Origin of the sequence: uncultured Granulicatella sp. (assembly GCF_938030755.1) — a bacterium.
Taxonomy (GTDB): domain Bacteria; phylum Bacillota; class Bacilli; order Lactobacillales; family Aerococcaceae; genus Granulicatella.
This window is the reverse complement of record NZ_CALHIF010000071.1, coordinates 1-57,671: the sequence shown is the minus strand read 5'-3', so window position 1 is coordinate 57,671 and position 57,671 is coordinate 1. Positions and strand designations below refer to the sequence as shown.

Here is a 57,671-nt window from a genome sequence, read left to right as displayed (position 1 = left end):
TGAAAATAAACTGATTATTATATTATTTTTAGGTGTATTTTCCGAAATAAAGTTCAAAGATATTTCATTTAAAGGTCTGTTACCGACAATATTTGACTATAAAAAAATAAGTTGGAAAATAGAAATAAAGAAATATCCAACATACGTGCAGAATTAGAATTGGAGGAATTTAAAAAAGATGGAAAAGTGCGTGAACTTGAGAGGGAATTGAAAATAAAAGAACTACAAAAGTCTATTGCAGACTTTGATATTTCTATAAATCCCACTTTACGAGTGATTTCATGCGAATCTCAAAAGCAAATGGATTTGAAAGAGAAGTTGGATGAGGAACAACTTTAACAAAACAAAAAGTACATGAAATTAGAACCAAATAAGCTACAAATGGAAATAATAGTGAACATGTATAATACAAAGTTACACAAATAAATAATGTTCCATAAATTTTTTGAAGTATTTGCATTTTGTTTCCTCCTCAAAAAAATAATAACTCTAATTTAGTTTAAACACAATTAAGATTATAAAAATAATTAATTTTAATCATACTATGGGTGTGGAAAGACTTACCATCAATTAGTTGATTTGTGGATAATAACAATAAATCGGTTAAACTGTCAAATATTTTCATATAGCATTTTCTATGCGGTGTAAATTACAGGATAACGGGGAAGGTAGCGTAGGTTAGTTTTTAATAAGACCATAGAAACGTTGGTAACTCAATGTTTCTATGGTTCCTTTTTTGATTGAATCTTAAATTGCTTCTCGATGAATCTTTGTTAGGAATCTGTAAGGTAGGCTGTAATTCAATGAATAATTTACTCCAAAAAGAAAAAGCTTTTTTATAGTTCTATATTATTTATAAAATATTTTTAAAGTGAGTATATTACACTTGTATTATATTCGGAACATGTTATAATATATTCATCAGAGAAAAAAGAAAGGAGAATGGGAATGAGAAAACAACCGTGGTCGAACGAAAATAAGACAGAGCGGATTAACTTCACGATTGAACCTTCTTTAAAAGAAGCATTTTTGAAGATAATTTCGACTGATGTTTCAACTTATTTTAGATCGGTCATCGAAAAAGAAGTCGAAGGTCATCAAAAAAAAGTTGAAAACTGGCCGGATGCCATTAAAAATTTATTGCATGGACAATTTAAGGCATTCTCCGAGCAAGTATTTGGAACATTTAATTACCGAGGACGAAACTATCCTTATAAGATTTTGGACGTTATGTCCGTTGAAGAAGGCCAACCACTTGAAGTCATTGACTATGAAGATGGATTGGTTTATGTTAAAGTGATTGAGGAGCTCAATCCAGAAAAATTAGTATATGTAACTTTATAGAAAGAAGGAAATTTATCATGCCATTAACAATTATTATTATCGCTTTAGTATTAGTTTTATTAATTATTGCGTTCAAATCAATTCGTATTGTACAACAAGGACACAAAGCTGCTGTTCAATCATTCGGACGTTATGTTGGGGAATTAGGACCAGGGTTACACTTTGTAACACCAATCATTCGTAATATTGCATACGTTGTAGATATGCGTCAACGTTCATTAGATTTAGATCCACAAGAAATCATCACAAAAGACAACGTTAATTTAACAATTGATGCTTCAGCTAAATACCACGTAGATAATCTTGAAGAATACTTATATGGAAACACAAACCCAGAAGGATTATTACTTTTAGATATCCAAAACGAATTACGTGACATCATCGGTACAATGACGATGGCTGAAATTCTTGGTGGTACAAACAAAATCAACACTGACTTAAACCAACGTGTATTCGGTAAAACAGACTCTTACGGGGTTACAATCGACCGTGTTAACATTGGTGAAGTTATTCCTCCACAAAGCATCGTTGAAGCGATGAACAAACAAATCACTGCTGACCGTGAACGTGATGCTGCGTTAATCGCTGCTGACGCTCGTCAAAAAACAGTTGAAATGGATACAAGAACTCAAAACAACAAATTATTAGCAGATGCTCGTGCTCATGCTGAAAAAATCGCAATTGACACTCAAGCAACTGTTGCTCAATTAACAGCCATCAACAACGCTTTAAATGAATCTAACTTAAATGCGGCTGCATTAGAATACTTAGCAATCGATGCTAAAAAAGCTCTTGCTGAAGGTCCAAACAATACAGTTGTATTAATGGATGGACAAAATAACGCAAAAATTGCTGAAAACATTGCTTCATTAGCATCAGGACGTAAAGTTTGGGACGAAGCAGGTAAATAATCATGAAACAACGAGCTAGCAAATCTTTCTTTAGATTGAAGTGGCTTGCCGTGTTGATTGTCAGTTTCTTCATGATGGGAACTTTCCAAAATATTACTGTAAATACAGTATATGCAGAAACGACCTCAGATAATTCTAGTAAAATGGTGGGGTCGTATGAAACCACGGTTAATGTTCAGGCAAACAAAAATTTTAATGAAACAATTACGGTTCCTTTAAAATTTAACAATCCTGATTATGATTCTGTGAAAGTACCTGTTCAACTCAACAATCTAAAAGAAGGAAACTATAAACTTCAATTTTTTGTATTCAGAGAAAATAAAAAATACAAAGTAGATGTCTTTCTCTTAAATAAAAATAATCTATCTATTCACCTTGAATTTATTGATATAGTGGATGGGAAAGTGGTTAAGCCATTCCAATATGATAGAGCAACGGATAAAAGAGATGTAGAGGAGATGACGACTGAAGCCGTAAATGAAAAAGAAAATCAGTCTAATCTGCAATCTTCGAATCAAAAGAATAATAACAATAACGCAAAGACCAATTCGTACGATAGTGAAAAAAATTCTAATACGAATGATAATAAGAAAAGTAGTTTCTTTTTTAATAATTATAATTCAAAAGATGGCGAAGGTTATTATGTATTAGGGCAAGCTGCGTTTTTTATCGTATTAATTCTAATGGTATTTGTTTTTATTGGTAAAAAACAGAATAAGGCAAGAAATAACTCACAAAAAGAGAACTCTAATATGAATATGAGATCTCCTAAGAGAAATGAACGACGACAAAATAATACGGATTCTAGATTGGAAGAAATTCAACAAAGAGTTTATCGTCCACGTCATAGCATTTCGAATCCAAAACAACGTTCTCAAGCAAAAAAACAAGCGACTAAACAGGCATTACAGTCTACAAATCACCGAAGAACTCAACAGAGCCCAGAAGAGTTTGTTGGAACTCAACGTCCAACAAGACCATTAGTGTATAAGACAAAATCTAAAGAAAAGTCGCATACTTTACCAAGAGTACTTTCTAACAAATCTCTTCCTCGAATCATAAAAACAGTTCGCTTAAAATAAAGAATCAAATCCTCTAAGTTGTAAAAGACTTAGAGGATTTTTCTATAGGGAAGGATTTGCAGTCTATAAAGAATGGGAGTATTCTAAGTGAGAAGGGTGGAATATAGATGCAAGAAATACAAAAATTAATGAATAAAATTGAAAAGGATCCTCAAAATAAAGAATATACTAAAGCTGGAATTAAACCTTTATTTTCTGCTCCACGGAATGCAAAGATTTTGATTGTTGGACAAGCTCCTGGAATTAAAGCGCAAGAGAGTCGCTTGTTTTGGAATGACCAAAGTGGAGATAATCTAAGAAGCTGGATGGGAGTTGATCGTAATTTCTTCTATCAATCGGATTTATTTGCAGTCGTTCCAATGGATTATTATTATCCTGGAAAAGGGAAATCAGGAGATCTTCCACCACGTAAAGGTTTTGCTGAAAAATGGCATGCAGAAACATTAGCTTTAATGCCAGATATTGAACTTATTATTTTAGTAGGAAAATATGCGCAGGATTATTATTTAAAAGATACAAAGAAGAAAAACTTAACGGAAACAGTGAAGGCATACAAAGAATACTTACCAAAGATGTTTCCGCTTGTACATCCGTCTCCTTTAAACCGTCGATGGATGGCAAAAAATCCATGGTTTGAAGAGGATGTTTTACCAGAATTTAAAAAAAGAGTTCAAGAAATCATTAAAGGAGCCAAGTAATGAGAATAGAGGTATATCCAGAAATCGAAATCTATAACGAACATATGATTCCAGTCAGTGAATTGCATACAATTTATGTAGAAGAATCAGGAAATCCATTAGGACATCCAGTTGTTGTTTTACACGGCGGACCAGGAGGAGCCTCATCTCCTGTAAATCGTCAGTTTTTTGATCCAGAATTTTATCGTATTATCCAATTTGATCAACGTGGATGTGGAAAGAGTACACCTTTTGCATCGTTAGAAGAGAATACGACACATGATTTAGTAGCGGATATAGAGAAGATTCGTACCACATTAGGGATTGATAAGTGGCTTGTCTTTGGTGGTAGCTGGGGAACAACGCTAGCCTTACATTACACGATTGCACACCGTGAACGCGTCGTAGGATTGATGCTTCGTGGGATCTTCCTTGGTCGTCAAAGCGATGTAGATTGGTTATATCAAGATGGGGCGTCTCATTTTTATCCAGAGAACTTCGAGAAGTTTAAAGCACCAATTCCTCTTGAAGAACAAGGAGAACTGGTGAATGCGTACTACAAACGCTTGACCTCAGACGATGAATCGATTTGTTTGGAGGCAGCGCGCGCATGGGCAGAGTGGGAACATGGTCTCGTGAAGTTGATTCCGTATGATCCAATTGTCTGGGATGAAGCAGGTATTCGCGGGGCTCTTACAATTGCGCGAATGGAATGTCACTTCTTCTATCATCACTGCTTTGTAGAAGATGATAATTTCATCTTGAATCATGTGGATGCCTTCAAGGGGATTCCAATGCATATCGTACATGGGCGTTATGATGTGGATTGCCTGCCAAGTGCGGCGTTTGAACTCGCTCAAGCAGTTGATGGCACAGAACTCATCTTTGCACAAGCGGCAGGTCATACCGCAATGGAACCCGCTACGATGGAAGCGTTAGTTGGTTTTAGTGAAAAATGCAAAACTTACTTTAAATAAAAAGAAAGGCTCGCAGAAATTTTCTGCGGCCTTTTGTGTGTTTAGATTTTTTCAAGAAGCATTGCAGCAATGCGCTCTACATCGCGGTTACTTCCGCGTAATTCAAATTCATCGAGCACTGGGAACCCAAAACGCTCAGAATATTGACGGGCGGTGAGGCAGAATTGCTTATTAAAGTTACGATTTCCGCTACCAATCACCCCAAAGCAATGTGCATAATTATGTTCATAAGCGAGGAAATCACCAAGCGGATTGGTTAAGACTTCAACGTCTCCATTATCCACGCCATTTCCACCTTCTAAATAAGTCGGTAGAAAAGCAACGAAGGGTTTTCCTACTTTGAAGTAATCTTCTTGGCCTTTAACAAGATCTTTAACATTCGTCAATGTCACTTTTAAAGAGGGCTCCATAAAGCGTAATTGATCTCTTAAACGAGTGACGAAGTTATGTGTATTTCCGGTTAAACTAATATAAATAATTGGTAATTCTTTCGACATTGAGAAACCTCCTGAAAGATTTTTGCTGTCTTTAAGTATACCGCACTTTGTCTAATCCTTCTAGAGGGTGTTTTTAAACTTTTAAAAATTGTGAAAATCAGCTATAATACTTGAGAATAAACACGAAGGAGAGACTCATGTCACATTTAAAAGAAGAAGTACAATCTCGCAAGACTTTTGCGATTATTTCCCACCCAGATGCTGGGAAAACAACGATTACAGAACAATTACTCTTATACGGGGGTGCGATTCGTCAAGCTGGTACCGTAAAAGGGAAGAAGACAGGGAAGTTTGCTAAATCTGACTGGATGGAAATCGAAAAACAACGTGGGATTTCTGTTACGAGTTCAGTCATGCAAGTAGAATACGATGGAAACCATATTAATATCGTGGACACACCAGGGCACGAGGACTTCTCAGAAGATACGTATCGTACATTAATGGCTGTGGATAGTGCCGTGATGGTTATCGACAGCGCTAAAGGGATTGAGCCACAAACAAAGAAACTATTTGAAGTTTGTAGTATGCGTGGAATTCCGATTTTTACTTTCATTAACAAATTAGACCGTGATGGACGTGAACCGCTGGAATTAATCGCGGAATTAGAAGAAGTATTAGGAATTGACGCGTATCCAATGAACTGGCCAATGGGGATGGGGAAAACATTCCTTGGCTTATATGATATTTACAACAAACGTGTTGAGTTGATGCACCCAGAAGAAAACGAAGATAATGACTTCTTACCATTAAACGAAGATGGGGAAGTGGACGGCGATTATGCGTTTAAACAATCTACACTTTATAACCAAGCAATCGAAGACGCGCAACTCTTATTAGAAGCAGGAAATGCTTTTGATGAAGAGAAGATTGCAGCTGGTAAATTAACGCCTGTATTCTTCGGTTCTGCCTTAACTGGATTCGGAGTTCAAACATTCTTAGATGCGTTTGTTGATTTTGCGCCGAGTCCATCAGCGAAGAAGACAGAATCAGGGGAACTTGTAGATCCACTACAAGAACAATTCACAGGATTCATCTTCAAAATTCAAGCAAACATGAACCCAGCGCACCGCGACCGTATTGCGTTTGTGCGTATCTGTTCAGGAGAATTCACTCCAGGGATGGACATTACCGTGAACCGTTCGCAAAAGAAAATGAAATTATCTCATACAACACAATTTATGGCAGATAGCCGTGAAACGGTTAAAGCAGCCGTTGCAGGGGATATTATTGGACTTTACGATACAGGGAACTTCCAAATCGGAGATACGATTTACTCAGGAAAAGGGGCTGTGCAGTTCGAACCATTACCACAATTTACGCCAGAACTCTTTAATAAAGTTTCTGCCAAGAACGTCATGAAGCAAAAATCATTTCATAAAGGAATCGAGCAGTTAGTACAAGAAGGAGCTATCCAATTGTACAAGACATATCATACAGGAGAATATATCCTTGGTGCGGTTGGTCAACTGCAATTCGAAGTGTTCCAATACCGCTTATTAAATGAATACAATGCTGAAGTAGTCATGACTCCAATCGGAAGTAAAATTGCTCGTTGGATTGACGAAGAACAACTGGATCCAAATATGTCATCAAGTCGAAACTTATTATGTCGCGACCGTTTTGACCAACCAGTCTTCTTATTCGAAAACCAATTTGCTTTAAACTGGTTCAAAGATAAACATCCAGAAGTCGAATTAAAAGCATTATTCTAATAGATACAAATAAAGACTCTCTAATCACTTGGATTAGAGAGTCTTTTCGTATTTTTAAGATTAAGCTTCGTATCCCATTAGGATTCCGCCTTGTTCTGCATAATAGCTGCAGACCCCGCTTGTGTGGATACTAGAAACATCCGCATCTGGGAACTCGCTATGAACAGCTGCTTGAATTAAGCCACAGATTTCCGGGTTACTACAGTGGCTGATAACCACACGACCACCCTTGTAGCCATTTTTTTTCATTTCAGACCAAACTGCTTGAACAGCTTTCTTTTGACCTTTTGCTTTGTGAAGTAAGTTTAGTGTTCCTTCTGGAGAAGCGTTACCGACTAAGCGGATATTGAGCATTCCGATAACGGCGCCGACTAATTTATTTAATCGACCGTTTTTTACTAGGTTATCGACACGAGCAAGTGCAAATAATAGCTTGGTGCTTGCTAAGTATTCTTTTAATGCTGCAACTACTTTTTCAAAAGAAAGTCCTTGAGCAATCAGTTCATTTGCCTTTTGGACAAATAGAACCATTTCACCACTTGCTGAAAGGCTATCGAAGACTTCAATATTTGTTTCAGGGGCTTCTTCTAATAACATATTTTTGGCTAATTGAGCACTATTTTGGCTTCCTGATAGGCCACCAGTAATTGTAATGGCAATAACATTTTCAGCACCTCTATAGGCCTCTAAAAAAGCATCTGGACTGGGACAAGCAGAAGCAGTTTTTTCCTTTGATTCATACATTTCAATCATCATAGCATCAATATCTAATGTTGCATCGTCTTTATAATGTTTCTCGCCCACTTGGACAGTTAATGGTACATTAATATATTCAGTATTTGTTGCTAGATTCTCGATTTCACGTAGATCACAACCAGAATCCGCAATTATTTTCCATTTCATAAGAGAATTCTCCTTTAGTAGTATAGTTCATATAAGAGTAATATACTTTGAACTTCAAAACAAGTCAACTAATCTAATTAAAACTTAACATTTTAGTGGAATTTTAGCGCTTTCTGTACTATTGTTAAGGAGTAGAAATAAACTTAAAGGAGGAGTATTATGACTCAAACAATTTCTTTTGGATATGGAACAAAGCCAGCTCAATTATTATCGAATAAATTAAATCGACATGGAGTAATTGCTGGAGCTACAGGTACAGGAAAAACTGTTACTCTTAAAGTTCTTGCTGAACAATTAAGTGAAGCTGGAGTACCTGTATTACTTTCTGATATTAAAGGAGATTTAGCTAGCCTTGCCGAAAAAGGTGAAATAACTGAAAAGATTGCCGAACGATTAAAAAAAGTACACGTAGAAGATTTTGAACCAAGTTCTTATCCAGTAGCTTTTTGGGATATTTTTGGTGAAAACGGAATTAACATTCGTACAACCATTTCAGAAATGGGCCCTATTTTATTATCTCAACTGTTAGGATTAAATGAAACGCAAGAAGGTATTTTAAATATTGCGTTTAAAGTTGCTGATGAACAAGGTTTATTATTAATTGATATTAAAGATTTACGTGCAATGTTAAATTATGTGGGAGCTCATGCTTCTGAATTACGTAATTTATATGGAAATATTGCCCAACAATCGATTGGAACTATTTTACGTAGTTTATTAGTGTTAGAACAACAAGGTGGAAATCAGTTCTTTGGAGAGCCAGCTTTTGAAATTGGAGATTTATTTAAAACAGATGCAAGTGGACGTGGAAACATCAATGTATTATCTTCAGAAAAGTTGTTCCAAACACCTAAATTATATGCAACTTTCTTATTATGGTTCTTATCTGAGTTATATGAAAACTTACCTGAAGTAGGAGATTTAGATAAACCAAAACTAGTATTCTTCTTTGACGAAGCACATGTATTATTCAACCAGAGCAACCCAGCTGTACAAGCAAAAATTGAATTAATTGTACGTTTAATTCGTTCGAAAGGAATTAGTATTTTCTTTGTAACACAAAATCCAACGGATATTCCTAATGCGGTAGCCAGTCAGTTAGGAAATCGAATCCAACATGGCTTACGTGCGTTTACACCAGCTGAGCAAAAGAATGTAAAAGCAGTAGCTGAAACTTTCCGTCAAGAAGAAGGGAAAGATTTAGTTTCAGTGATTACGAATCTAAAAGTAGGGGATGCGGTAGTTTCTACTTTACAGGAAGATGGATCTCCAAGTTTTGCAGAAGTGGTTTCAATTTACCCACCAAAGAGTAAATTAGATGCGGTTGATGCATTTGTTCGTCAACAACTAGTGAATCAATCTCCATTCTATGATAAATATGCAGAAATGTTTGATCGTGAGTCTGCTCATGAGCAATTATTAGCATTAGAACAACAATTTCAACAAGAGCAAGAAGAAGTTTTAGCTCAAAGAGAAGCTGAAAAACAAGCAGAAGCGGAACGTAAAGAAGCTGAAAAGCAAGAAGCTCTTGCACAAAAAGAGGCTGAAAAACAGGCTAAATTAGAAGAAAAAGAACGTGAACGTCAAGAAAGAGAACTAGAACGTCAAGCACGACAAGCAGCAACTAAGAAAGGTGATTCTGCGATGGATCGCTTTACGAAGAATATTATGTCTAGCGTTGGACGTGAAGTAGGTCGAGTGATTACTCGCGGAGTAATGGGTTTGTTCAAAAAATAAGAGGAGGCTGTCCTATGGCAAATGTCGTTGTATTCTTAGCGGAAGGATTTGAAGAGATTGAAGGCCTTGCTACAGTTGATATTTTGAGAAGAGCAGGTCATATTGTTCATACAGTTGGTATTGGTGGACAAGTCATTACGGGTTCTCATAAAATTTCAGTGAAGGCAGATGATGAATTAGAGACATTTTATTGGGCGCAAATAGATGCCTTAGTTCTTCCAGGGGGAATTCCAGGGGCGCATCACTTAAGAGAGAATGAGTTTCTTATTCAAAAGCTGAAAGAATATTCGAAAAAAGGCAAAATTATTGCAGCAATCTGTGCAGCGCCAATTGTTCTACATAGGGCAGGATTGCTGAAAAAGAAAAAATTTACTTGCTATCCCGGTTTTGAAGAAGAAATTAATGACGGAATTTATACAGGAACGATAGTTGAAAAAGATGGAAAAATCATTACGGGTTGTGGTGCAGCTGCAAGTTTCGAATTTGCTTATACAATAGCAGAAGCATTAGGAACAGATACCTCTTCACTTCGAGAAGGGATGCAATACAATAAGCTTTTTAAAAAATAATAGTAGAAATATTTGCCCTATTACAGGGGCAAATCTTTTTTGTTACAAAAATATTACAATGTTACAAAAATATTAAATGTATGTCTTGATTTTTTTCTGGAAATTTGAGAGAATAAAGTATCAAAATCGACGTAATATGTTTTAGAAATTAGGGAAATTTATGAGAAAAGAAGAAATTAATCAAGTAGTGAAGAAGTTACGTAGTAAAGGAGTTCGTATTACTCCTCAAAGAGTGGCAATGCTAGAATTTTTAGCTAGTGTAGATACTCATCCAACTGCGGAAGAAATTTTTACTGAATTAACAAGAGAATATCCTCAAGTCAGTGTGGCGACAGTATATAATAATTTAAACCTGTTTATTAAAGAGGGTGTAGTTAAGGAATTAATGTATGGAGATAGTGCCAGTCGATACGATTTTGATTTAGGACAGCACTATCATGCTGTTTGCGATGTTTGTGGGAAAGTAGTGGATTTATATTATCCAGTCTTAGATGATGTTGAAAAAGCAGCAGAACAATTAACAGGGTTTAAAGTTAGAGGACATCGAATGGAAGTTTATGGTGTTTGTCCGGACTGTCAGAAAAAAGAAAAATAGTATTTAATAAGGGGTCGTGGAGAATGGAGAAGGTCATTCAACGAAGAGCCAATAATGGCAAAGAAAAACATCAAAAAAAAGAAAATAAATATACAAAAAATCCTGAAGAAATGCTAGAGACTGATTTGAAGGAAGAGGCAGTTCAAGAGGAGAATCAAGAGAACCAACGATTCGGTGGGAAGGATTCAAAAAAGAAAAGACCGAAAAAGAAAATTCCTAAAACCATTTTTTGGGTGATAGGAGTTTTGACTCTAGCTATTTTAGTATTTGAATTATTAACGATTCATCGTATTATGGCAGATCAATTTAATGAAGAAGAATTAAAACGTATTATTCAAGTTGAACAAGACGATACAAAAAAATATAACGAAAATTTTACGGTTAAAGATGAAACGAATGGCAATATTGAAATTCAGGAATTAATCCCTACAGATAGTTCTGGAAATGAAGTTGCTTCCATTGCTGAGCAGATTTCGACTTTAAAACAAACGGTGCTAGAAAAATACGCGGGAGCCTCTAAGAAAACTTTGATTTTCTTGAAAGCTTATCAAACAAAGGTTGTTTCGAACGTGAATGATATTCATTACTATGTATCTGTATATCAACAAAAGGATCGTGGTTTTGAACAGTTGGAATTTTCTGAGTTAACACACCAACTTGTTTTCGCAGATTCTTTACAACCATTTGAAATTTCAAAACTATTTAATAATGATTTAGCAGTATCTAACTTCTTTGTGAAGAAAGCATTAGATGAATCTAAAGCAAATGGACTATCTGATGAGCAAACAGAAAAAACTACTTCTCAATTTAAAGATAACAATTGGAAGAAACTAGATACGTCAATCATTCAAAATGGAATTCGTATAAAATACAAAGACACAAACGATTCAGATGCAGAATGGACAATTCCTTTTACAGAGCTTTTTGCTTATATGAATGAAAATATGATTCCGGAAACAGAGAAAGAGAATTATACACAATACCTTGCAACTGTTAAAGAAAAACTAGGTAAGAAGAGAATTGCGTTGTCGTTTGATGATGGGCCTCGATCTGAAACAACACCAAGAGTATTAGAAATTCTAAAAAAATATAACGCTCATGCAACGTTTTATATCGTTGGTAGTCATGTAGAAGGTAATGAGTCTATTATTAAGCAAATTGTAGCTGAAGGGCACGAACTTGGAAACCATAGTTATAGTCATCCGTTATTACCAAAGAAATCAGCAGACGAAGTGTATAAAGAGGTTCATAATACTTCAGACCTCATTGCCAAAGCATCAGGTGGTTTAAGACCAATGAGTTTGCGTCCGCCATATGGTGGTTTTGATAAAATGGTAGCGGATCAAGCAGGTATTGCTATAGTGAACTGGTCGATTGACTCGCTAGACTGGAAATATAGAGATGCAGCCAAGACAATTCAGCATATTAAGGAAAATGCACATAATGGCGGAATCTTATTGATGCATGATATTCACGAAGAATCAGTAGAAGCACTACCAACGATTATTGAATACTTACAAGCAGAAGGTTATGAATTGGTGACTGTAGATGAATTAATGGCAGGCCAACCATTAAAACCAAATCATGCATATTTTAATCGTGTAGATATTCAAAAAATAGATTAAGAAGCTTGCAATTTTACTGAAAATAAGGTAAATTGATTAAGTACTTAATGTACAGACCTTTTACAGAGTTTTGCGAATCACCAACGTTTTACTTAGTACAAGGCATAAATTAAAAGAAAGAGGTGTTTAGAAATGGCTATTTCTAAAGAAAAGAAAAATGAAATCATCAAAGAGTATGCATTACACGAAGGAGACACTGGTTCACCAGAAGTACAAATCGCTGTATTAACTTACGAAATCAACCACTTAAATGACCACATCCGTGTTCATAAAAAAGACTTCCACTCAAACCGTGGATTAATGAAAAAAGTTGGTCACCGTCGTAACTTATTAGCATACTTACGTAACAAAGATGTTCAACGTTACCGTGAATTAATCAACCGTTTAGGCTTACGTCGTTAATCTTAAACCAATGGAGAACTCCCATGCATTCGTGCTTGGGAGTTTTTTGATGGAGTTTTATTATAGAATAAATAAGAGAGATCAATCGCACTTATAATGTATAAGTTATATTGCAAAATACAAATGATTAAAAAAAGGCACAAGTCCCAATTATTTGGAACTTGTGCCTTATTATTTTACATTTCTTTTATAGAGTGATCAATGATTTGTCTGTAACACATCATATTTTTATTATTGTACGATTTAATCACATTTTGTAACAATTTAAAGGAAGAACGTCCTAATTCTAATGTATGAATATCAACATAAGCATCAATTCGAACAGAAGGTTGTACCGAGTCAAAAGTGATGATAGGCAAATGAATTTGTTTTTCATTTAAATATCGAACAGCTCCTTCAGTAAAGAGAGAGTCTGCTGTTACTAGACCATCAATGTTTCCTTCTTTTAGAAGTTCTTTTAAAGTATGATAACCTTGTTCTCTTGTAAATTCAGAAACTTGAGCAATAAGGCTATCGTTTATTTGGATATCATATTTTTTAAGAGCTTTTTCATATCCTTTTAGTCGGTCTCGGGAAACAAATAATTGGTCTCGACCACCGATAAATGCAATAGATTTTGCGCCTTTTTGAATAATATATTCTGTTGCATCAAACCCTGCTTTTTCATTATTATTATCAACAAATGAAATAAGAGGGGATAATGTTTTTCCGATTACAACAGCAGGAAATTCTTGTTCAATTGCAAATTCAACAAGGGGGTCTTCAATTTCCCCGTACAGAAAGATGAGTCCATCTACGCGCTTTCCAAGAATAGTATCTTTCAAAATCGCTAAACGCTGATTCATATCTTTTCCAGTACATAATTGAATAGAGTATTGATGATCCGCTGCTGTTTGAGATATTCCTCGAATAACCGCGGGGAAAAATGAATTTTGATAAAAGATATCCGAGTCTTTGGGAAGAACAACACCGATGACATTTGTTTTATTACTTGCTAAGCTTCTTGCATTAACATTTGGATGATAATTTAATGAAGCCATGGCCTTACGAACTTTTTTCTTCGTCGCTTCACTAATACTAGACTTATCTTGAATAACTCTAGTAACCGTAGAAGGAGAGACTCCAGAAAGCTTTGCAACATCCTTAATAGTAGATGCCATCTATATTCCTCCTTTCTTAGTAGAGTGATGATTAAAATAAAAAATCTGGGCATGAAAACAGTTATTTTCACGCCCAGAGCATTTAAGGAACTATGATTTGATTGCTCCGTCAACCATACCTTTCATGATATGTTTTTGAGCGAATAGGAATAAGATAATCACTGGTAACATAATGAGTAATGTAGAAGTTAGAATCATATCCCATTGTTTTGTAAATGATCCGGCAAAGTTTGATACCGCAATCGGTAATGTTTGAATCGCATTTCCTTTCCCAAGTAATAGAAGTGGTAATAGGAAGTCATTCCAAATCCAAATTCCATTCAAAATTAAAATGGTAACGTAGATTGGTTTTAAAATAGGAAGTACTACGTAGAAGAATGTTTGCATTTTGTTACAACCATCTAATTCAGCAGCTTCTTCGATTTCTAAAGGAACACCTTTAATGAATCCGTGGAACATGAATACTGAAAGTGACATACCAAAACCAGTGTATGCTAAGATGATTCCTGGATAAGAACGTAATAAGCTAAATCCAAATAATGGAGTTGTTATCGCATCGCTTAAAATTTTAAACCAAGTAACAAGTGGATACATGACTACTTGGAAAGGAATAACCATTGAAGCTACAAAAATGAAGAAAATCACTGTTGAAGCTTTTGAACGGAATCGAACAAGTCCCCATGCAGCAAGTGCCGAAAATAGAGTGATTGTGAAAAGAGAAATCACAGTAATAATCGTTGATGATAAAAATGATGATGGGTAATTGATGGAAGGGTTATTCCAAATGGTAACAATATTAGTCCATAGTTGACCAAAACTTGCAGGTAAAGCTAACGGATCTGAAAGAATATCAGCAGAGCTTTTAGCTGAGTTAATCACTAAAAGAACGATTGGACTCAAGAATAGTAAGAAAAGGATGACTCCTAAAATTTCTAGAAATAAGATTCCTAATTTTTGTTTTTTCATTATAAGTCAATCTCCTTTCGTTTAGTGATTGAAGTTTGAATCAAGCTGATAACTACCAAAATAAAGAATAAGATAACTGCACGAGCTTGACCTAAAGCCATTAAGTTGTCACCTGAAGCAGTGTTATAAATGTTCATTGTAATAAATTCAGTACTTTGGATGGCTTTGTCATGCCATAGTAGTGAAGGGCCACCACCTGTTAATGAGAAGTTCACATCAAAAATCTTGAATGAGTTAGTAATTGTCAAGAAGAGCGATACAGTGAACGCTGGCATTACCATTGGGATGATAATGTGGCGTAGGCGTTGCCATGCATTTGCACCATCAAGAGAAGCAGATTCTACTAAACTTGAAGGTACGTTTTGTAAAGCTGCAAAGTAAATCATCATAATATATCCAGCATATTGCCATGTGTTTGTAATGATTAATGCAGTTACAGCCAATTTCACATCTCCAAGGAACAAGTTATCGATTAAGAATTGGCTACCGATTAATTGTCCTAAAGCAGGGAATACAGAGTTATAGATGAATTGCCAAATATAACCAAGAACAAGTCCCCCGATTAAGTTTGGAATAAAGAATCCTGCACGGAAGATATCTTTTAATTTAATCTTGCTGGATACAAGTAAAGCAAGACTAAATGACACAATGTTTACCACGACAACGTTGAATAACGCAAAAATCACAGTAATCATTAAAGAATATTGGAAGCGAGTGTCAGCCAAACTTTCTGTAAAGTTTTTTAGACCTACAAATTGTAGGTTGGTTTGTGTAACGCTCTTCCAGTCGGTTAATGAATAGTAGAACCCTAAGAAGAAAGGTACAATAATAACAATCGCAAAAATGATAAATGCTGGTAAAACTAATCTATAAAAATTGCGTTTTGCACGATCATCTCTGCTTAAAGCTTTCTTGTTTTTAGACATGAGAGAGTTCCTCCTTTATGAGAATTTCCAGGTGGGGTAGCACCTGTATGTATCTTTATTGTAGCACATAACCCACAGCCACTAAAAGGCAGCTGTGGGTTTGTTTACTACAATATTGTTAATTATTTTTTAATCAAGCTTGGCACTTCTTTAATTTGGTTGATAATTAATTCTTGGAATTTAGCTTTATCAATTGAACCTTGAGCATATTGACCGTAGATTGGTCCTAATTTGTTCATTAAGAAGTTATCAGGCATGAAGTATGGGTTGTCAAATGAGTAAACAGGTTTCTTCGCGCTAACCCATTCAGCTAAGAAGCGTGATAATGGAGCTGATGGTTTCTCAGTTGTGTTAGAGAATGGAGAAATCATGTTTGCTTTGTTTACGATGTAGTCTTGACCTTCTTTAGTATCAGCTAAGTCGTTGAAGAATTTGTTGATAGAATCTAAAGCTTTAGTATCTTTGTTCACTACATAGTAAGAAGGAGCACCGATGAATAATCCATCAGCATTTTTATCTTTACCTAAAGTTTGATAAGGAATGAATCCCATTTCGAAGTTAGCATTTAATTGTTTTAAGTTAGGATCTTTCCAGTTACCTTGGTGTAAGAAAGCAGCTTTTCCTGAAGCAAATGCTGAGTCCATATCTTCTTGAGTACCAACTGTTAAGAGTTTCTTATCAGTATGTTTGAATAATAATTCAACCCAGTTAGTGTAGTTTTCTAAACGAGTTTTATCCATTTCACCTTTTAGCACTTGGTTTGTAACTGAACGATCACCATTTGGAAGACCACTACTTAAGTAAGCACCGAAGTCATGGATACCCATGATCCAAGTTTCACCTTCTTTAGTTGCTGTAGCAACAACAGTAGATAATCCTAATTCATCTTTTTTACTTTCTAAAGTAGCCATTGCTTTCTCAACTGCTTCAAAAGAAGTTAGAGTAGCAGGATCAATTCCAGCTTTAGTTAAGATTTCTTTGTTGTAAGCTAATCCGTATCCTTCTACAGATACTGGGAATCCGTATACGTCGTTACCTTGTTTAAATTCAAACTCAGTTTTATCAATCCAGTCACCTTTTAATGGTTGTAGGTTGTCTTTCCACAAATCATATCCAGCTTGACCTTCAATTACGAATACATCTGGTGCAGTACCTGCAGTAAATTCAGTTTTTAGTTGGTCAGAAATCTTACATGAACCAGAACAAGTTTTAATATTAACTTTAACTCCGTTTTTGTCTCCCCATTCTTTAGCATATGCTGTTAGGGCTTCTTGGATTTCGCTCTTATTACTATATAAAGTAAATTCTTTTTTGCTTTCAGAGCCTCCATTAGAAGAGTTTGATTGGTTACCTCCGCTTGCACAGCCTGCTAAAGCTAAACCAGCTAAGCCAACCATTAAAGATTTTTTAAACCATTTGTTTGCCATAATATTTTTCCTCCTTAAAATTCGTTGTAGATTACGCAAACGATTTCTTAACTGGTTTTAGTATACCGCTTCCATAAACCGTTTGCAAGTATTTTGTTAAAAAAATTAAAGGAATAAAAAATACTGAATATAAGTGGTTTTTGGTTGAATTAAATAGAAATTAAGTTTATTTTATCCTTGTATATTCAAGATGTATTAAAAACTTATAAAATAATACTTGTTTTATTAAAAAAAATACTCTAATATTAAAGCAAACGGTTGCGCGGATTATTGCGCTTACATGGATAAATATACTGATTAAGGAGAGAGGTATCAAATATATGAGCAATAGAGAATCAGGTGTGTTAATGCATATTTCATCATTACCTGGTCAATATGGAATCGGAACTTTCGGTAAATCTGCATTTGATTTTGTAGATTTTCTAGTTCGTACGAAACAGACTTATTGGCAAATTTTACCATTAGGAACAACTAGCTATGGAGATTCTCCATATCAATCTTTTTCGGCTTTTGCTGGAAATACAAACTTTATCGATTTCGATCTTTTAATAGAAGAAGGTCTACTAAAGAAGGAAGATGTTCTAGGAAATTGGGGTACGGATGAAACAACTGTTGACTACGCATTACTATATGAAAAACGTAGACCTGTTTTAGAAAAAGCAGTGGCTGCTTTTCTATCTAAAGGAAAAACTCCTGCATACGAAAAATTCGTAGCTGAAAAAGCAGAATGGTTAGAGCCGTTTGCGGAGTATATGGCTATTAAAGAATCTTTTGATATGAAACCATGGACAGCATGGAGCGACGAAGCGATTAAACGCCGTCAACCAGACGCGTTAGCACAGTACCGTACACGCCTCGCGGATAAGTTAGAATATCATCGTGTCACACAATTCTTATTTGATATGCAATGGCATGCTCTTAAAAAATATGCGAATGACAACTACATTCAAATTATCGGAGATATGCCAATTTATGTAGCAGCTGATAGCGTGGAAATGTGGGCAACACCACATTACTTCAAAACAGATGCACAAGGGAATCCACTTTGTGTAGCTGGATGTCCTGCGGATGATTTTTCTCCGCTAGGTCAATTATGGGGGAACCCGATTTATAATTGGGAAGCGATGAAAGAAGATGGATACACTTGGTGGAGCAAACGACTACAAGCAAGTTTTGAATTGTTTGATGTTGTTCGTATTGACCACTTCAGAGGCTTCTCAGCTTATTGGGAAATCCCAGCATCAGCTGAAAACGCAACAATCGGGAAATGGGTTAAAGGTCCAGGGTATGATTTATTTAAAGCTGTAAAAGAGCAACTCGGTGAATTGCCAATTATCGCAGAGGACTTAGGATTCATGGATGAAGATGTAATCAATCTTCGTGAAGCTACTGGATTCCCAGGAATGAAAATCTTGGAATTCGGATTTATGGGTGAGAATCCTAAGAGCGGAGATTTACCTCATCATTATCCAATGAATGCAGTTGCCTATACAGGAACGCATGATAATGATACAGTATTAGGGTGGTATAATTCGGTAACGGAAGAAACAAGAGAATTCTGTAATCGTTACTTAAATCGACGTGATGAGGAACCAATTAGCTATGCTTTACTACGCGGATTATATGGTTCTGTTAGTCGAATGACAGTTGCAACAATGCAAGATCTACTACAATTAGATGAGACGGCTCGTATGAACATTCCAAGTACGCTCGGAGGAAACTGGGTATGGAGAATGACCAAAGAGCAGTTAACAGAGTCTGTAGAAGAATTCTTACTTGGGATTACTGAATTGTATGATCGTGCAAATCCACATCTTGAAGAAGTGGAAGTTGAAGAGGAATTAGTAGAGGAAGAAAAGTAACCTCGCGCAAACCAAAAAGGAGAGAACAATGAAAAATTTTAAACAATATGTAGAAGGAAACTTAGAAAAGTCTTTAAAAGACTGCACAAAAGAAGAAGTTTACTTAGCATTATTACAATTTACGAAAGAAAAAAGTGCAGCCTTACCACAAAACAATGGTAAGAAAAAAGTGTATTACATTTCTGCTGAGTTCTTAATCGGTAAATTATTATCAAACAATCTAATTAACTTAGGGCTTTACGATGAAGTAAAAGAAGTGCTATCAGAAGCTGGACATTCATTAGCTGAAATCGAAGAAATCGAATTAGAGCCATCTTTAGGGAATGGTGGTCTAGGACGTCTAGCTGCGTGTTTCCTTGATTCCATCGCAACGCTTGGATTAACGGGAGACGGTGTTGGATTAAACTACCACTATGGCTTATTCGAACAAAAATTCAAAGATAACCAACAAGATGCAGTTCCGAACGTTTGGTTAACACCTGAAAGCTGGTTAGTTCCAACAGAAACTTCTTATAAAGTACCGTTTGCTGACTTTACATTGACTTCAAAAATGTTTGATATCGATGTTTTAGGATATGAACAATCAACTAAAAATAAATTACACTTATTCGATGTGGATTCAATTGATGAGTCTTTAGTTTCAAGTGATTCAATTGAGTTTGATAAAACTCAAATCGCTAAAAACTTAACATTATTCTTATATCCAGATGATAGCGACGAAGCAGGACACTTACTACGTATTTATCAACAATACTTCATGGTAAGTAATGGGGCTCAATTATTAATTGATGAAGCACTTGCTAAAGGAAGTAACTTACACGACTTAGCGGAATACGCAACAGTTCAAATTAACGATACGCACCCATCAATGGTGATTCCTGAATTAATTCGTTTACTTGGGGAACGTGGAATTGAATTTGATGAAGCAGTGGAAATCGTATCCGCAATGACAGCTTATACAAACCACACAATCTTATCAGAAGCGTTAGAAAAATGGCCTTTAGCATACTTAGAAAAAGTAGTGCCACATTTAGTGCCAATTATTAAAGAATTAGACGCTCGCGTAAAAGCAAAATATGAAGATCCATCAGTAGCCATCATCGACGAACAGGACCGTGTTCACATGGCGCATATGGATATTCACTATGGATATAGCGTAAACGGTGTTGCGGCACTGCATACAGATATCTTAAAAGAAAGTGAATTAAAGAATTTCTACGAAATCTATCCTGAGAAATTCAACAACAAAACAAATGGGATTACATTCCGTCGTTGGTTAATGCATGCCAACCCAGAACTAGCTAAATTATTAGATGAAACAATTGGAACAGAGTGGCGTAAGGATGCTTCTAAATTAGAAGCGTTGAAAGCTTTCCGTCATGATGCGATTGTTCGCGAAAAATTAGACAAGATTAAACGTGATAACAAGAAACGTTTAAGTGTTTACCTACAAGAAAAACAAGGTATCACAGTGAATGAAAATTCTATTTTTGATATCCAAATCAAACGTATGCACGAATATAAACGTCAACAAATGAACGCTTTATATGTGATTCATAAATATTTAGATATCAAGAGCGGAAACATTCCAGCTAGACCAATCACCATTATTTTCGGTGGGAAAGCTGCACCTGCATATGTCATTGCGCAAGACGTCATTCATTTAATTCTTTCATTATCTGAATTAATCGCAAATGACCCAGAAGTAAGCCCACACTTACAAGTCGTAATGGTTGAAAACTACAACGTAACAGCAGCAACACACTTAATTCCAGCATGTAATATTTCTGAACAAATTTCACTTGCTTCAAAAGAAGCTAGCGGAACAGGGAATATGAAATTCATGCTAAACGGGGCATTAACTCTTGGTACTGAAGATGGTGCGAACGTGGAAATCCACGAACTTGTTGGTGACGACAATATCTATATCTTCGGTGAGAAGAGTGATGAAGTAATTGCTCATTATGAAAAAGGCGATTACAACGCTGGCGAGTTTGCTAAGAGAGATGCAATCCGTCCATTAGTAGAATTCGTGAAGAGTGACGCTTTACTTGAAGTAGGAAATAAAGAACGTCTAGAACGTCTATACAACGAGTTGACTACAAAAGACTGGTTCATGACATTATTAGACTTAGAAGATTACATTGAAACAAAAGAACGTATGTATCGCGATTTCGAAAACAGAGATGAATGGAATGCTAAAGTGGTGACAAACATCGCAATGGCCGGCTTCTTCTCAAGTGACCGTACAATCGAAGACTACAACCGTGACATTTGGAAATTAAACTAAATCGATTGAATGAAGGGACACGGTGAATTCCATGCAAGTTAAAAACGAAGCAATGCTGATCACTTACTCAGACAGCATGGGAAGCAATATGAAGGACTTAAAAGGCGTTTTGGATAAATATTTCCAAGGCGCCATTGGTGGGGTCCATTTATTACCATTTTTCCCATCAACAGGGGATAGAGGATTCGCTCCAAGTGACTACACTCGTGTAGATCCGACACTTGGAACGTGGGAAGATGTGGATGCTCTAGGGAAACAATATTATTTAATGTTTGACTTCATGATTAATCATATTTCTCGTGAGTCTAAGTTTTTCCAAGATTTTGTAAAAAATCACGAAAACTCACCTTACAAAGATATGTTTATTCGTATCCATGAGTTTTTCCCAGAAGGTCGTCCAAATCAAGCAGATATCGACTTGATTTATAAACGTAAAGATAAAGCGCCATTCCAAACTGTTCATTTTGCGGATGGAACGACTGAAGAAGTATGGAACACATTCGGGGAAGAGCAAATCGACCTTGATGTTCGTAAAGAAATCGTGAAAGAGTTTATTCGTGAAACGATTAAAGATATGGCAAGTCACGGATGCTCATTAATTCGTTTAGACGCATTTGCTTATGCAGTAAAGAAACTCGATACAAACGACTTCTTCGTAGAACCAGATATTTGGGATTTATTAAATGAAGTTCGTGACGTGGCAGCGAAGTATCAAGTAGAATTGCTTCCTGAAATTCATGAGCATTATTCAATTCAAATGAAGATTGCAGACCATGATTACTTCGTTTATGACTTTGCATTACCAATGGTAGTGTTATATTCACTATATTCAGGTAAATCAAATCGATTAGCCAACTGGTTACAAATGAGTCCGATGAAGCAATTTACAACACTGGATACGCATGACGGAATCGGTGTCGTGGATGCTAGAGACTTATTAACAGATGAAGAGTTAGATTACACTTCAAACAAATTATACGATGTAGGCGCCAACGTAAAACGAATCTACTCAAGTGAAAAGTACAATAACTTAGATATCTATCAAATTAACAGCACATACTACAGTGCTTTAGGAAATGATGATGCAAGTTACTTATTATCACGTGTGTTGCAATGTTTTGCGCCTGGTATTCCACAAATTTACTACGTGGGATTACTTGCTGGAGAAAATGACATCGAGTTATTAGAATCTTCAAAAGAAGGTCGCAACATCAACCGTCATTATTACACTTTAGAAGAAATCGACCGTGAAGTAGAACGTCCAGTCGTGAAAAAACTAATCAACTTATTACGCTTTAGAAATACATCAAAAGCGTTTGATTTAGAAGGTTCTTTTGAAGTAGAAACTCCAACTGAAAACACAATCGTGATTACACGTAAAGATGCTTCTGGTGCTGCCGAAGCACGTCTTGAAGCAAACCTAGAAACAAAAGAGTTCACTATTTTCGAACAAGGAAATGTAGTCACTCTTTAATTTCTTCATTCGTAAATAACACTATAAAGATGAGTGAGTTGATTCTCTATAAAAAAGAGAACCACTCACTCGTTTTTGTTTACAAAAAAATAGTACTTAAAGTACAGATATGGTAAAATGACTCTGTATGACAAACTTTGTATCTTCTAGAGTCATCTTACTTTAGAAATAAAAGCGGTCGAACGCATCGAACGTTTTCATTTCTAAAAGTAGGTCTGGAAGATACGCAAATAAGAGAAAAGGAGATTAGTTATGTCAGAAAAGAAAGTTTTTAGCTACAACTGGGGCGGACGTCAATTAACAGTTGAAATCGGCCAATTAGCAAAACAAGCCAATGGTGCTGTATTAGTACGCTACGGTGATACTGTTGTGTTAACAGCGGCTGTTGGTACAAAACAAGCAAAAGATACAGATTTCTTCCCGTTAACAGTAAACTACGAAGAAAAAATGTATGCAGCGGGTAAAATTCCTGGAGGCTTCATTAAACGTGAAGGTCGTCCAAGTGAACATGCTACTCTTACAGCGCGTCTTATCGACCGTCCAATCCGTCCAATGTTTGCGGAAGGTTTCCGTAACGAAGTACAAATCACAAATACTGTAATGTCAGTAGATCCTAACTGCCCACCAGAAATGGCAGCAATGTTTGGTTCTTCATTAGCGTTATGTATTTCAGATATTCCATTTGATGGACCAATCGCTGGGGTAGACGTAGGTCGTGTAAACGGTGAATACGTGATTAACCCAACTACTGAACAAAAAGAAAACTCAGATATCGAATTATCTGTAGCTGGTACTGCAACTGCTATCAACATGGTAGAAAGTTCAGCTAAAGAAGTGAACGAAGAAGATATGCTTGGAGCATTATTATTCGGTCACGAAGAAATCAAAAAATTAGTGGCTTTCCAAGAAGAAATCGTTCGCGAAGTTGGTAAAGAAAAAATGGAAGTAACTTTACTTTCTTTCGATGCTGCTATTGAAGCACAAGTAAAAGATTTATTCAGCCAAGCCATGGTTCATGCGATTCAAACAGAAGAAAAATTAGCGCGTGAAGCAAACATCGAAAAAGTAAAAGAAACAGCTATCGAGCACTTTGAAGCAGTGTTAGAAGAAAACGATGAGAAAGCAGGTCTTCTAAAACAAGTTTCTCAATTAGTAGATAACTTAGAAAAAGATGAAGTACGTCGTTTAATCACTGAAGAAAAAGTACGTCCTGATGGCCGTAAAATTGACGAAATTCGTCCATTAGCTTCAGAAATCGACTTATTACCACGTGTTCATGGTTCAGGTTTATTCACTCGTGGACAAACACAAGCATTAACTTCAGCAACACTTGCACCTCTTGGAGAATACCAAGTGATTGATGGTTTAGGAATCGAAGAAGGAAAACGATTCATTCACCACTACAACTTCCCACAATTCTCTGTAGGTTCAGTAGGCCGTGCTGGTAGCCCAGGTCGTCGTGAAATTGGTCACGGTGCGCTAGGGGAACGTGCATTGAAACAGGTGATTCCTAGTCCAGAAGACTTCCCTTACACAATCCGTCTTGTATCAGAAGTATTAGAATCAAACGGTTCTTCTTCTCAAGCAAGTATTTGTGCGGGAACATTAGCATTGATGGCTGCTGGTGTGCCAATTAAAGCACCGGTAGCAGGTATCGCGATGGGTCTTATTTCTGACGGTACAAACTACACAGTCTTAACAGATATCCAAGGGTTAGAAGACCACTTAGGAGATATGGACTTTAAAGTAGCGGGTACAAAAGACGGAATTACTGCTCTTCAAATGGATATTAAGATTCAAGGGATTACAGAACAAATCTTACGCGAAGCCCTAACACAAGCGAAGAAAGCACGTTTTGAAATTCTTGAAGAATTAACATCAACAATTGCAGAACCTCGTAAAGAATTAAGCCCATATGCACCTAAGATTGAAATGATTTCAATCCACCCTGATAAGATTAAAGTAGTTATCGGACGTGGTGGTGAAACAATCAACGCTATCATCGACGAAACAGGCGTTAAAATCGATATCGACCAAGAAGGTCACGTATCTATCGCTTCTACAGATGCTGCTATGATTCAACGTGCAAAAGAAATCATCGAAGATTTAACACGTGAAATCGAAGTAGGTCAAGTGTACGAAGGAACTGTACGCCGTATAGAAAAATTCGGTGCATTCGTAGAAATCGCTAAAGGAAAAGATGGATTAGTTCATATTTCTGAACTAGCACACGAACGCGTTGGTAAAGTAGAAGATGTACTTGCTCTAGGTGACAAAGTGACTGTGAAAGTCATCGAAATCGACGGACAAGGACGTATCAACTTATCACGTAAGGTTTTATTACCAAAAGAAGATAAAGAGTAAGTATTACGGATTCTTTAATAAATAAAATTTAAAAACACTTCCTACACCAGTGTGATTAGACATACTGGTAGTGGAAGTGTTTTTTTCTAAAAAACGATCTTATTCCAAGAGTCTTGGAGTAAGATCGTTTCTATTATTATTAGATTTTAGTGAAGGACTTTGTTTAAGAAGTTTTGAGTACGTTCGTTTTGTGGGTTACCAAACACTTCTTCAGGAGTTCCTTCTTCGATGATGTAACCACCATCCATGAAGATAACGCGATCGCTAACCTCACGCGCAAATCCCATCTCGTGTGTGACTACAACCATCGTCATTCCTTCTTTAGCGAGGTTTTGCATTACTTCTAATACATCCCCAACCATCTCTGGGTCAAGTGCTGAAGTTGGTTCATCGAATAATAACATCTTCGGTTTCATTGCAAGCGCACGGGCAATAGCCACACGTTGTTTTTGACCACCTGAAAGAGATTTAGGAGAGACATCCGCTTTATCTGCAAGACCAACCATGCCAAGGAGTTCCATCGCATGTTCCGTTGCAGCTTCTTTCGTCTCACGCCCTAATTCTACAGGAGCTAAAATGATGTTTTCTAGAACGCTTAGGTGAGGGAAGAGGTTGAAGTGTTGGAACACCATTCCGATTTCCTCACGAACTTTATTTAAGTTTGTTTTTTTGTCTGTTAAATCGTAGCCATCGATGATGATATGACCGCTATTGATTTTTTCAAGACGGTTTAAGCAACGAAGGAAAGTGGATTTACCAGAACCTGAAGGCCCGATAATACAAACTACTTCGCCTTCCTCAATAGAAAGGTCGATGGATTTTAATACTTCTAAGTCGCCATATTTCTTTTGAATTTTTTGAACTTCGATAATAGCCATTATTTTAAATTCCTTTCTAAGTGAGCTGATAGTTTCGTTAATAGAACGATCACGATTAAGTACATCACGCCGACGATGAACCACATTTGACTTGATTGTAAGTTACGAGCGATGATGACTTTACCTGTTTGCGTTAATTCGGCAATACCGATAATTGAAAGGATAGAAGTATCTTTCAATGTGATTACGAATTGGTTAATGAATGAAGGGACCATAATGCGAATTGCTTGCGGTAAGATGACTTTACGCATGCTCTTAGAATATGGAAGACCTAAACTCATGCAGGCTTCGTATTGACCTTTATCAACGGCTTGGATACCACCACGAATGATTTCCGCGATATAAGCGGAAGCGTTCAAGCTGAGGGTGATAACACCTGCTACGAATGGTTGCATCGTAATGTTCATTGCTTGTGGAATTCCAAAGTAAATGAAGAATGTTAAAACGATGAGTGGAACACCACGGATGATATCGATATAAAGGCCTGCGATTGCTTGTACGATATTATTTTGGCTAGTTTTCATTAAAGCGAAGATAATACCAATTAAACTTGCGAAGATTAAAGCGACAACCGTTAATACAATTGTATTCCATAAACCAGTTGCAAGAGTGTGCCAGTTTGTTTTAATTAAACCTAGAATACTTGTTGCTTCGGTATTTTCGGTAGCATTCGTAGTATATTTTTTAATGATTTCATCGTATTTGCCGCTTTCTTTTAGTTTTTTCAAACCGTTGTTGAAAGCCGTAATCAATTCAGAATTTTGACCTTTATTAACAGCAACACCATATTCCGTTTTGTTTTCGTTATGGTCTGTCTTTTTTAAAGGTAAGTTGTTGGATGTAATAGAGTAAGCTAGTACAGGATAGTCTTCGAATAAAGCATCACTGTTTCCTACCATTACATCTTGGTACATACTAGATGAATCTTCAAAAGTTGTGATGGTAAAGCCATATTGATTCTTGATTGATTCTGCATAAGTAGCACCTTGTGTTCCTAGTTTAACGGCAACTTTTTTACCTTTTAAATCAGAAAGAGATGTGATTTCAGAGTTTTTAGAAACTCCCATACCTATTCCACTTTCGTAGTAGCTATTTGTGAAGTCGAATTTTTGTTTACGTTCATCCGTAATTCCCATTCCGGCCATCACGGCATCTACTTGACCAGATTCTAATGCTTGAACGGCAGCATTGAAGCCAAGTGGTTTGAATTCTACTTCGAAGCCTTCAACCTCTGCGATACTCTTCATTAATTCAATATCAATTCCGACATATTCTCCATTTGTATCTTGATATTCAAATGGGGCGAATGTAATATCCGTTGCAATTACATATTTTTTAGTTTCTGCTTTTACAGTTGTTGTCGGAGAAACGAGGGATAGAAGAGTCATCAATAGAGTGACTAGAACAGCTCCCAGACTAAATTTCTTAATGTTCATACATATTCCTCCAAATCTACCTTACGTATAAGGTTTTTCCATTATATGGAAGTTTTTCTGAAAATGCAAAAATCTAGTCTCATCTCATGTTACATTTTATGACATTGAATTCTTTGCATAAAAAATCTCCCTTCTCAAAGGAAGAGAAGGGAGACGTCATTATTTTTCTTGTTCTAGAACACGCCAAATGGCTTTTGCTACACCGCCGTTAACATTGGTGTCTGTTACAAAGTCGGCAATGGCTTTTACTTCGTCAGGAGCATTTCCCATCGCAACACCGATTCCAGCATCGCGAATCATTGACACATCATTGAAGTTGTCGCCAATTCCAAATACTTCCTTCATCGATAAACCAAGTGTTTTCGCATAGTGAGCAACTGCGATGCCTTTTTGTGCATCTTTATGATTGATTTCTAAATCCGTAATAAAGGCAGAAGTTACGACTAGGTTCGGATGAGCTTTGTCGATATGTTCACGAACAGGCTTGAAAAAGGTAGGCCCGTCATCGTGAGAGACGATAATCTTGAATACCTTAATATCTGGAATCGATAGCACCTCTTCGGCAGTAGTTACATCAGTTGCCTCTAGAAGTATTTTTAGCTGTTTAATTTCCTCTTTCAATTGTTCAGGTGATAGATTGTTTCTTTCAGCCTTTTTTCGTTCAATTACTTTGTTGATAAAGAGAGCATAGTTTTTTCTAAAGTTCCCTTCAGAAGTCACGAGTTGCCAGTCTAAGTCAATCGAATTGAAGTAGTCTAATAGCGTATAGACGGTATCATGTGGAATCGTTACTTCCCATATAATTTCGTGGTTCTTATCAAAAATTTGTGCCCCATTCATGGCAATGACAGGAAGATGTAATTCTGCTTGCTCGAGCGCTAAATTGGCTTGAAGATAATCCCGTCCAGTACAAACGATGAAGTGCTTCCCTTGTTTTTGGACTTTTCGAATCGCTTGAATATTGTTTTTATGAATCTCCACATGGTTAGTGAGAAGAGTACCGTCCATGTCCGATGCAAATAATTTAATCATAGGGCAAACCCTCTATTTCATTTCTTTAAGATGTGTTTGCAATGTTTGAATTTTATCTTGAATACGTCTGAAGCGTGGTTTATTTTCCAATTGGAATTTTGTGACTTCTTCTTGGATCGCATTGACAACTTCCATTGTTTGTGGAAGGATTGTTTCTTGGATTTCTTTGATGCCTCTTTCAAGAGTGGCTTTTCCTGTATTAATGACAGTAATATCCTGTGTCACTTCTTGAACTTGTTTTGCCAAGATTTCGCGATTTTCTTTTCCGCTTCTTGGATTATTTAGTAGGGCAACGGCACCTCCGATGACACTACCGAAAATAAAACCTTTAAGAAATTTACTCATTGATTATGCCTCCATGTTTTCACGAATTGATTTCGCGATTTCTGCTAATACTTCTGAACTTGGATTTGTTGGGTGCCATTTTAATCCAAAGCCATCTTCTTTTGTATAACGTGGGATAAGATGGATATGAGAATGGAAGACGCTTTGATAGGCTAACTCACCATTATTACTTAAAATGTTTAATCCTTTAATGTCTGGGTTTGACGCTTGAACAGCACGTGTAATTTTAGGAATACGTGCAAAAACTGCGCTGGCTAATTCTTCATCATATTCGAAGATATTGGCAACATGCTTTTTAGGAACGACCAGTGTGTGTCCTGGTGTTACTTGCGAAATATCTAAGAAAGCAAGAACTACATCATCTTCATACACAATATGTGCTGGAATTTCTTTATTAATAATTTTGTCAAAAATGCAATCTGTCATGGTATTTCCTCCTTGAGTTCGTAACTCTATGGTATCAAAAAATGCTGTAAAATGAAAGACTAGAAGCGGTTGTTGTTCATTGCATTTTGATAGAACATCGCCTAAAATATCAAAATGAAAGTGAGGCGTCTTTATGAAGGGAAAATTAGATGCGTTAAGCGATGCAATTATTGCCATTGCGATAACCGTTTTAGTATTAGAAATCAATACACCAACATCGATGGAGGATATGTGGCAGTTTGCAAGAGAAATCTTTTTATTTGCGCAAAGTTTTGTTGTCATTGCGAACTTTTGGTTTGAACGGTCTCAATTTTTTGGTCGATCAAAACGAATCTCGTTTTCGATTTTATCGATTGATTTATTAGCACATTTGGGAATCTGTCTCATCCCGTTATTTACGAAATTCTTATTTAGTTTTGAAAATCGAGTGGTTTCTTTACTAGCATACGGGATTTTAATTGCGATTATTTCCGTATTATTTGATATCGAAAACTATTTTGTATTGAAACAATCTTTAGAAGAAGCGAACTATGAAAGGACGGATGAAATGCTTAAGGTGTTCAAAAGATTTCATATTCGTTCTTATTTAACTTCAGTAATTATTTTAGGGTTATCCTTTGTGAGACCGCAAATCGTGATATATTTCTATTTATTAATACCAATTACGAAATTTTTATCTCGTTTTAAAGTCGGAAAAAATCGCTATATTTTTGTTGATGAAGATTTAGTTGTATTTTCGGATAAAGTATTAAGCAGATTTGACGATGGACGATTAAAACGAGGTCAAAAAGAATAAAGAATTGGATAAGTGGCTTTGAGTGTGAAAGGCGTTTAAACAGCGTCCTTTCACACTTTTTTAGCTTTATGGTATAATGAGGAGAATAGTTAGATAGGAGAATCTATATGACACTACAATTAAACAAAGTGACTGCAGGATACACGAAAGTTCCTGTCATTACAGACATCACTTTTAATGTGAATCCAGGGGAGATTTGTGGCCTAATCGGGCTGAATGGTGCCGGAAAGAGTACGACGATTAAAACGATTATTGGACAACTTACCCCTTTTAGCGGAAGAGTGGAAGTGGAGAAATTAAGCATCCTCGAAAACCAACGTGGCTACCGTCAATCGATTGCGGTCATTCCAGAAAGTCCAGTTCTTTACGAAGAATTGACGTTTAGAGAACACATTGAATTTGTAGCTCGCTCGTATAATCAAATGAACGAAGAGACAATGAAGCATGCGATGGAGCTTGTGGAAGCATTCCGTTTAACGAAGCAATTGGACTGGTTTCCAGCGTACTTCTCAAAAGGGATGAAGCAAAAAGTATTAATCGTCTGTGCGTTAATGCTAGATGTACCAGTCTATGTGGTCGATGAACCATTCTTAGGGCTGGACCCACTAGGGATCCGTACTTTACTTCAAGTCTTAAAAGAGAAAAAAGAAAAAGGTGCAGCGATTCTAATGTCCACTCACGTATTGGACACTGCTGAGAAGTATTGCGATCGTTTCATCGTGTTACACGAAGGAAAAGTGATTGCTCAAGGCGATATCGAAGGCTTACGCGCCACTTCGAATATTGAAGAATCTTCTTTAGAGGAAATCTACTTTGCATTAACGACAGGGGATGATGCCCATGAATAGTGCAGAGGTTTTTGAGACTCGAGTAAGAAAATATCAAAAGAAAAGCATGAAGTATATGCGTTATGTACTGAATGACCATTTTTTGATTGTCTTATTTTTCTTATTTGGTTTTATCATGGTGCAATATTCGAGTTGGATTCAAACGATTCGTGTGTTGGAATTACAATTGTTAGGATTGCTTGGAGCTTTACTAGCGAGTGTTCCGTTCTTCGGAGGGGTAGCAACCTTACTCGAACCAGCTGATGGGATTTTTTTATCGGTAGTAGGACAAGACTTTAAGTCGTATTTACAAAAAGCCATTCGTCGTAGTTGGGTACTTCCGCTACTTGTGATGATGGCTTCAACCGGAATAATCTTTCCAATTGTGGCTCAAGCGTATGGCACGAATTGGAGTATGTTCGTTAAATTATTCCTATTACAAGTGTTCTTTAAAGACTTATTATTCCGTTGTACGAAATATTCTTATCGTGGAGTCCTTCATTTTACATGGATGGAAAAACTGGGTATTTACATGATTGCAGTAGCAAACTTCTTCGGAATGTTTTTATGGATTTCTGAAGGTTGGTCAATTGTATTATTGGTAATTCCGGTACTTCTAAGTATCTTTGTCGAACAATATTATGGGAAAGCAGCGTTTGTATACCAATTTGATAAAATGATTGAAATGGAATTAGAAAGACAACAACGCATTTATCGTTTGCTTGCCTTATTTGTAGATGTGCCAATGGTGCATAAACCTCAAGCGCATCGTCGCTCTTATTTAGATGGCGTATTGAAGGTGCTTGTTGGGAATCAACCAAGTGGTCATCGCTATTTAGTAAGTCGTACAGTCATTCGTACAAGCCAATATATGAGTTTGTTATTGCAACTAGCAGTCGTGAGCTTTTTAGTAGCGTTATTCTCACAACCGTATTATTGGAACTTTATCGTAAATGCGTTACTTGTGATGCTTTTAGGATTCCAACTTGTTGGAGTCATCCAAAGCGCGAATACACAAAATAGTCATTTTGCATCTCTAGTAGATAGCAATACTCGTCTTAAGGATAATTTATCGGTCCTCATGATGACAATGGTCGCATCCGGTGTCGTACTTGGGATTTCTTCTGCAATTGGTATGCGCGAATTAATTGGTTTAATAGGTATTGTTTTCTATCCGATTTTCGGAATCTTATTCACACAATTTTATTTACGGTATCGATTCCTTAAGAAGAGAAGAAAAATTTAAGTTTGTAGGCTGAAAGTAGCGCACAAACTTGACTCAAACGGCATAAAACCATAAAATAAAAGAATAGATTTATTAAAGGAAACAGAATTTGTCGTTAGGGATGGAATAGATGGAATATAACATGGACTCAGGATGGGATCTCCATCCAATTGGTGGGGACACCGGTCAAGCGTACATGGGAGTAAAAGACCATGAACGTGTATTTCTAAAGAGAAATGCTTCACCGTTTTTAGCGGTGCTATCGGGTGAAGGTATCACTCCTAAGTTAATATGGACCAAACGTGCAGGTAATGGTGATGTCATTACAGCTCAAGAATGGTTGTCTGGCAGATCCCTCACTAAGGAAGAAATGGGGTCCGTCGAAGTCATTGAACTGTTAAAACAGATTCATCAATCCCCAAATCTTTTACAAATGTTACAACAAATTCAAGGTGAAGAGTATAGCACTCAAAAATTCATCGATGAATATTTAAATAATTTACAATCAGGATTACAAACCCACCGTTTCTTAAACGAAGTGTTAAATTACTTAATTGAAACAATTCCGCTTGTTAGCGAAGTTGGAAAAACAGTTTGTCACGGAGATCTTGATCGTCGTAACTTTATGTTATCTGAAGACGGAAAGCTCTACCTTGTCGACTGGGAAATGGTTCGTCTTGCCGATCCGGTTTCTGATTTGACAATGATCTTGACACAATACATTCCCGTTCATCAATGGGGTGAATGGCTTGATATGTATGGATTACAACTGTCTACAAATATTTATCAACGAATTGAATGGTATGCCTTAATGAATTGCTTGAATTATATTAAGAAAACGCACTTCGAGGGACGTTACCTTGAAATGAATGAGAAAATTCTTTTGGTGAAGTCGATTTACAATAATCGTATTGGAAAACCCACAGAAGAATATACAGGAGTTAGACTTTGAGATTAAGAAATAAACCTTGGGCAAAAGATACTTTAGCCTCTCACCCAGAAATGGTCATCCAAGATCCAGCGCAATGGAAGGGAAGATGGCATGAACGTTTTGGCAATAACAATCCAATCCATATTGAGATTGGTTCTGGGAAAGGCCAATTCGTGAGCGGTATGGCACGTCAAAACCCAAACATTAACTATATTGGAATTGAAATTCAAGAAAGCGTCCTAGTAGTCGCACTTGAAAAAGCTCTTGCAGCAGATGTTCCAAACTTACAATTATTACATGTGAACGGTGGACAAGTAACAGACTACTTCGAAGATGGTGAAGTAGCTCAAATTTACTTAAATTTCTCGGATCCATGGCCAAAGAAACGTCATGCAAAACGTCGCTTGACTCATGAGAGTTTCTTAGTAGGATATGAAAAAGTATTACCACCATTTGGAGAATTACACTTCAAGACAGATAACCGCGGATTGTTTGAATACAGCCTTGCTTCATTCTCGCAATTTGGACTTGTGTTAAAACAAGTTTGGTTAGATTTACATCAAGTGGAATTTCCAGGAAATGTGATGACAGAATATGAAGAGAAATTTTCAGCAAAAGGTCATCCGATTTATCGTGTGGAAGTGATTTTCCCACAAGAGAGAAAAGCTTTTAAACAACCTGAATAACAAATAAAGGAGCCTGATTCATATGGGATCAAAAAATAGTTTCAAAGGCGCAAGTTTCCTTCTAGCAGCAGGTGCTGTTATTGGAGCATGGGCCGCTTCAAAATGGTTTGAACGTAGAAACGTCAATGGAGATGTTATTGTTCAAAATGTACGTAAATTATTTCAAGTCGTAGGAACCATCGAAGGCTCTTGGATTGAAATGGAACCTGTATTCGTGGATAGCCCAGAATTTTATGGGGAAGTTTATTATGGCGGGGTTACTCGCAAGGAAGATGATGAACTTGTCCAATACGAATTTTATGCAGATGCAAAAACAGGAGCCATTATTGATTTATACAAAATTGGATAATCAAAGAAAGCTGGAGTTCCTCCAGCTTTTGGCGCGTTTATAAGATATTTTAAAGTGCTAGGAAAGAAGAGGATACAATGGAAGCTCATACAGAACAATTAATCAAAACGTTAACAGAAATGAAAGGAACAAGTGGGCATGAGGGCCGTATTCGTGACTTTATGAGAAGCGAATTAACACCTTTAGTAGACCGTATTGAACAAGACGGTTTAGGTGGGATTTTTGGGGTTCGTGAGAGCATTAAAGAAGATGCACCTCGCATTATGATTGCAGCACATATGGACGAAGTTGGATTCATGGTGACAAATATCACTCCAAACGGAATGTTCAAAGTAAGTCCTTTAGGGGGATGGAACCCATACGTAGTTTCAGCACAACGTTTTACATTATTAACACGTAAAGGGGACTACCCAATTATTTCTTCTTCCATTCCACCACATTTATTACGTGCGGCTGGTGGGCAACAAGCAGCAGTGAAAGTAACGGATATTTTATTTGATGCAGGTTTTACTTCACGCGAAGAAGCGCTTGAATATGGTTGCCGTCCTGGCGATACAATTGTTCCAGACGTAGAAACTATTTGGACTGCGAATAAGAAACGCATGATTTCTAAATCGTGGGATAACCGTTACGGATGTACAGTGGTTCTTGAAGCATTAAAAGCTGTTAAAGACGAGGAATTACCAAATACATTAATCGCTGGAGCAAACGTGCAGGAGGAAGTCGGATTACGTGGAACAGGTCCAAGTGTGACGAAGTTCAATCCTGATTTATTCTTTGCGGTAGACTGCTCAGCGGCAGACGATATTAATGGGTCAAAAGAAACATTTGGCCACTTAGACCAAGGATTCTTATTACGTATTTTAGATCCAGGTATGGTGACTCTTCCTCGTATGAAAGAATTTTTAGAAGACACAGCTTTAACACATAACATTCCGTTCCAATACTTTGTTTCTCAAGGTGGAACAGATGCTGGTAAAGCACACTTAATGAATCAAGGCGTTCCAAGTGCAGTGATTGGAGTATGTGCTCGTTATATCCATACACACCAAACAATGTTCTCCATTCGTGACTACGAAGCAGCACGTGAAATGGTCATCCAAACAATCCGTGCGTTAGACCGTAGCACAGTGAACACCATTTTAGATGGAAGAACAAATTAATAATAAAGAGGTAAATTTATGTGGCTAAGTTTTTATAATAAAAAAGGAATCGGCGATACGTTATTATTAACTAGCGGATCGGCTAGTCGTTACGATGTTGACTATGAGAAAAAAGGAAATGTGACTCAAGTCTTTGTTCGTGAGTCAAAAGAAGTTCTAGGATATAATATTGAAAAGATTTCTGAAGTGATTTCATTTGAAGAAGATGGACAACAAATCTTAACACCCGAGCAACAAGAAGTGGTGAAAGGCTTAATTGAAAAAGCCGGATTTGATGTTTCTTCTTTAGATTTAACACCTGAAGATGCACTCGTTGTTGGATACGTTGAAAGTTGCGTGGATCATGAAGATTCTGACCACTTACACGTTACAATGACACGAGTTAGTGACTCTGAAGTGTTACAAATCGTCTGCGGAGCACCAAATGTAAAAGAAGGACAAAAAGTAGTCGTTGCTAAACCTGGTACAGTAATGCCAAGTGGTGCTATTATTTGGGCAGGTGAATTACGCGGTGTGGCAAGTTATGGAATGCTTTGCTCAGCGCGTGAATTAGGATTAGAAAATGCACCAGCGAAAAAAGGAATCTTAGTATTAGATGATGCGACTCCAGTAGGGACGCCATTTAAATCATTAAACTTACAATAAAGGAGGATACGGAGTCATGAATGAACCATTTAACGAGAAAAACGATTCATTCGCTTCTTTGCAATCAAGACGAGAAAATACTATTTTTCCAAATTACTTGAAGCAAGGTCAAACTTTTGAAGATCAAGTCGTCGAAGAAATGACGCGAGTTGATGCAACTAGAAAAGATGAGACTCCACATGAATCCTTACCATTTGATGAGAGACCTGATGCAGCACTTTTTCAATCGAGTGAAAAAGTGCTGCATCAATTACCAGCGCAATTCCGTTCATTTAAGGAAAAAGCAACAGAAGGTCATCAAAAATATAAACCGCGTGTGGATTGGACTTCTTATTTGAATACGAATCAACGCAAACCTTTTAAACCGAGTACGGTACCTTCAAGTACAAGAGGTTTAGAACAAGAGGAGACACCAAAAGTTTCTTATCGTGAGTTAGAAAGAGAGTTATTGCCAAATAGCATGGACTTGATTTTATTCGAGAAGGAAGAATCCTTATTGGTGTCGGTTGAGGAACAAGAAGATACCATCGAAAAACGCTTGAAAGAGTACAATGGTACCTCTCATGAGAAGCCAGTACAAAGTCAATTTTTTTCAACTAAAGGCTATGTTCCCGCCTTTAAACGCAAACAAGAATCTGACGTTGAAGTTGTACAAGAGTCCTTATTAGAAGGGTTACCGGAGACAAAAGTTGAAAGACGAAAAGTGCCAGAAAAACCACTAACGAGAAAACAAAGACGCGCGATGAAAAAATCATTATCGATGATTATGGAACAAGAACAGCAGGGACGACATTTACCTTATGGTCATCCAAAAAAATAGTAGTAGAAAAGTGAGGAGATAGAATGGATAAAAGCAAGATTTATCATTTTACAGGAATTAAAGGCTCTGGAATGAGCGCTCTAGCATTAGTTCTGCATGGTGAAGGATATAAAGTACAAGGCTCTGATTTAGAAGAGTATTTCTTCACACAAAGAGGACTTGAAGAAGCGGGGATTCCTATACTACCTTTTAGCGCCTCTAATATAAAAGAAGGACAAATTGTGATTGCAGGTAATGCATTTCCAGATAGCCATGAAGAATTAGTTGCCGCTCGCGAAAAAGGAATAGAAGTAATTCGATACCATAAATTTTTAGGAGAATTGTTGAAAAATTATAAGAGTGTTGCGATTACAGGTTCTCATGGAAAAACGAGCACAACAGGTTTGTTAGCCCACGTATTAAGTGGAATGGAACCAACAAGTTACCTTATTGGAGATGGGACTGGAAAAGGTGTTGAAAGTTCAGAACACTTCGTATTAGAAGCTTGTGAATATAAACGTCACTTTATGGCGTACCGTCCGGATTATGCTATCATGACAAATATCGACTTTGACCACCCTGATTACTATACAAATATCGATGATGTTCAAAGTGCTTTTGAAGCATTCGGTAAACAAGTGAAAAAAGGGATTATTGCTTGTGGTGATGATGAAAGACTTCGTACACTAGAGGCTATTGTTCCTGTAACCTATTATGGTGTTGGTGAACATAATGATGTGATTGCTAAAAACATCCGTAAAGAGAAGGCAGGAAGTTATTTTGATGTGTATATTCATGGAGAATTATATGGTCATTTTTACATTCCTACTTACGGGGACCATAACATCTTAAATGCTCTTGCAATTATCGCTTTCTACTACTTAAATCAATTAGATTCAAATGAATTAGCTCAGCAGTTTCGAACATTTAGTGGCGTAAAACGTCGCTTCTCTGAAAAAGTCATTAATGGCGTAACGGTTATTGATGACTATGCACATCATCCTTCTGAAATTCGCGCTACATTAGATGCGGCTCGACAAAAGTATCCTGATAAAGAAGTAGTAGCTGTCTTCCAACCTCATACTTTTACAAGAACAATCGCACTTTTAGAGGAGTTTGCTTCAGTATTATCTCTAGCAGACCACGTTTACCTATGTGAAATTTTTGCGTCAGTTCGTGAAGAAGCTGGTGATGTTTCTATTGAAGATTTAGCAAAATTAGTAAAGGGTGGAGCGAAAGTATTACCACTTGAAAATGTATCTCCACTTCTTTCATATAAAGATGCGGTGATTGTCTTTATGGGGGCAGGAGATGTACAAAAATATGAATTCGCATATGAGAAACTATTATCGAATACTTCACCAACACAAAACTAAATGAACAAAAAGCTTGGCAGAAAGTCAGGCTTTTTTATAAACAATTAGTAGAAAAGTATGCATATCTATTTCATTTAAAAAGAATCGATATGGATAAATTATTAATAGAAGAGGATTTCTGGAGGTGTTTAGATGGATTTAAGTAGATTATCTACAGTTTATAACATTAGAAGGATGGGGGAGCATGATGCATCTCTTATTTTGGATTTAGAAAATGGAAATCAATTGTATTTTAACTATTGTCCGCCAAAACCTACTAAACAATCTGTATTAAATGATTTACAAGCTCTTCCAGAAGGTAAAAATAGGGATGACAAATTTTACATAGGATTCTTTAAGGAAAATAGATTAGTTGCTATTATGGATTTCATTGTATCTTTTCCGATAAAAGAAACTATCTATATTGGACTTTTTATGATGGATTATAAAGAGTCTGGACGAGGAGAGGGAAGCAGTATTATTAATGAGGTTTTAAAAGCTTTTAGAGAAGAAGGATTTATTCAAGTAAGACTTGCTTATATGAAAGGAAATCCTCAAAGTAAAAGATTTTGGGACAAATGTGGTTTTACAGAAATTGGAATTGAAAAAGAAAACGAACATGGGAAAGCAGTCGTTTTAGAAAAAGTATTATAAACCGTTCGAGATGAAATATAATTTATCCAAGAAACAGTAAATCATTTGGTTTACTGTTTTTAATTACGGTAAATACTTAAAACTAAAGGCTTCATAGTGGGGAACTCACCATTAAATTCTATTTATGCTTATCATCAAAAAGCTCTTTTTAGTGTTCACAAGTTTGTTTATTTGTTACACTGATAATGACTTATTAGGAGGCATATTATGGTAAAAGAAAAATTATTACTTGTAGACGGAAGTAGCTTAGCATTCCGCGCATTTTTCTCGATTTTAGATTTAAATCGTTTTAAAAATTCTAACGGCTTACATACAAACGCACTCTATTCATTTCATCGTATGTTTAAGTCAATTTTAGATTCTGAAAAACCTACACATGTACTTGTAGCATGGGATGCCGGGAAGACAACTTTCCGTACAGAAATGTATGCAGATTATAAAGGAGGACGTTCAAAAACTCCAGGGGAATTTATTGAACAAATGCCGTATTTTAATGTGCTTTTAGATGCATGGGGAATCCCTCATTACCGACTAAATCAATATGAAGCAGACGATATAATTGGAACTCTTGCAAGAAAAGGGGAAGAAGCAGGATATGAAGTCGTGGTTCTTTCAGGAGATAAAGACTTAATTCAGCTTGCAGACAAGAATATCACTGTGAAAATAACGACAAAGGGAGTGACTGAACTGGTCGAATATACTCCTGAAGTGATTTTCGAAAAATATGGATTAACACCTGAACAAATTATCGACATGAAGGGGTTAATGGGAGACGCTTCCGACAATTATCCTGGAGTTACAAAAGTCGGTGAAAAGACAGCCGTAAAGCTTCTTCAAGAATTTGGCAGTATAGAAGGTATTTATGAACATGTTGATGAAATGAAGAAGAGCAAGTTGAAAGAAAATTTAATTAATGATAAAGAGTTGGCTTTCTTAAGTAAGAAACTAGCACGCATCAATGTAGAGTCGCCAATCGAAATTACTTTGGAGGATACACTTCGCAAGGAACAAGATGTGGATGCATTGATGTCGTTCTATAAGGAAATGAACTTCAATTCTTTCCAATCAGACCTATTAAATTCAGGTGCCACTGCTATAGAAGCAGCACCAAAAGCCGAGCGCCCAAATGTCAAACGTGTGACCGAGATTACCGAAGAGTTGCTTAAAGGTGCTACCAGTGTGCATTTTGAGACTCTTGAAGCGAACTATCATGTTGCGCAGGTGATTGCCGTTGCCTTCGGAAATGAAAAAGAGGTCTTCGTGACTGATTTAGATACTGCCGTTGCATCAAAAGCTTTCAAGGAATGGCTGGCGGATGCTTCAGTGGAGAAACATTTATTTGATACAAAAGCAGCCAAAGTGCTTGCACACCGTTTCGGTCTAGTGTTAGAAGGTGCTAAATATGATGTGTCACTACTTGCTTACCTTGTGGATACGAATGATATCGTGAAAGAGATTAGTGACGTAGCTCGTCGTGTAGATGTGACGATACTTTCTAGTGACGAAGCCGTATATGGTAAAGGCGTTAAAATCCAAATTCCTGAAGATAAAGAGGTATGGAATCAGCATTTAGCAGCCAAAGTGTATACGATTGCCCAAGCACCTGAAAAACTATTGAAACGCCTTGAAGAAAATGAACAAGCGCATCTTTATTGGGAAATGGAATTGCCGGTGAGCGACATTTTAGCACGTATGGAAATTCAAGGAATTCGTGTCGATAAAGAACGCTTGGTTGAGATGGGTGTGGAATTTGAGATACGTCTTAAAGAGATTGAGCAGGAAATCTATGCGCTTGCTGGGGAAGAGTTTAATATCAATTCGACCAAACAACTAGGGATCATCTTATTTGAAAAGATGGGATTACCAGTGATTAAGAAGACGAAAACAGGTTATTCAACAGCGGTAGATGTTCTTGAGAAGTTAGCGCATCAAGCTCCTATCGTAGAGTTAATTTTAGAATATCGTCAATTAGCGAAATTAAATTCAACATATGTCGAAGGTTTGCAAGCGTATATTCAAGAAGACGGCAAGATTCACACGCGTTTTGTCCAAAACTTAACGCAAACGGGTCGTCTAAGCTCAGTGGATCCAAACTTACAAAACATTCCAATTCGTACAAAAGAAGGCCGTCGTATCCGTTACGCGTTCTTACCAGAACACGATGATTGGAAGATTCTCTCAAGTGACTATTCGCAAATTGAACTACGTGTGTTAGCCCATATTGCTGGCGATAAACATATGATAGAAGCCTTCAAAAATAACGTAGACATTCATACCAATACTGCAATGCGTGTGTTTGGTATTACAAATCCGGAGGATGTTACCAGTGAAATGCGTCGCCAAGCCAAAGCAGTAAACTTTGGAATCGTGTATGGAATTAGTGATTATGGATTGTCGCAAAACTTGAATATTTCCCGTAAGAGAGCCAAAGAATTCATCGACCGTTATTTGGAAGAGTTCCAGGGCGTAAAAGACTTTATGGAATCTGTTGTGAAAGAAGCGCGTGAGAAAGATTACGTAGAAACTTTATTCCATCGTCGTCGCTACTTACCAGATATTCATTCAAGTAACTTTAATTTACGTTCATTCGCAGAGCGTACAGCGATGAACTCACCAATCCAAGGAAGCGCTGCAGATATCTTGAAGATGGCCATGATTGAATTGGACCGTGAAATGAGAGAACGTCAATTCAAAGCTAAATTATTATTACAAGTGCACGATGAGTTGATTTTTGAAGTGCCACAAGACGAATTAGAAAGTCTTCAAAGTTTAGTAGAAGAAATCATGGAAAATGCCGTAAGTCTGAAAGTACCACTACGAGCAGATAGTAATGTAGGGGACAACTGGTTTGAAGCCAAATAACTTCAATGAGTAATGAATAAGTATCATCTCTTTACAGATTTTACGCAGATGGTACTTATTGTTTTTATCTTTTGAGTTTACAGCGTTTTTGTAGTATACTTTTTGAGTTAAGAGAAGAAGTTAAGGTGATGGAAGGGCTCTTTTAGCGTTCAGATTCCATCACTTTCATTTTGTCAATCAATGGAGGAAATACATGAAATTAAGAAATGATATTCGCAATATTGCTATTATCGCCCACGTTGACCATGGTAAAACAACACTTGTGGATGAATTATTAAAACAATCAGATACTTTAGATGCACGTACAGAATTATCAGAACGCGCAATGGACTCAAACGATATCGAACGTGAACGAGGTATTACTATTTTAGCGAAAAATACAGCTGTTCAATATAAAGGAACCCGAATCAATATTATGGATACACCAGGACATGCGGACTTTGGTGGAGAAGTAGAACGTATCATGAAAATGGTAGACGGTGTAGTTCTTGTAGTGGATGCGTATGAAGGTACAATGCCTCAAACTCGTTTTGTATTGAAAAAAGCGTTAGAACAACATTTAACACCAATCGTTGTAGTAAACAAAATTGACCGTGATGCTGCTCGTCCAGAGGAAGTAGTCGATGAGGTACTTGAATTATTCATCGAATTAGGAGCAGATGACGATCAATTAGAATTCCCAGTAGTATATGCTTCAGCATTAAACGGAACTTCAAGTTTATCTGATAATCCTGCAGATCAAGAAGAAACAATGGATTACTTATTTGATACGATTATCGAACACATTCCTGCTCCAGTGGATAACTCAGACGAACCATTACAATTCCAAGTGTCATTATTAGACTATAATGAATATGTGGGACGTATCGGTATCGGACGTGTCTTTCGTGGAACCATTAAAGTAGGGGACCAAGTATCTCTTCTAAAATTAGATGGAACAAAGAAAAACTTCCGTGTTACAAAATTATTTGGTTTCTTCGGATTAAATCGTTTAGAAATCAATGAAGCAAAAGCAGGGGATTTAATTGCTGTATCTGGTATGGAAGATATCTTCGTTGGAGAAACAGTAACACCAGTAGATACACAAGAAAGCCTGCCAGTATTACACATTGATGAACCAACATTACAAATGACATTCTTGACGAACAATTCACCTTTTGCAGGACGCGAAGGGAAGTTCGTTACAGCTCGTAAGATTGAAGAACGTCTAATGCGTGAATTACAAACAGACGTATCTCTAAAAGTGGAATCAACAGATTCACCAGATGCATGGATTGTATCAGGACGTGGGGAATTACACTTATCAATCTTAATCGAAAACATGCGTCGTGAAGGATTTGAGTTACAAGTATCTCGTCCAGAAGTAATTATTAAAGAAATCGATGGCGTAAAATGTGAACCATTTGAACGTGTACAAATCGATACTCCTGAAGAATACATGGGTTCAATTATCGAATCATTAAGTAACCGTAAAGGTGAAATGCAAGATATGCAACACAATGATAACGGACAAGTTCGTATCGTCTTCTTAGTTCCAGCACGTGGATTATTAGGATATACAACTGAATTCTTATCAATGACACGTGGATACGGTATTATGAACCACACATTCGATCAATACTTACCATACATTCCAACAAGCATTGGTGGACGCCGTAATGGTGCACTTGTTTCAACAGATACAGGAAAAGCAACGACTTACGGAATTATGGGAGTTGAAGACCGTGGTGTAATCTTTACGGAGCCAGGTACTGAAATTTATGAAGGAATGATCGTTGGAGAACACTCTCGTGAAAACGACTTAGCGGTAAACATTACGAAAGCAAAACAACAAACAAATATTCGTTCAGCTACGAAAGACCAAACTTCAGTGATTAAGACTCCTAAGAAACTATCTCTTGAAGAGTCATTAGAATTCTTATCAGACGATGAATACTGCGAAGTTACTCCAGAAACCATTCGTTTAAGAAAACAAATTCTAAATAAAGGCGAACGTGAAAAAGCAAATAAACGTAAGAAACAAGCCGAAGCAGAAAATTAATCTGAATTGTAAAAAGGTGGATGCAATGTATCCACCTTTTTTAACTGTTTTTATTGTTTTAATGTAACACGAACGGTAATTCCGTTGCTGTCAGTAATGTCGACTTCATTTTCATTACGTTTTTCAATGGATGTTGCAAGAACTGTTGCTTTTTGTAAAATATTTTTGAAGACTGAATCGTCGTTTGTTTCAACCGTATAGTAAGCAAGCCCTGGAATATTTTTGACGCGAACATCAAGATGAGGTCCTCCCCATTGGTTAACCGCAAGATGATGGTGATAATCACCTGAAGCAATCCAACTTCCTGAAGGGACTGAGAATTTATCTTCTACTGGAAGAAGAGTAGTTAAGTATAGCATCGTCTCTTTTGAATCTCGAGTAGATAGGTGAACGTGCCCCATACGTGTTCCTTCTGGCATTTGGTAAGGAGTAGTATCACGACCTAATTCGTAGATTTCTTGGCCATCCATTTCCTCAGTAACACCAATAATTCTTCCATCTTCACGAATATCCCAGACGTTTACTGGTTTATCGTGGTACACTTCAATTCCATTTCCTTCGAAATCTTCAAGATAAATTGCTTCACTATAACCATGGTCAGCGGTACCAACAAGGGGAAGAGATGTATGAACTACATGTCTTAAAAAGTCTCCGAGAGCTTCTCTAGTTGGAAGATGAATTGCCAAGTGATATAGACCATAACTATCTTTAACATTTTTATCGATATTCGTATGAATAAGTCGAACAAGGGGTGTTATTCCAATGCCCAGTAACACTTCAGAATCGGATTGACTCAAGATTTGAAGACCAAGTTCCTTTGTGTAAAATTCCGTTTCCTGCAATAGATGATTTACATTTAGTGTTACTTCATTTAATTTAATTTGGCTATTGTATAATGGGTACATTTTCAATCCTTCTTTCTTTTTTTGTATGAGTTTAGTATACACTTTAATATTAAAATGACAAATAACTTGCTTATGAAATTTTCGATTTTGAAAGTTAAGTTATACCGTATACGGTATAACTTGCATTTGGCGTATTGTTTTTTTGCAAACAGTTGTAGTATTCTAATAGTAGTAAGGTTTATAGAGAGAAGAGATGATAGATGACAAAACAAAGGGAAATTATGTATGGGATTTTTGGAGTGCTATTTGCTTTTATTTTATTAGCACTTGGATTGATTCAAATGTTTACTTACAGAGGGACTCCAGAAGCACAAGAAATTTGGAATGTTGCTGCATTTGAGCAAAAAAATAATTGGACTCATTTTGAAGTGACTGGTGAGAAGAAAGGAACATTTATTTTCTATACAGGAGCGATGGTTGAACCTCAAGCTTATGCCAAGTTAGCAGATGATTTAGCGAAAGAAGGAATTGAAGTGTATCTTATTTCTTCGCAGTTAAATCTACCAGTATTAGACAATGGAACAATGGCCACTATAGTGAAGGAAGAACACTTAGATAAAGTCTTTCTTGGAGGACATTCTCTTGGAGGAGTGGTTTCAACGGTCGAAGCAAAAAATCTAAATGAGAATCAAAAAGTTGCGGGGCTAATCCTGCTTGCAAGCTATCCAGATAAGAGTACGGATATTAGTGGAACACAAATTCCGGTTTTATCGATAACAGCTTCAAATGATAAAATTTTGAATCAAGATAAATATGAGGATGCTAAGTCAAAGTTGCCGGAGTCTACAATCTATACAACGATTGAAGGTGGAAATCATAGTGGATTTGGACTGTATGGTCAGCAAAATGGTGATGGTACTGCTACAATGAGTGCACAAGAGCAACAAAAACAATTAGTTCAACTGATTAAACAATTTATAGAAACCCATTAAGCTAGGCTTCGGTCTAGCTTTTTTTACGCTAGAGTTGAGTTTTATCACCTTGGCGGGTATCATGAGAGTAACGAATTTTGGAGGTAGAGCATATGCAACAAAAAGTAACAAAGAACTGGGTTACTATTGGAACTGGTGTGATTGCTAATGAATTAGCAGTAGCGCTAGAATCTTTGAATGGAAAACTCTATGGGGTTGCTAACCGCACCTATGCGAATGCTTTGAAGTTCGCAGAAAAATATGGAATTGAAAAAGTGTACGATGAAATTGACGATGTCTTTACCGATCCAGCAGTGGATATTATTTATATTTCAACTCCTCATAACACACATATTCACTATCTTAGAAAAGCGTTAGCTGCTGGAAAGCATGTGCTATGCGAAAAGGCGATTACATTAAACAGTGAAGAGTTAGAAGAAGCATTACAACTCGCTAAAGAAAACAATGTGATTTTGGCAGAAGCGATGACGCTTTACCATATGCCAGTCTATAAACAATTAACTAAAGAAGCTGAAAAATTGGGTGAGCTCCGTATGATTCAAATGAACTTTGGAAGCTATAAAGATTATGATATGACCAATCGTTTTTTTAACCGCAATCTAGCAGGAGGAGCATTGCTGGATATTGGTGTATATGCCCTGTCATGCATTCGTTATTTTATGAGTGAAGCACCTAGTTCGATGGTTTCTCAAGTGAAATTAGCGCCAACGGGTGTGGATGAACAAGCTGGAATCGTTTTGTCAAATGACGCTGGAGAAATGGCAACAGTCACGATGACTCTCCATGCTAAACAACCAAAACGCGGAGTGATTGCTTATGACAAAGGGTATATTGAGATTGTCGATTATCCAAGAGCACATAAAGCAACGATTACTTATACAGAAGATGGGAATGTTGAAACTTTTGAAGATGAACGAGGGCTGGATGCCTTAGCCTATGAGGTACTCGATATGGAGTCAACCATCGATACAGGAGTAGACTGCATGCATTTAGAATATACGGTCGATGTGATGAAAATTATGACCGACTTACGCCGTGAATGGGGCATCAAGTATCCTGAGGAAGAGGAAGTATGAAGCAAGAAGAACAATTAAAAGCGATGGAACAATATGCTAAAAGAGTGCTCAGCATGGATAGAACAGGGCACGATTTGTCGCATATTGAACGAGTGGTCAATACGACGAAGACGATTGCGCAGGCGGAAGGGGCAGATTTATTTATTTGTGAAGCCGCAGCGCTACTTCATGATGTTATCGACGATAAAGTTATCCAAAATCCAGCAGATGCATTAAAGGAATTGAAGGAATTTCTAACTTCGATAGATCTAACCTCTGATCAGATAGATGCTATTGAATCGATCATTACAAGAATGTCGTTTAAGAATCACAAGGAGCAACAAGAACTTTCGCTCGAAGGAAAAGTAGTACAAGATGCTGACCGCTTAGATGCGATTGGTGCAATCGGTATTGCCAGAGTGATGTGTTATTCTGGAAGTACAGGAAGACTGATTCATCAACCAAATATGAAACCGCGTGAACAAATGACACCTGAAGAATATAGGAATGGGGAATCAACTGCGATTATGCATTTCTATGAAAAATTACTAAAGTTAAAAGAATTGATGAATACGGACTATGGCAAGAAATTAGCAAAAGGACGGCATGCTTTTTTGGAAATGTATCTACAGCAATTCTATGCAGAGTGGGAAGGGAAACGATAAAAGACGTAAGCGACAAAATGTTTGTCGCTTATTTGTTTTGAAAAGAAAATAGGTGTAAAATAGTAACTACATTTTAAGGTGAGAGGATTGGTTGCGTGGAAGAACAGCAACAACTAACGAATAAAGAACTAAGAAAAAATATATTTGTCATTGTATGGCCAGTATTTGTAGAAGTTCTTCTTGGAGCCCTTTTTGGGATGGTTGATATGATGATGGTTGGTAAGATTTCTGGTGACTCTGCTGCAGCCGTTTCTGCTGTTGGGATGACGAATCAACCAATGTTTCTAGGTCTTAGTTTGATTCAAGCTTTAAATGTTGGTGGGACTGCGATTATTGCCAGATATTTTGGTGCAAAGAAATTCAATCGTATGGGAAATATCTTAAAACATGTCATGATTCTTGCAATGATTTTCTGTGTAACACCAACGGCTATTTTTATGATAATATTTGCTCCAGAAATTTTATCGATGCTAGGTGGAGACGCAACGGTTATTAATGTCGGTGTGGATTATTTTAGAATTGTCACAATTGGTTTTATTTTCCAATCATTATCTTTTACTGTGACAGCGGATCTTCGTGGAATTGGGGAAACAAAAATTCCTATGAAGAATAATATTATTGCCAATAGTTGTAATGTTTTAGGAAATGCAATTTTAATTTATGGTATGTTTGGACTTCCAGCTTTAGGGGTGACAGGGGCAGCCATTGCTACAGCTTTATCGAATTTTATTGCGATGGTATTGAATGTTCGTTACATCTTATCTGGAAAGAGTGTGTTAAAACTAGACTTTAAAGAAAAATTTGAGTTTAGTTTTGATGTGATGAGGGATTTAGTTCGAATCGGAATTCCAACGGCGTTAGAACAGATGGCACTTCGTTTTGGAGTCATTATGTTCTTGAAGATTGTTTCAGGGTTAGGAAACAATGTGTATGCTGCTCACCAAATTGCTTTAAATGTTCTGTCGCTATCGTATTCCCCAGCCCAAGCTTTCGGGATTACAGCTTCGTCATTAATGGGGCAATCACTTGGAGCCAAAGATGAGAAATTAGCAGAGCGATATACGAAGATGTGTCAGCGAATAGGATTAACTTTAGCAATCATGATGTCAGTATCCATTTACTTCGGAGCATCTTTATTGGCGGGGCTTTACACTGATAATGTAGAAATCATTCAAAATACAGTGATTGCTTTATCCATTGTTGCCTTTGTTCAACCATTTCAAAGTCATCAACTAATTACTTCTGGAGCCCTGCGTGGCGCAGGAGATACAGTTTGGCCACTGATTGCGATTTTCATCGGATCATGTGTGATTCGATTAAGTTTAGGATATGTATTTGTAAATTTCTTTGGATGGGGACTTGCTGGTGCATGGTACGCCGTCTTTATCGACCAATTTATTCGAGATATGATTATTCTACTTCGATTTAGAAGTGGGCGATGGAAAAATATTCGAATTGCATAATGGGAAAGGTTAGAGCGTTTTAGACTTTTTTATTTGAGATTAATGAGAAGAGAAAAGTAATTTGGCTAATCGAAAATTTGGAAACTCCTAAGAAAACTTATGGAGATTGATTTTTTATTGATTTTCTATTATTTTTGATTGGTGCAAAAACCGTGTTTGTGATACTATAGTAGAAAGATGTAAAGAGATTGGAGTTTTCAAACGATTATGGCAAGAAAAGGTTTATTAATCGTTTTATCTGGGCCTTCAGGTGTCGGAAAAGGAACAGTACGCGCGGCTATTTTTGCAAAAGGCAATCAAAAATTTGTGTACTCAGTATCTGCAACGACTCGTAAGCCAAGACCAGGTGAAGTGGATGGAAAAGATTATTTCTTCAAATCTAGAGAAGAATTTGAAGAGATGATTGCAAATAAAAAATTATTAGAATACGCGGAATATGTAGGAAACTACTATGGAACACCTTTAGATTATGTACAAGAAACATTAGATAAAGGAAAAGATGTATTCTTAGAAATTGAAGTTCAAGGAGCGCTTCAAGTTCGTGAAGCGATGCCAGACGGGGTGTTTATCTTCTTAACACCACCTGATTTACATGAACTAGAATCTCGCATCGTAAACCGTGGAACAGATTCAGACGAAGTGATTAAAAACCGTATGAAGGTTGCTAGAGAAGAACTTTGTTTGATGAAGTATTATGATTACTCTGTTATTAATGACAAAGTAGAAAATGCGGTTCAACAAATTGAAGCTATTATTCAAACTGAACATTTACGAATTCAACGAAATATAGAGAGTATTGAAGAGTTTGAAGATGAGTTAGAAGAAATTTTAGAGGAAGAGTAGAAAGAGGGAAAGTTGTTATGATGTTATACCCATCAATCGATAAGTTACTAAAAAAAATCGATTCAAAATATTCATTAGTAATTCTTTCAAGTAAACGTGCGCATGAATTACACCACCATGAACCACCATTGTTAGAAAAATATGAATCACATAAAAATGTTGGTCGTGCGTTAGAAGAGATTGCAGCTGGAAAATTAACTATCCGTGAAGATAGCAAACCTGAACATGTATAAATTCAATATTTAGTCAAGGGGGCCTCCCTTGGCTTTTTATTTTTGCAATATAGAAGTATAGCGTAGACGACAACAAAATAAAGTTCATTATGGTATAATAAATAGTAAAACAATTTTGGAGGTGAAAAGATGTATGCAAAAGTAATCGTTGATGTACCAGTCATTCATGTGAATCGCCCTTTTGATTATCATGTTCCTGAAATATTACAAGAGAGCATTGAGGTTGGAATGCGTGTTGCGGTACCGTTTGGTGTAAGAAGCGTATCTGGTTTTGTGTTAGAACTCATTGATGAATCCACTTTTGAGGGTGAAGCTAAAGATATTTTGCATTTAATGGATTTAGATCCAGTCTTATCACCTGAAATGATTCAACTAGGAGCATATTTGTCAAAGAAGGTTCATGCGTTCTTGATTCAATGCTACCAAACAATGCTCCCTGCAATGTTGAAGTCGAATTACGAAAAACAATTTGTATTAGTAAATCCACAAGAGAATGAAGATGTATTTAGAGAAATTTTCCATAACGAGAGAACCTTGTTATATACGGATGACCTTCCTGAAGAACATTTAAAACAATTGATGAAGTTGAAAAAAGAAGGCGCAGTGGTCATCGAGACACTTGTCAAAGACCGTGCCAAGGTAAAGACAGAAGACTGGATTCGATTGAATTACATGTTGCAAGAATATGAGGAGTTTATCCCTACGGTTTCTTCACGTGCGAAGAAGAAAATAGCTCTATTAAAGACACTCGCTTCGATGGAGAGTATGGAAATCCAGAAGAAAAGTTTCTTGGAAGATACAGATTTTACAACTGCTGATTTAAAATTCGCAGTGGAACGTAATTGGATTACGATTGTTCAAAAGGAAGTAAATCGGGACCCTTACAAAGGAAGAGTCTTTAAAAAGAGTGATCCATTCCAATTGAATTCTGAACAACAAGTTGCATTTGACCGAGTGAAAGAAGAATCTATTGATACTGAAAAATCGAAAGTATACTTGTTAGAAGGTGTAACAGGTTCTGGGAAAACAGAAGTGTACTTACAATGGATTGGGGAAGTGATTGAGAAAGGAAAAAGTGCGATGATGCTCGTTCCAGAAATCGCATTGACCCCTCAAATGGTCGACCGATTCAAATCGCGCTTTGGAGACCGAGTGGCGGTACTTCATAGTGGGTTAAGTGTCGGAGAAAAATACGATGAATGGCGTAAGATTAAGAATAAGGAAGCAGACATTGTTGTAGGTGCTCGTTCTTCGGTCTTTGCTCCATTAGACAACATCGGAATTATCATTTTAGATGAAGAACACGAAGCAACGTATAAACAAGATGAGTCTCCAAGATACCACGCTCGCGATGTAGCGATTTGGCGTGGGGAATATCATCACTGTCCAGTGGTGTTAGGAAGTGCGACACCAAGTCTTGAGTCTCGTGCGCGTGCACAAAAGGGCGTTTATACGCTTTTGAGATTAACGAAACGTGCAAAGGCACAACTGTTACCAGAAGTTCATTTGATTGATATGAGAACGGAATTCGTTCATCAAAAAGGATCATTTTCAAAGACTTTGCTAGATGCGGTCGAAAAACGATTAGAACGAGGAGAACAAAGTGTCTTACTCTTAAACCGACGCGGATATTCTTCATTTGTACTTTGTCGTGATTGCGGAACGGTTTTAGAATGCCCAAATTGTGATATTTCATTAACGCTTCATATGGATACGAGAAGTATGAAATGTCACTATTGTGGACATGAAGAACATATCCCTAATTTCTGTCCAAAATGTCAAAGTAGACAGATTCGTTATTTTGGAACAGGAACGCAAAAGGTGCAAGAAGAATTGCAAGAAGTGTTCCCAGATGCGCGCATTGTGCGAATGGACGTGGATACGACAAGACGTAAAGGACAACATGAAGCGATTCTGAAACAGTTTGAGAATCGAGAAGCGGATATTTTAATTGGAACTCAGATGATTGCGAAAGGTCTCGATTATCCAAATGTAACGCTTGTAGGCGTTATTAATGCGGATACAGCGCTGAATATTCCTGACTTTAGAAGTTCGGAAAAAACATTCCAACTACTGACTCAAGTTTCAGGACGTGCAGGGCGTGGGGATAAACCAGGTGAGGTATTTATCCAAACTTATAACCCAACGCACTACGCGATTCAATTAGCGCAAGGTCATCAGTATGAGCGATTCTTTGAAACAGAGATGCGGATGCGTCATATGGCAAATTACCCACCGTACTTCTTTACAACGATGATTACTTTCTCAAGTGAAGATGAAGGAGTGGCGTTGAAGAAAGCTGTCGAAGTGCATAAGGCGTTAAAAGCGAATGTGTCGCCGAATGCAGTTGTGCTAGGACCGACTGCTAAGTCGATTGCGAGAATGAATAATCGTTATTATTTCCAAATTATTGTGAAATACAAAAACGAACCGCAACTACAAGAGTTTCTTGAACAACTGATGATGGAAACGCAAGAAGTGGATACAAAGAAATTACTCATGACGATTGATATGGAACCACAACATTTCTTATAGAGGTGAAAAATGAAGAAAGTTATTTTTATGGGAACGCCTGAGTTTTCAACAGGTGTTTTGAAACGATTAATTGATGAAGAAACAGTTGAAGTGATTGCGGTTGTGACACAACCAGACCGTGCAGTTGGACGTAAGAAGGTGATTACACCAACTCCTGTGAAGGTAGTTGCATTGGAGCATGATATTCCTGTCTATCAACCAGAAAAATTAAGTGGATCGCAGGAATTGGAAGAGTTGATGCAACTAGATGCAGATTTAATTGTAACAGCAGCTTATGGTCAATTCTTGCCAACGAAGTTTTTAAACTTCCCGCGTTTTGGTGCGGTGAACGTTCATGCATCACTACTCCCAAAGTACCGTGGTGGAGCGCCAATTCATTATGCGATTATGAATGGAGATAAAGAAACAGGCGTAACGATTATGCGTATGGTTGCCAAGATGGATGCGGGTGCGATTATTTCGCAACGTGCGATTCCGATTACTGGAGAAGATGATGTTGCTAGTATGTTTGAAAAACTAAGCGTCGTTGGAGCGGATTTACTGATTGAAACATTACCAGCGTTATTTGCGGGCACGATAACAGAAGTGGAACAAGATGAAGCGCTAGTATCGTTCTCTCCAAATATTTCAAGAGACGAAGAGCAAATCGATTGGAATAAAACAGCGACTGAAGTAGATTGCTTCGTTCGTGGGTTACGTCCATGGCCAACGTCTTTTACGATTTTAAATGGAAATCGTGTGAAGATGTGGGGTGTTGCTGTAACGGATAAACAAACTGCTAAAGCACCAGGAAGCTTATTTGTAGAAGGCGGACGTTTATATGTGGCTTGTGGCGATGGAACTGTTCTTGAGATTACACGTCTTCAACCAGCAGGAAAAGCTCAAATGGATGCGAAGGCATTTATGAACGGATTTCCAGAATTGTTGAGGAGCGATGCCGTTTTTGAGGGATTAAACCATGAGTAATGTACGTGATATTTGCGTAGAATTATTAACGAATGTAGAAAAGAATCAAGCATACTCGACCGTCGCATTTCAAAATGTGTTACAAAAACATAAATTGGACGCAAGAGATAGAGGGTTATTAACGGAATTGTTCTATGGAACTATTCAACGTAAATTGACATTAGACTTCTATTTAAAACCATTTGTCGAAAAACAAAAGAAAATGGAACTATGGGTACTAAGTTTACTACGAATGACTGTATACCAAATGGCATACCTTGACCGTATTCCAGATCGTGCAGCTATTTATGAAGCAGTGCAGATTGCTAAGAATCGTGGGCATCAAGGAATTGCGAAATTCGTCAATGGTGTTCTTAGAAATGTTCAACGCGCCGGATTCGATGGGGTTGCTTCTATTAAAAACGAACGGGACCGTTTAAGTATTGAATATAGTATGCCGCGCTGGATTGTGGATTTATTGTTTGAACAATATGGGGAAGAGGTTAGAGAAATTTTCCCGAGTTTAAATATTGCGCCACATTTAAGCGCGCGTGTTCAAAATTCAGAGATGTCGATTGAGGACGTGAAAACTCTTCTTCAGGAGGAAGGTGTGACGGTTCAAGCAAGTAAGTTATCTCCTCGAGCGATTATCGTTGAAGAAGGAGATTTATTGCAATCTAAAGCGTTCAAAGATGGAGTTGTTACGGTTCAAGACGAGTCATCCTCATTAGTGGCTCAAGTAGGCAGGTTACATCCTGGGGATAAAGTGCTTGATACTTGTGCTGCTCCTGGAGGAAAGACTACTCATTTTGCAAGTTATCTGGTGCCTGAAGAAGGTGGATTTGTTGAAGCGTTGGATTTACATGAAAATAAATTACGCAAGATTCATCAAAACGCCAAACGTCTAGGAGTAGAAGATCGTATTCGTACTCACGCTCTCGATGCTAGAAAAGCAGGAGAACTGTTTGAAAAAGAAAGTTTTGATGCAGTGTTTATAGATGCACCGTGTTCGGGTTTAGGCTTAATGCGTCGTAAACCAGATATAAGATATACAAAAAATAGTGAAGATTTAACAAAATTACAAATAATACAGTTGGAAATTTTAGCGTCAGTTGCTACAATGGTAAAGAACAGTGGAAAATTGATTTATTCAACTTGCACGATTAATAAAAGTGAGAATGAGGAAGTCGTTCTTAAATTTTTAGCCAATCATCCGGATTTTGAATTACAACCAATAGAAGAGTTTGGGTGTACTAATGAAAATCCGATGCTTACCATATTGCCGCATGAATATCATACAGATGGTTTTTTTATTGCAAGAATGGTAAGGAAATAGATTCGCAACAGGAGGGAAAATATGGAGATAGCCATCAAGAGTGACGTCGGGCAAAGACGTACTTTAAACGAAGATGCTGCCGGATATTTTTTGAATACTCAAAATATGCCACTTATCGTTGTTTGCGATGGGATTGGCGGGCATAATGCTGGGGATGTAGCTAGTGCTATGGCATTATCTCATTTGGGAAAACGTTGGGAAGAAGAAAGTATTACGGATATAGAAGCAGCCTACCAATGGCTCGTAAAAAATATTCAGGCTGAAAATGATCGTGTCTTTCAGAAAGCAAACCAATATCGTGAATTAGATGGGATGGGGACAACAATTGTTGCAGCGGTAATCATTGGATCTGAATTATTAGTAGCAAATGTTGGAGACAGTCGAGCTTATTTATATCGCAATTTTCAAATTAAACAAATAACTGAAGACCATACACTCGTACAAGAATTGGTAAAATCTGGAGAGATTACTGAAGAGGAAGCAAAAAAACATCCTCAAAGAAATGTTGTTACTCAGTCTTTGGGAATAACTTTGAATGTTCAAATTGATTTTGTACGTGTGACTTTAAAAAATGAGGATACGATTTTATTATGTTCAGACGGATTGTCTAACATGCTAGAAGATCAATATATAAAAGAAATATTAGGTAATTATTCTGATGTAAATACACAAGCTCAAAAGGCGGTCTTAGCTGCTAACGAAGCAGGTGGCCGGGATAATATTACCGTGGCGATTGCTAAATACTTGGTGAGAGAGGAGGTAGCTTAATGTTTGAATCGGGGAAGACAATCGGAGGTCGGTATAAGATTCAATCTCATGTGGGAACTGGTGGTATGGCCACAGTGTATTTGGCAAGAGATTTAATTTTAGAGCGACCTGTTGCTGTGAAAGTATTACGATTTGATTTTCATTCAAATGAAGCGGCAATGAGACGTTTTCAAAGAGAGGCTCAATCGGCAACTCAATTAGTTCATCCTAATATTGTAGGAGTTTATGATGTAGGAGAAGAAAATGGGACCCATTATATTGTGATGGAATACGTCGAAGGAACCGATTTAAAAGAATATATTCGAGAAAGAGGGCCTCTACCACCAAGAGAAGCAGTGCGTATTATGACACAAATTGTTTCTGCTATAGAGGTGGCTCATCAAAATAGAATTATTCATCGCGATATTAAGCCTCAAAATATTTTGATTGATAACCATGGTGATGTTAAAATTACAGATTTTGGGATTGCGATTGCATTATCGGAGACTTCGCTTACTCAAACAAATACGTTATTAGGATCTGTTCATTATTTATCTCCAGAACAAGCTAGAGGCGGAATGGCTACGATTCGAAGTGATATATATGCTCTTGGAATTGTTCTGTATGAATTGTTAGTTGGTGAGGTTCCATTTGAAGGGGAGTCTGCTGTATCAATTGCCCTAAAACATTTTCAAGAACCACTTCCGCGAATTTCATTAATGTTACCAACAGTTCATCAAAGCTTGGAAAATATAGTTCTTAAAGCAACTGCAAAAGAACCTTTGGATCGTTATAATAGTTGTGAAGAGATGCTGGAAGATTTACAAACTTGCTTGAATCCTGAAAGGCTTAATGAACCGATGTTTAAACCAACTACATTGAGTCAGGAAACAAAAGTTTTACAACCGATTGCTACAGGAGCCATACCTCGAAAGCTCCCAACTTCGAGTAAAGAAGTTCCTGAAATTCAATTTGATGAAGAAAAGAAGCCTATTACTCAAGAACCAAAGAAAAAAAGAAGAAAATGGCCTTGGATTTTACTACTGCTACTAACCCTTATTGGAGCCGCTGCAATTTTTGCTTATATTCAATCTGCACCTAAAGAGATTACTATTCCGGATTTGAGTAAATACACGGAAGCTGAAGCAAAAGTAAAATTGGCAGATTTGAATTTGGAAATTTCCGATGTTCAAAAAGTTAAATCAGATACCGTGGAAGAAGGAAAAGTGGTTGAAACTAATCCTAAAGCCGGAAGTAAGGTTAGAGAAAAATCAAAAGTAGTTTTAAAAGTTAGTGCTGGAAAAGATACGGTGACGATAGGAAACTACGTTGGTAGTACGTTTGAGAAAGCAAAAGATGAACTTCAAAAATTAGGAATTGCTGTAGAAAAGAAAGAAACCTATTCTGATAAAGTCGAAGCTGGAAAAGTTACCGAACAAAGTATCGCAAAGGATCAAAAGGTTGTTGCGAAGGAAATAAAAATGGTATTGACAGTTTCGAAAGGAAAAGAACCAGTGAGTTTGGTCAACTTAAAAGGTTACACTCGTTCAGGCGTTCAAGAATACGCAAAACAGAATGGACTAAAACTTCAAATTACTGAAGAAAATAGTAATGAGACGGAAGACACGGTTATTAAACAGTCACCAGCAGAAGGGACTGCTTTAAAACAAGGGGATACTTTATCGGTTGTTATTTCAAAAGGAAAAGGAGAAAGAGTAGTTAGTCGTAAATTCACTATTCCATATGAAGAAAAAAAACCGACGAATAATGGAAATGGAAACAATACAACTACCCCCCAAAAACAACAAAATGTGGTAGAAGTTTTCATTCAAGATGCCAATAATAATATAAACACAGCCTATAGATCGTTTAAAATAACGGAGACAACAACAATCAGTATTGATTTCACTTTTAATAATCAGGTGAATAGTGGTAAATACATCATTAAAAAAGATGGAGTAACGATTGATACCGGTGTTGTTCAGTAATAGATTATAATAGAGGCAGAATCCAAGTTTTTATGACTTAGACTCTGCTTTCTTTTCTAATAAAAATAGATTAA

General features: G+C 36.9%; 53 protein-coding genes (1 of these 53 running past the window's edge). 41 read left to right on the top strand and 12 right to left on the bottom strand.

The window, feature by feature from the left end; genetic code table 11:
• From Q0594_RS07415 to pip, 7 genes are all read left to right on the top strand, one after another.
• Positions 1 to 157: the end of a hypothetical protein gene (locus tag Q0594_RS07415; protein ID WP_298730915.1), read on the top strand. The gene continues 749 nt to the left of window position 1, outside the view; only the last 157 of its 906 coding nucleotides appear in the window; its start codon lies off the left edge, out of view; it ends in the stop codon at positions 155 to 157.
• Positions 158 to 159: 2 nt separating this feature from the next.
• The gene (locus Q0594_RS07410) at positions 160 to 339 is read left to right on the top strand and encodes a hypothetical protein (protein ID WP_298730913.1); all 180 of its coding nucleotides are present in this window, start codon (positions 160 to 162) and stop codon (positions 337 to 339) included.
• Positions 340 to 948: 609 nt separating this feature from the next.
• On the top strand, positions 949 to 1,344 hold the full coding sequence (locus tag Q0594_RS07405; protein ID WP_039849084.1) for a hypothetical protein: 396 nt from the start codon (positions 949 to 951) through the stop codon (positions 1,342 to 1,344).
• A gap of 17 nt (positions 1,345 to 1,361) precedes the next feature.
• Entirely contained in the window at positions 1,362 to 2,255 is an 894-nt protein-coding gene (locus Q0594_RS07400; RefSeq protein WP_005606687.1) for an SPFH domain-containing protein, read from the top strand.
• Between the two features lie 2 nt (positions 2,256 to 2,257).
• Positions 2,258 to 3,337 (top strand): hypothetical protein, encoded by a 1,080-nt coding sequence (locus tag Q0594_RS07395; RefSeq protein WP_298730911.1) that lies wholly within the window; start codon positions 2,258 to 2,260, stop codon positions 3,335 to 3,337.
• 107 nt (positions 3,338 to 3,444) lie between these two features.
• Positions 3,445 to 4,035: a uracil-DNA glycosylase family protein gene (locus Q0594_RS07390; protein ID WP_298730909.1), complete on the top strand. Its 591-nt coding sequence runs from the start codon at positions 3,445 to 3,447 to the stop codon at positions 4,033 to 4,035.
• Positions 4,035 to 4,991, top strand: coding sequence for a prolyl aminopeptidase (pip, locus tag Q0594_RS07385; protein ID WP_298730907.1), 957 nt, complete (start codon positions 4,035 to 4,037; stop codon positions 4,989 to 4,991). Before Q0594_RS07390 ends, pip begins: the two co-directional genes overlap by 1 nt.
• A gap of 41 nt (positions 4,992 to 5,032) precedes the next feature.
• Here the strand turns inward: pip and nrdI are convergent, their stop codons facing one another.
• Positions 5,033 to 5,488 carry a class Ib ribonucleoside-diphosphate reductase assembly flavoprotein NrdI gene (gene nrdI, locus Q0594_RS07380; RefSeq protein WP_298730905.1) on the bottom strand — a complete coding sequence of 152 codons (456 nt, stop codon included), beginning with the start codon at positions 5,486 to 5,488 and terminating at the stop codon, positions 5,033 to 5,035.
• A 137-nt stretch (positions 5,489 to 5,625) separates the two neighbouring features.
• On the opposite strand from nrdI, the gene Q0594_RS07375 reads away from it, so the two are divergent.
• Entirely contained in the window at positions 5,626 to 7,200 is a 1,575-nt protein-coding gene (locus Q0594_RS07375; protein WP_070438272.1) for a peptide chain release factor 3, read from the top strand.
• A gap of 60 nt (positions 7,201 to 7,260) precedes the next feature.
• Here Q0594_RS07375 and Q0594_RS07370 read toward each other — a convergent pair whose 3' ends face one another.
• A complete protein-coding gene (locus Q0594_RS07370; protein ID WP_298730904.1) occupies positions 7,261 to 8,103 on the bottom strand; it encodes a DegV family protein in 843 nt (280 codons plus the stop codon).
• Between the two features lie 159 nt (positions 8,104 to 8,262).
• Here Q0594_RS07370 and Q0594_RS07365 point away from each other — a divergent pair, with 159 nt between their 5' ends.
• The 5 genes from Q0594_RS07365 to rpsO all read left to right on the top strand — a co-directional run bounded on the left by Q0594_RS07365 (position 8,263) and on the right by rpsO (position 13,031).
• Positions 8,263 to 9,840 carry a helicase HerA-like domain-containing protein gene (locus Q0594_RS07365; protein ID WP_298730902.1) on the top strand — a complete coding sequence of 526 codons (1,578 nt, stop codon included), beginning with the start codon at positions 8,263 to 8,265 and terminating at the stop codon, positions 9,838 to 9,840.
• Positions 9,841 to 9,854: 14 nt separating this feature from the next.
• Complete coding sequence (locus Q0594_RS07360; protein ID WP_288295238.1) at positions 9,855 to 10,409, top strand: DJ-1 family glyoxalase III; 555 nt, start codon at positions 9,855 to 9,857, stop codon at positions 10,407 to 10,409.
• Positions 10,410 to 10,569: 160 nt separating this feature from the next.
• A complete protein-coding gene (locus Q0594_RS07355; protein WP_288295239.1) occupies positions 10,570 to 11,004 on the top strand; it encodes a Fur family transcriptional regulator in 435 nt (144 codons plus the stop codon).
• A 23-nt stretch (positions 11,005 to 11,027) separates the two neighbouring features.
• Positions 11,028 to 12,629 (top strand): polysaccharide deacetylase family protein, encoded by a 1,602-nt coding sequence (locus tag Q0594_RS07350; RefSeq protein ID WP_298730897.1) that lies wholly within the window; start codon positions 11,028 to 11,030, stop codon positions 12,627 to 12,629.
• Between the two features lie 132 nt (positions 12,630 to 12,761).
• Positions 12,762 to 13,031, top strand: coding sequence for a 30S ribosomal protein S15 (gene rpsO / locus Q0594_RS07345; protein WP_005606669.1), 270 nt, complete (start codon positions 12,762 to 12,764; stop codon positions 13,029 to 13,031).
• A gap of 176 nt (positions 13,032 to 13,207) precedes the next feature.
• On the opposite strand, the gene Q0594_RS07340 is transcribed toward rpsO, so the two are convergent.
• The 4 genes from Q0594_RS07340 to Q0594_RS07325 all read right to left on the bottom strand — a co-directional run bounded on the left by Q0594_RS07340 (position 13,208) and on the right by Q0594_RS07325 (position 17,510).
• The gene (locus tag Q0594_RS07340; RefSeq protein ID WP_298730895.1) at positions 13,208 to 14,191 is read right to left on the bottom strand and encodes a LacI family DNA-binding transcriptional regulator; all 984 of its coding nucleotides are present in this window, start codon (positions 14,189 to 14,191) and stop codon (positions 13,208 to 13,210) included.
• A gap of 90 nt (positions 14,192 to 14,281) precedes the next feature.
• Positions 14,282 to 15,157, bottom strand: coding sequence for a carbohydrate ABC transporter permease (locus Q0594_RS07335; RefSeq protein ID WP_298730893.1), 876 nt, complete (start codon positions 15,155 to 15,157; stop codon positions 14,282 to 14,284).
• Positions 15,157 to 16,083 (bottom strand): sugar ABC transporter permease, encoded by a 927-nt coding sequence (locus tag Q0594_RS07330; RefSeq protein ID WP_298730892.1) that lies wholly within the window; start codon positions 16,081 to 16,083, stop codon positions 15,157 to 15,159. The genes Q0594_RS07335 and Q0594_RS07330 overlap by 1 nt, the downstream gene beginning before the upstream one ends.
• Positions 16,084 to 16,205: 122 nt before the next feature.
• The gene (locus tag Q0594_RS07325; protein ID WP_298730890.1) at positions 16,206 to 17,510 is read right to left on the bottom strand and encodes an ABC transporter substrate-binding protein; all 1,305 of its coding nucleotides are present in this window, start codon (positions 17,508 to 17,510) and stop codon (positions 16,206 to 16,208) included.
• A 296-nt stretch (positions 17,511 to 17,806) separates the two neighbouring features.
• On the opposite strand from Q0594_RS07325, the gene malQ reads away from it, so the two are divergent.
• The 4 genes from malQ (at position 17,807) to pnp (ending at position 25,500) form a co-directional block, all read left to right on the top strand.
• On the top strand, positions 17,807 to 19,372 hold the full coding sequence (malQ, locus tag Q0594_RS07320; protein ID WP_298730925.1) for a 4-alpha-glucanotransferase: 1,566 nt from the start codon (positions 17,807 to 17,809) through the stop codon (positions 19,370 to 19,372).
• Between the two features lie 28 nt (positions 19,373 to 19,400).
• On the top strand, positions 19,401 to 21,662 hold the full coding sequence (locus Q0594_RS07315; RefSeq protein ID WP_298730887.1) for a glycogen/starch/alpha-glucan phosphorylase: 2,262 nt from the start codon (positions 19,401 to 19,403) through the stop codon (positions 21,660 to 21,662).
• Between the two features lie 31 nt (positions 21,663 to 21,693).
• Complete coding sequence (gene gtfA, locus Q0594_RS07310; RefSeq protein WP_298730923.1) at positions 21,694 to 23,136, top strand: sucrose phosphorylase; 1,443 nt, start codon at positions 21,694 to 21,696, stop codon at positions 23,134 to 23,136.
• Positions 23,137 to 23,388: 252 nt separating this feature from the next.
• Positions 23,389 to 25,500, top strand: a complete 2,112-nt coding sequence (gene pnp / locus Q0594_RS07305) for a polyribonucleotide nucleotidyltransferase (protein WP_298730886.1) — start codon at positions 23,389 to 23,391, stop codon at positions 25,498 to 25,500.
• Between the two features lie 146 nt (positions 25,501 to 25,646).
• Here the strand turns inward: pnp and Q0594_RS07300 are convergent, their stop codons facing one another.
• The 5 genes from Q0594_RS07300 to Q0594_RS07280 form a co-directional block, all read right to left on the bottom strand.
• On the bottom strand, positions 25,647 to 26,381 hold the full coding sequence (locus Q0594_RS07300; protein WP_275043198.1) for an amino acid ABC transporter ATP-binding protein: 735 nt from the start codon (positions 26,379 to 26,381) through the stop codon (positions 25,647 to 25,649).
• On the bottom strand, positions 26,378 to 27,814 hold the full coding sequence (locus Q0594_RS07295) for an amino acid ABC transporter substrate-binding protein/permease (protein WP_298730884.1): 1,437 nt from the start codon (positions 27,812 to 27,814) through the stop codon (positions 26,378 to 26,380). The genes Q0594_RS07300 and Q0594_RS07295 overlap by 4 nt, the downstream gene beginning before the upstream one ends.
• Before the next feature lie 159 nt (positions 27,815 to 27,973).
• Positions 27,974 to 28,846, bottom strand: a complete 873-nt coding sequence (locus tag Q0594_RS07290) for a Cof-type HAD-IIB family hydrolase (RefSeq protein ID WP_298730883.1) — start codon at positions 28,844 to 28,846, stop codon at positions 27,974 to 27,976.
• A 12-nt stretch (positions 28,847 to 28,858) separates the two neighbouring features.
• Positions 28,859 to 29,191, bottom strand: a complete 333-nt coding sequence (locus Q0594_RS07285) for a YtxH domain-containing protein (protein WP_298730882.1) — start codon at positions 29,189 to 29,191, stop codon at positions 28,859 to 28,861.
• A 3-nt stretch (positions 29,192 to 29,194) separates the two neighbouring features.
• The gene (locus Q0594_RS07280) at positions 29,195 to 29,617 is read right to left on the bottom strand and encodes an HIT family protein (RefSeq protein ID WP_298730881.1); all 423 of its coding nucleotides are present in this window, start codon (positions 29,615 to 29,617) and stop codon (positions 29,195 to 29,197) included.
• Between the two features lie 133 nt (positions 29,618 to 29,750).
• On the opposite strand from Q0594_RS07280, the gene Q0594_RS07275 reads away from it, so the two are divergent.
• From Q0594_RS07275 to typA, 13 genes are all read left to right on the top strand, one after another.
• Complete coding sequence (locus Q0594_RS07275; protein WP_298730880.1) at positions 29,751 to 30,413, top strand: TMEM175 family protein; 663 nt, start codon at positions 29,751 to 29,753, stop codon at positions 30,411 to 30,413.
• Positions 30,414 to 30,520: 107 nt separating this feature from the next.
• The gene (locus Q0594_RS07270; protein ID WP_298730879.1) at positions 30,521 to 31,261 is read left to right on the top strand and encodes an ABC transporter ATP-binding protein; all 741 of its coding nucleotides are present in this window, start codon (positions 30,521 to 30,523) and stop codon (positions 31,259 to 31,261) included.
• Positions 31,254 to 32,486 carry an ABC transporter permease gene (locus tag Q0594_RS07265; RefSeq protein ID WP_298730878.1) on the top strand — a complete coding sequence of 411 codons (1,233 nt, stop codon included), beginning with the start codon at positions 31,254 to 31,256 and terminating at the stop codon, positions 32,484 to 32,486. Before Q0594_RS07270 ends, Q0594_RS07265 begins: the two co-directional genes overlap by 8 nt.
• 109 nt (positions 32,487 to 32,595) lie before the next feature.
• The gene (locus tag Q0594_RS07260; RefSeq protein ID WP_298730877.1) at positions 32,596 to 33,417 is read left to right on the top strand and encodes a phosphotransferase family protein; all 822 of its coding nucleotides are present in this window, start codon (positions 32,596 to 32,598) and stop codon (positions 33,415 to 33,417) included.
• A complete protein-coding gene (trmB, locus tag Q0594_RS07255; protein ID WP_298730875.1) occupies positions 33,414 to 34,082 on the top strand; it encodes a tRNA (guanosine(46)-N7)-methyltransferase TrmB in 669 nt (222 codons plus the stop codon). Before Q0594_RS07260 ends, trmB begins: the two co-directional genes overlap by 4 nt.
• Before the next feature lie 22 nt (positions 34,083 to 34,104).
• On the top strand, positions 34,105 to 34,431 hold the full coding sequence (locus Q0594_RS07250) for a PepSY domain-containing protein (protein WP_298730872.1): 327 nt from the start codon (positions 34,105 to 34,107) through the stop codon (positions 34,429 to 34,431).
• 77 nt (positions 34,432 to 34,508) lie between these two features.
• Positions 34,509 to 35,594 carry a glutamyl aminopeptidase gene (gene pepA, locus Q0594_RS07245; protein ID WP_298730871.1) on the top strand — a complete coding sequence of 362 codons (1,086 nt, stop codon included), beginning with the start codon at positions 34,509 to 34,511 and terminating at the stop codon, positions 35,592 to 35,594.
• 18 nt (positions 35,595 to 35,612) lie between these two features.
• Positions 35,613 to 36,239, top strand: a complete 627-nt coding sequence (gene ytpR / locus Q0594_RS07240; protein WP_298730870.1) for a YtpR family tRNA-binding protein — start codon at positions 35,613 to 35,615, stop codon at positions 36,237 to 36,239.
• Between the two features lie 16 nt (positions 36,240 to 36,255).
• On the top strand, positions 36,256 to 37,059 hold the full coding sequence (locus tag Q0594_RS07235; RefSeq protein ID WP_298730869.1) for a hypothetical protein: 804 nt from the start codon (positions 36,256 to 36,258) through the stop codon (positions 37,057 to 37,059).
• 23 nt (positions 37,060 to 37,082) lie between these two features.
• Entirely contained in the window at positions 37,083 to 38,414 is a 1,332-nt protein-coding gene (gene murC, locus Q0594_RS07230) for a UDP-N-acetylmuramate--L-alanine ligase (protein WP_298730868.1), read from the top strand.
• A gap of 132 nt (positions 38,415 to 38,546) precedes the next feature.
• Positions 38,547 to 39,047 carry a GNAT family protein gene (locus Q0594_RS07225; RefSeq protein ID WP_298730867.1) on the top strand — a complete coding sequence of 167 codons (501 nt, stop codon included), beginning with the start codon at positions 38,547 to 38,549 and terminating at the stop codon, positions 39,045 to 39,047.
• A 207-nt stretch (positions 39,048 to 39,254) separates the two neighbouring features.
• On the top strand, positions 39,255 to 41,909 hold the full coding sequence (gene polA, locus Q0594_RS07220; protein WP_298730866.1) for a DNA polymerase I: 2,655 nt from the start codon (positions 39,255 to 39,257) through the stop codon (positions 41,907 to 41,909).
• A gap of 193 nt (positions 41,910 to 42,102) precedes the next feature.
• Positions 42,103 to 43,950, top strand: a complete 1,848-nt coding sequence (gene typA / locus Q0594_RS07215) for a translational GTPase TypA (protein ID WP_298730865.1) — start codon at positions 42,103 to 42,105, stop codon at positions 43,948 to 43,950.
• A 50-nt stretch (positions 43,951 to 44,000) separates the two neighbouring features.
• Here the strand turns inward: typA and Q0594_RS07210 are convergent, their stop codons facing one another.
• Positions 44,001 to 44,855 carry a VOC family protein gene (locus Q0594_RS07210; RefSeq protein WP_298730864.1) on the bottom strand — a complete coding sequence of 285 codons (855 nt, stop codon included), beginning with the start codon at positions 44,853 to 44,855 and terminating at the stop codon, positions 44,001 to 44,003.
• A gap of 200 nt (positions 44,856 to 45,055) precedes the next feature.
• Between Q0594_RS07210 and Q0594_RS07205 the strand changes: the two genes are divergently transcribed.
• The 11 genes from Q0594_RS07205 (at position 45,056) to pknB (ending at position 57,597) form a co-directional block, all read left to right on the top strand.
• Positions 45,056 to 45,787 carry an alpha/beta hydrolase gene (locus tag Q0594_RS07205; protein WP_298730862.1) on the top strand — a complete coding sequence of 244 codons (732 nt, stop codon included), beginning with the start codon at positions 45,056 to 45,058 and terminating at the stop codon, positions 45,785 to 45,787.
• 92 nt (positions 45,788 to 45,879) lie between these two features.
• Positions 45,880 to 46,863: a Gfo/Idh/MocA family oxidoreductase gene (locus tag Q0594_RS07200; RefSeq protein ID WP_298730861.1), complete on the top strand. Its 984-nt coding sequence runs from the start codon at positions 45,880 to 45,882 to the stop codon at positions 46,861 to 46,863.
• A complete protein-coding gene (locus Q0594_RS07195; protein WP_298730859.1) occupies positions 46,860 to 47,507 on the top strand; it encodes an HD domain-containing protein in 648 nt (215 codons plus the stop codon). The genes Q0594_RS07200 and Q0594_RS07195 overlap by 4 nt, the downstream gene beginning before the upstream one ends.
• Before the next feature lie 95 nt (positions 47,508 to 47,602).
• Complete coding sequence (locus Q0594_RS07190) at positions 47,603 to 48,970, top strand: MATE family efflux transporter (protein ID WP_298730858.1); 1,368 nt, start codon at positions 47,603 to 47,605, stop codon at positions 48,968 to 48,970.
• A 207-nt stretch (positions 48,971 to 49,177) separates the two neighbouring features.
• On the top strand, positions 49,178 to 49,813 hold the full coding sequence (gmk, locus tag Q0594_RS07185; protein WP_298730856.1) for a guanylate kinase: 636 nt from the start codon (positions 49,178 to 49,180) through the stop codon (positions 49,811 to 49,813).
• Positions 49,814 to 49,830: 17 nt separating this feature from the next.
• Positions 49,831 to 50,046, top strand: coding sequence for a DNA-directed RNA polymerase subunit omega (rpoZ, locus tag Q0594_RS07180; protein WP_298730854.1), 216 nt, complete (start codon positions 49,831 to 49,833; stop codon positions 50,044 to 50,046).
• A 129-nt stretch (positions 50,047 to 50,175) separates the two neighbouring features.
• Complete coding sequence (gene priA, locus Q0594_RS07175) at positions 50,176 to 52,581, top strand: primosomal protein N' (RefSeq protein WP_298730853.1); 2,406 nt, start codon at positions 50,176 to 50,178, stop codon at positions 52,579 to 52,581.
• Positions 52,582 to 52,590: 9 nt separating this feature from the next.
• Positions 52,591 to 53,547, top strand: a complete 957-nt coding sequence (gene fmt / locus Q0594_RS07170; RefSeq protein ID WP_298730851.1) for a methionyl-tRNA formyltransferase — start codon at positions 52,591 to 52,593, stop codon at positions 53,545 to 53,547.
• The gene (rsmB, locus tag Q0594_RS07165; RefSeq protein WP_298730849.1) at positions 53,540 to 54,862 is read left to right on the top strand and encodes a 16S rRNA (cytosine(967)-C(5))-methyltransferase RsmB; all 1,323 of its coding nucleotides are present in this window, start codon (positions 53,540 to 53,542) and stop codon (positions 54,860 to 54,862) included. The genes fmt and rsmB overlap by 8 nt, the downstream gene beginning before the upstream one ends.
• A 21-nt stretch (positions 54,863 to 54,883) precedes the next feature.
• The gene (locus Q0594_RS07160) at positions 54,884 to 55,630 is read left to right on the top strand and encodes a Stp1/IreP family PP2C-type Ser/Thr phosphatase (protein ID WP_298730847.1); all 747 of its coding nucleotides are present in this window, start codon (positions 54,884 to 54,886) and stop codon (positions 55,628 to 55,630) included.
• Positions 55,630 to 57,597 carry a Stk1 family PASTA domain-containing Ser/Thr kinase gene (gene pknB / locus Q0594_RS07155; protein WP_298730845.1) on the top strand — a complete coding sequence of 656 codons (1,968 nt, stop codon included), beginning with the start codon at positions 55,630 to 55,632 and terminating at the stop codon, positions 57,595 to 57,597. Before Q0594_RS07160 ends, pknB begins: the two co-directional genes overlap by 1 nt.
• Positions 57,598 to 57,671 lie beyond the last annotated feature (74 nt).

Bases quoted from the DNA above. Each gene is read 5' to 3' on its own strand.
- Q0594_RS07405 (WP_039849084.1), top strand. From the start codon at position 949: ATGAGAAAACAACCGTGGTCGAACGAAAATAAGACAGAGCGGATTAAC.
- Q0594_RS07400 (WP_005606687.1), top strand. From the start codon at position 1,362: ATGCCATTAACAATTATTATTATCGCTTTAGTATTAGTTTTATTAATT.
- Q0594_RS07395 (WP_298730911.1), top strand. From the start codon at position 2,258: ATGAAACAACGAGCTAGCAAATCTTTCTTTAGATTGAAGTGGCTTGCC.
- Q0594_RS07390 (WP_298730909.1), top strand. From the start codon at position 3,445: ATGCAAGAAATACAAAAATTAATGAATAAAATTGAAAAGGATCCTCAA.
- pip (WP_298730907.1), top strand. From the start codon at position 4,035: ATGAGAATAGAGGTATATCCAGAAATCGAAATCTATAACGAACATATG.
- nrdI (WP_298730905.1), bottom strand. From the start codon at position 5,488: ATGTCGAAAGAATTACCAATTATTTATATTAGTTTAACCGGAAATACA.
- Q0594_RS07375 (WP_070438272.1), top strand. From the start codon at position 5,626: ATGTCACATTTAAAAGAAGAAGTACAATCTCGCAAGACTTTTGCGATT.
- Q0594_RS07370 (WP_298730904.1), bottom strand. From the start codon at position 8,103: ATGAAATGGAAAATAATTGCGGATTCTGGTTGTGATCTACGTGAAATC.
- Q0594_RS07365 (WP_298730902.1), top strand. From the start codon at position 8,263: ATGACTCAAACAATTTCTTTTGGATATGGAACAAAGCCAGCTCAATTA.
- Q0594_RS07360 (WP_288295238.1), top strand. From the start codon at position 9,855: ATGGCAAATGTCGTTGTATTCTTAGCGGAAGGATTTGAAGAGATTGAA.
- Q0594_RS07355 (WP_288295239.1), top strand. From the start codon at position 10,570: ATGAGAAAAGAAGAAATTAATCAAGTAGTGAAGAAGTTACGTAGTAAA.
- Q0594_RS07350 (WP_298730897.1), top strand. From the start codon at position 11,028: ATGGAGAAGGTCATTCAACGAAGAGCCAATAATGGCAAAGAAAAACAT.
- rpsO (WP_005606669.1), top strand. From the start codon at position 12,762: ATGGCTATTTCTAAAGAAAAGAAAAATGAAATCATCAAAGAGTATGCA.
- Q0594_RS07340 (WP_298730895.1), bottom strand. From the start codon at position 14,191: ATGGCATCTACTATTAAGGATGTTGCAAAGCTTTCTGGAGTCTCTCCT.
- Q0594_RS07335 (WP_298730893.1), bottom strand. From the start codon at position 15,157: ATGAAAAAACAAAAATTAGGAATCTTATTTCTAGAAATTTTAGGAGTC.
- Q0594_RS07330 (WP_298730892.1), bottom strand. From the start codon at position 16,083: ATGTCTAAAAACAAGAAAGCTTTAAGCAGAGATGATCGTGCAAAACGC.
- Q0594_RS07325 (WP_298730890.1), bottom strand. From the start codon at position 17,510: ATGGCAAACAAATGGTTTAAAAAATCTTTAATGGTTGGCTTAGCTGGT.
- Q0594_RS07315 (WP_298730887.1), top strand. From the start codon at position 19,401: ATGAAAAATTTTAAACAATATGTAGAAGGAAACTTAGAAAAGTCTTTA.
- gtfA (WP_298730923.1), top strand. From the start codon at position 21,694: ATGCAAGTTAAAAACGAAGCAATGCTGATCACTTACTCAGACAGCATG.
- pnp (WP_298730886.1), top strand. From the start codon at position 23,389: ATGTCAGAAAAGAAAGTTTTTAGCTACAACTGGGGCGGACGTCAATTA.
- Q0594_RS07295 (WP_298730884.1), bottom strand. From the start codon at position 27,814: ATGAACATTAAGAAATTTAGTCTGGGAGCTGTTCTAGTCACTCTATTG.
- Q0594_RS07290 (WP_298730883.1), bottom strand. From the start codon at position 28,846: ATGATTAAATTATTTGCATCGGACATGGACGGTACTCTTCTCACTAAC.
- Q0594_RS07285 (WP_298730882.1), bottom strand. From the start codon at position 29,191: ATGAGTAAATTTCTTAAAGGTTTTATTTTCGGTAGTGTCATCGGAGGT.
- Q0594_RS07280 (WP_298730881.1), bottom strand. From the start codon at position 29,617: ATGACAGATTGCATTTTTGACAAAATTATTAATAAAGAAATTCCAGCA.
- Q0594_RS07275 (WP_298730880.1), top strand. From the start codon at position 29,751: ATGAAGGGAAAATTAGATGCGTTAAGCGATGCAATTATTGCCATTGCG.
- Q0594_RS07270 (WP_298730879.1), top strand. From the start codon at position 30,521: ATGACACTACAATTAAACAAAGTGACTGCAGGATACACGAAAGTTCCT.
- Q0594_RS07265 (WP_298730878.1), top strand. From the start codon at position 31,254: ATGAATAGTGCAGAGGTTTTTGAGACTCGAGTAAGAAAATATCAAAAG.
- Q0594_RS07260 (WP_298730877.1), top strand. From the start codon at position 32,596: ATGGAATATAACATGGACTCAGGATGGGATCTCCATCCAATTGGTGGG.
- Q0594_RS07250 (WP_298730872.1), top strand. From the start codon at position 34,105: ATGGGATCAAAAAATAGTTTCAAAGGCGCAAGTTTCCTTCTAGCAGCA.
- pepA (WP_298730871.1), top strand. From the start codon at position 34,509: ATGGAAGCTCATACAGAACAATTAATCAAAACGTTAACAGAAATGAAA.
- ytpR (WP_298730870.1), top strand. From the start codon at position 35,613: ATGTGGCTAAGTTTTTATAATAAAAAAGGAATCGGCGATACGTTATTA.
- Q0594_RS07235 (WP_298730869.1), top strand. From the start codon at position 36,256: ATGAATGAACCATTTAACGAGAAAAACGATTCATTCGCTTCTTTGCAA.
- murC (WP_298730868.1), top strand. From the start codon at position 37,083: ATGGATAAAAGCAAGATTTATCATTTTACAGGAATTAAAGGCTCTGGA.
- Q0594_RS07225 (WP_298730867.1), top strand. From the start codon at position 38,547: ATGGATTTAAGTAGATTATCTACAGTTTATAACATTAGAAGGATGGGG.
- polA (WP_298730866.1), top strand. From the start codon at position 39,255: ATGGTAAAAGAAAAATTATTACTTGTAGACGGAAGTAGCTTAGCATTC.
- typA (WP_298730865.1), top strand. From the start codon at position 42,103: ATGAAATTAAGAAATGATATTCGCAATATTGCTATTATCGCCCACGTT.
- Q0594_RS07210 (WP_298730864.1), bottom strand. From the start codon at position 44,855: ATGTACCCATTATACAATAGCCAAATTAAATTAAATGAAGTAACACTA.
- Q0594_RS07205 (WP_298730862.1), top strand. From the start codon at position 45,056: ATGACAAAACAAAGGGAAATTATGTATGGGATTTTTGGAGTGCTATTT.
- Q0594_RS07200 (WP_298730861.1), top strand. From the start codon at position 45,880: ATGCAACAAAAAGTAACAAAGAACTGGGTTACTATTGGAACTGGTGTG.
- Q0594_RS07195 (WP_298730859.1), top strand. From the start codon at position 46,860: ATGAAGCAAGAAGAACAATTAAAAGCGATGGAACAATATGCTAAAAGA.
- gmk (WP_298730856.1), top strand. From the start codon at position 49,178: ATGGCAAGAAAAGGTTTATTAATCGTTTTATCTGGGCCTTCAGGTGTC.
- rpoZ (WP_298730854.1), top strand. From the start codon at position 49,831: ATGATGTTATACCCATCAATCGATAAGTTACTAAAAAAAATCGATTCA.
- priA (WP_298730853.1), top strand. From the start codon at position 50,176: ATGTATGCAAAAGTAATCGTTGATGTACCAGTCATTCATGTGAATCGC.
- fmt (WP_298730851.1), top strand. From the start codon at position 52,591: ATGAAGAAAGTTATTTTTATGGGAACGCCTGAGTTTTCAACAGGTGTT.
- rsmB (WP_298730849.1), top strand. From the start codon at position 53,540: ATGAGTAATGTACGTGATATTTGCGTAGAATTATTAACGAATGTAGAA.
- Q0594_RS07160 (WP_298730847.1), top strand. From the start codon at position 54,884: ATGGAGATAGCCATCAAGAGTGACGTCGGGCAAAGACGTACTTTAAAC.
- pknB (WP_298730845.1), top strand. From the start codon at position 55,630: ATGTTTGAATCGGGGAAGACAATCGGAGGTCGGTATAAGATTCAATCT.